General features: G+C 72.4%; 50 protein-coding genes (1 of these 50 only partly in view). 26 read left to right on the plus strand and 24 right to left on the minus strand.

Annotated features, from left to right (window positions below; genetic code table 11):
- Positions 1-1,163: 1,163 nt before the first annotated feature.
- The 3 genes from FHU30_RS32660 to FHU30_RS32670 form a co-directional block, all read right to left on the minus strand.
- Positions 1,164-1,679, minus strand: a complete 516-nt coding sequence (locus tag FHU30_RS32660; RefSeq protein ID WP_253881103.1) for a hypothetical protein — start codon at positions 1,677-1,679, stop codon at positions 1,164-1,166.
- An 84-nt stretch (positions 1,680-1,763) separates the two neighbouring features.
- Complete coding sequence (locus FHU30_RS32665; RefSeq protein WP_253881105.1) at positions 1,764-2,318, minus strand: ricin-type beta-trefoil lectin domain protein; 555 nt, start codon at positions 2,316-2,318, stop codon at positions 1,764-1,766.
- 459 nt (positions 2,319-2,777) lie between these two features.
- The gene (locus FHU30_RS32670; RefSeq protein ID WP_253881106.1) at positions 2,778-3,380 is read right to left on the minus strand and encodes a CGNR zinc finger domain-containing protein; all 603 of its coding nucleotides are present in this window, start codon (positions 3,378-3,380) and stop codon (positions 2,778-2,780) included.
- 67 nt (positions 3,381-3,447) lie between these two features.
- On the opposite strand from FHU30_RS32670, the gene FHU30_RS32675 reads away from it, so the two are divergent.
- Both FHU30_RS32675 and FHU30_RS32680 read left to right on the plus strand, forming a co-directional pair.
- On the plus strand, positions 3,448-3,837 hold the full coding sequence (locus FHU30_RS32675) for a RidA family protein (RefSeq protein ID WP_253881108.1): 390 nt from the start codon (positions 3,448-3,450) through the stop codon (positions 3,835-3,837).
- Positions 3,838-4,922: 1,085 nt separating this feature from the next.
- Positions 4,923-5,693, plus strand: coding sequence for a YwaF family protein (locus FHU30_RS32680; protein ID WP_253881109.1), 771 nt, complete (start codon positions 4,923-4,925; stop codon positions 5,691-5,693).
- A gap of 24 nt (positions 5,694-5,717) precedes the next feature.
- Here FHU30_RS32680 and FHU30_RS32685 read toward each other — a convergent pair whose 3' ends face one another.
- From FHU30_RS32685 to tkt, 8 genes are all read right to left on the minus strand, one after another.
- The gene (locus FHU30_RS32685; protein ID WP_253881111.1) at positions 5,718-6,899 is read right to left on the minus strand and encodes a L,D-transpeptidase; all 1,182 of its coding nucleotides are present in this window, start codon (positions 6,897-6,899) and stop codon (positions 5,718-5,720) included.
- A gap of 137 nt (positions 6,900-7,036) precedes the next feature.
- Entirely contained in the window at positions 7,037-7,816 is a 780-nt protein-coding gene (pgl, locus tag FHU30_RS32690) for a 6-phosphogluconolactonase (protein WP_253881112.1), read from the minus strand.
- Complete coding sequence (locus FHU30_RS32695) at positions 7,813-8,859, minus strand: glucose-6-phosphate dehydrogenase assembly protein OpcA (RefSeq protein ID WP_253881114.1); 1,047 nt, start codon at positions 8,857-8,859, stop codon at positions 7,813-7,815. Before FHU30_RS32695 ends, pgl begins: the two co-directional genes overlap by 4 nt.
- Before the next feature lie 3 nt (positions 8,860-8,862).
- Complete coding sequence (gene zwf / locus FHU30_RS32700; RefSeq protein WP_253881116.1) at positions 8,863-10,392, minus strand: glucose-6-phosphate dehydrogenase; 1,530 nt, start codon at positions 10,390-10,392, stop codon at positions 8,863-8,865.
- Positions 10,393-10,750: 358 nt separating this feature from the next.
- Entirely contained in the window at positions 10,751-12,430 is a 1,680-nt protein-coding gene (locus FHU30_RS32705) for a phosphoheptose isomerase (RefSeq protein WP_253881118.1), read from the minus strand.
- A 165-nt stretch (positions 12,431-12,595) separates the two neighbouring features.
- The gene (locus tag FHU30_RS32710; protein ID WP_253881120.1) at positions 12,596-14,242 is read right to left on the minus strand and encodes a glucose-6-phosphate isomerase; all 1,647 of its coding nucleotides are present in this window, start codon (positions 14,240-14,242) and stop codon (positions 12,596-12,598) included.
- Positions 14,239-15,357 carry a transaldolase gene (gene tal, locus FHU30_RS32715; RefSeq protein WP_253881122.1) on the minus strand — a complete coding sequence of 373 codons (1,119 nt, stop codon included), beginning with the start codon at positions 15,355-15,357 and terminating at the stop codon, positions 14,239-14,241. The genes FHU30_RS32710 and tal overlap by 4 nt, the downstream gene beginning before the upstream one ends.
- A gap of 46 nt (positions 15,358-15,403) precedes the next feature.
- Complete coding sequence (tkt, locus tag FHU30_RS32720) at positions 15,404-17,530, minus strand: transketolase (protein WP_253881124.1); 2,127 nt, start codon at positions 17,528-17,530, stop codon at positions 15,404-15,406.
- 656 nt (positions 17,531-18,186) lie between these two features.
- Here tkt and FHU30_RS32725 point away from each other — a divergent pair.
- From FHU30_RS32725 to FHU30_RS32735, 3 genes are all read left to right on the plus strand, one after another.
- A complete protein-coding gene (locus FHU30_RS32725) occupies positions 18,187-19,176 on the plus strand; it encodes a heme o synthase (RefSeq protein ID WP_372503997.1) in 990 nt (329 codons plus the stop codon).
- 185 nt (positions 19,177-19,361) lie between these two features.
- Positions 19,362-20,576: a PrsW family intramembrane metalloprotease gene (locus tag FHU30_RS32730; RefSeq protein ID WP_253881126.1), complete on the plus strand. Its 1,215-nt coding sequence runs from the start codon at positions 19,362-19,364 to the stop codon at positions 20,574-20,576.
- A 93-nt stretch (positions 20,577-20,669) separates the two neighbouring features.
- Positions 20,670-21,692 (plus strand): COX15/CtaA family protein, encoded by a 1,023-nt coding sequence (locus FHU30_RS32735; protein WP_372503998.1) that lies wholly within the window; start codon positions 20,670-20,672, stop codon positions 21,690-21,692.
- Positions 21,693-21,739: 47 nt separating this feature from the next.
- Here FHU30_RS32735 and polX read toward each other — a convergent pair whose 3' ends face one another.
- From polX to FHU30_RS32760, 5 genes are all read right to left on the minus strand, one after another.
- Positions 21,740-23,461 (minus strand): DNA polymerase/3'-5' exonuclease PolX, encoded by a 1,722-nt coding sequence (gene polX / locus FHU30_RS32740; protein WP_253881129.1) that lies wholly within the window; start codon positions 23,459-23,461, stop codon positions 21,740-21,742.
- Between the two features lie 82 nt (positions 23,462-23,543).
- Complete coding sequence (prcB, locus tag FHU30_RS32745; protein ID WP_253881131.1) at positions 23,544-24,383, minus strand: proteasome subunit beta; 840 nt, start codon at positions 24,381-24,383, stop codon at positions 23,544-23,546.
- Positions 24,384-24,510: 127 nt separating this feature from the next.
- The gene (locus FHU30_RS32750) at positions 24,511-25,446 is read right to left on the minus strand and encodes an EamA family transporter (RefSeq protein WP_253881132.1); all 936 of its coding nucleotides are present in this window, start codon (positions 25,444-25,446) and stop codon (positions 24,511-24,513) included.
- A 3-nt stretch (positions 25,447-25,449) separates the two neighbouring features.
- A complete protein-coding gene (locus FHU30_RS32755) occupies positions 25,450-26,166 on the minus strand; it encodes an ABC transporter permease (protein ID WP_253881594.1) in 717 nt (238 codons plus the stop codon).
- Between the two features lie 47 nt (positions 26,167-26,213).
- Positions 26,214-27,161, minus strand: a complete 948-nt coding sequence (locus FHU30_RS32760; protein WP_253881140.1) for an ABC transporter ATP-binding protein — start codon at positions 27,159-27,161, stop codon at positions 26,214-26,216.
- Between the two features lie 295 nt (positions 27,162-27,456).
- Between FHU30_RS32760 and FHU30_RS32765 the strand changes: the two genes are divergently transcribed.
- The 14 genes from FHU30_RS32765 to FHU30_RS32830 all read left to right on the plus strand — a co-directional run bounded on the left by FHU30_RS32765 (position 27,457) and on the right by FHU30_RS32830 (position 41,086).
- Positions 27,457-28,701, plus strand: a complete 1,245-nt coding sequence (locus tag FHU30_RS32765) for an arginine deiminase (RefSeq protein ID WP_253881141.1) — start codon at positions 27,457-27,459, stop codon at positions 28,699-28,701.
- A gap of 63 nt (positions 28,702-28,764) precedes the next feature.
- Positions 28,765-29,769 (plus strand): ornithine carbamoyltransferase, encoded by a 1,005-nt coding sequence (gene argF / locus FHU30_RS32770; protein WP_253881142.1) that lies wholly within the window; start codon positions 28,765-28,767, stop codon positions 29,767-29,769.
- A gap of 73 nt (positions 29,770-29,842) precedes the next feature.
- A complete protein-coding gene (locus tag FHU30_RS32775) occupies positions 29,843-30,778 on the plus strand; it encodes a carbamate kinase (RefSeq protein ID WP_253881144.1) in 936 nt (311 codons plus the stop codon).
- Positions 30,779-30,911: 133 nt separating this feature from the next.
- A complete protein-coding gene (locus tag FHU30_RS32780) occupies positions 30,912-32,369 on the plus strand; it encodes an amino acid permease (RefSeq protein ID WP_253881146.1) in 1,458 nt (485 codons plus the stop codon).
- A complete protein-coding gene (locus FHU30_RS32785) occupies positions 32,366-33,364 on the plus strand; it encodes a universal stress protein (protein ID WP_253881148.1) in 999 nt (332 codons plus the stop codon). The genes FHU30_RS32780 and FHU30_RS32785 overlap by 4 nt, the downstream gene beginning before the upstream one ends.
- A 178-nt stretch (positions 33,365-33,542) precedes the next feature.
- Complete coding sequence (locus tag FHU30_RS32790; protein ID WP_372503999.1) at positions 33,543-34,328, plus strand: helix-turn-helix transcriptional regulator; 786 nt, start codon at positions 33,543-33,545, stop codon at positions 34,326-34,328.
- Positions 34,325-35,737, plus strand: a complete 1,413-nt coding sequence (gene sufB / locus FHU30_RS32795) for a Fe-S cluster assembly protein SufB (RefSeq protein WP_253881150.1) — start codon at positions 34,325-34,327, stop codon at positions 35,735-35,737. The genes FHU30_RS32790 and sufB overlap by 4 nt, the downstream gene beginning before the upstream one ends.
- On the plus strand, positions 35,737-36,876 hold the full coding sequence (gene sufD / locus FHU30_RS32800; RefSeq protein ID WP_253881151.1) for a Fe-S cluster assembly protein SufD: 1,140 nt from the start codon (positions 35,737-35,739) through the stop codon (positions 36,874-36,876). Before sufB ends, sufD begins: the two co-directional genes overlap by 1 nt.
- Before the next feature lie 19 nt (positions 36,877-36,895).
- Entirely contained in the window at positions 36,896-37,213 is a 318-nt protein-coding gene (locus tag FHU30_RS32805; RefSeq protein WP_253881153.1) for a non-heme iron oxygenase ferredoxin subunit, read from the plus strand.
- Positions 37,214-37,228: 15 nt separating this feature from the next.
- Positions 37,229-37,990 (plus strand): Fe-S cluster assembly ATPase SufC, encoded by a 762-nt coding sequence (gene sufC / locus FHU30_RS32810; protein WP_253881155.1) that lies wholly within the window; start codon positions 37,229-37,231, stop codon positions 37,988-37,990.
- 2 nt (positions 37,991-37,992) lie between these two features.
- Entirely contained in the window at positions 37,993-39,255 is a 1,263-nt protein-coding gene (locus tag FHU30_RS32815; RefSeq protein WP_253881156.1) for a cysteine desulfurase, read from the plus strand.
- A 52-nt stretch (positions 39,256-39,307) separates the two neighbouring features.
- On the plus strand, positions 39,308-39,766 hold the full coding sequence (gene sufU / locus FHU30_RS32820; protein WP_253881158.1) for a Fe-S cluster assembly sulfur transfer protein SufU: 459 nt from the start codon (positions 39,308-39,310) through the stop codon (positions 39,764-39,766).
- Entirely contained in the window at positions 39,763-40,188 is a 426-nt protein-coding gene (locus FHU30_RS32825) for a metal-sulfur cluster assembly factor (RefSeq protein ID WP_253881165.1), read from the plus strand. The genes sufU and FHU30_RS32825 overlap by 4 nt, the downstream gene beginning before the upstream one ends.
- Positions 40,189-40,297: 109 nt before the next feature.
- Positions 40,298-41,086 (plus strand): class I SAM-dependent methyltransferase, encoded by a 789-nt coding sequence (locus tag FHU30_RS32830; protein ID WP_253881167.1) that lies wholly within the window; start codon positions 40,298-40,300, stop codon positions 41,084-41,086.
- Here the strand turns inward: FHU30_RS32830 and FHU30_RS32835 are convergent.
- Complete coding sequence (locus FHU30_RS32835) at positions 41,077-41,649, minus strand: Uma2 family endonuclease (RefSeq protein ID WP_253881169.1); 573 nt, start codon at positions 41,647-41,649, stop codon at positions 41,077-41,079. The two genes, FHU30_RS32830 and FHU30_RS32835, sit on opposite strands and share 10 nt — an antisense overlap.
- Positions 41,650-41,660: 11 nt before the next feature.
- The gene (locus tag FHU30_RS32840) at positions 41,661-43,040 is read right to left on the minus strand and encodes an alpha/beta fold hydrolase (protein ID WP_253881171.1); all 1,380 of its coding nucleotides are present in this window, start codon (positions 43,038-43,040) and stop codon (positions 41,661-41,663) included.
- 449 nt (positions 43,041-43,489) lie between these two features.
- Here FHU30_RS32840 and FHU30_RS32845 point away from each other — a divergent pair, with 449 nt between their 5' ends.
- The gene (locus tag FHU30_RS32845) at positions 43,490-44,668 is read left to right on the plus strand and encodes a sensor histidine kinase (protein WP_253881173.1); all 1,179 of its coding nucleotides are present in this window, start codon (positions 43,490-43,492) and stop codon (positions 44,666-44,668) included.
- Entirely contained in the window at positions 44,665-45,315 is a 651-nt protein-coding gene (locus tag FHU30_RS32850; RefSeq protein ID WP_253881175.1) for a response regulator, read from the plus strand. The genes FHU30_RS32845 and FHU30_RS32850 overlap by 4 nt, the downstream gene beginning before the upstream one ends.
- A gap of 161 nt (positions 45,316-45,476) precedes the next feature.
- Here FHU30_RS32850 and FHU30_RS32855 read toward each other — a convergent pair whose 3' ends face one another.
- Together FHU30_RS32855 and FHU30_RS32860 are read right to left on the minus strand one after the other, a co-directional pair.
- Positions 45,477-46,313, minus strand: a complete 837-nt coding sequence (locus FHU30_RS32855; protein WP_253881176.1) for a hypothetical protein — start codon at positions 46,311-46,313, stop codon at positions 45,477-45,479.
- An 8-nt stretch (positions 46,314-46,321) separates the two neighbouring features.
- Positions 46,322-46,909, minus strand: coding sequence for a papain-like cysteine protease family protein (locus FHU30_RS32860; protein ID WP_253881178.1), 588 nt, complete (start codon positions 46,907-46,909; stop codon positions 46,322-46,324).
- A gap of 347 nt (positions 46,910-47,256) precedes the next feature.
- Here FHU30_RS32860 and FHU30_RS32865 point away from each other — a divergent pair, with 347 nt between their 5' ends.
- Positions 47,257-48,186: a hypothetical protein gene (locus FHU30_RS32865; protein ID WP_253881180.1), complete on the plus strand. Its 930-nt coding sequence runs from the start codon at positions 47,257-47,259 to the stop codon at positions 48,184-48,186.
- 4 nt (positions 48,187-48,190) lie between these two features.
- On the opposite strand, the gene FHU30_RS32870 is transcribed toward FHU30_RS32865, so the two are convergent.
- The 3 genes from FHU30_RS32870 to FHU30_RS32880 all read right to left on the minus strand — a co-directional run bounded on the left by FHU30_RS32870 (position 48,191) and on the right by FHU30_RS32880 (position 50,868).
- Positions 48,191-49,345 (minus strand): EAL domain-containing protein, encoded by a 1,155-nt coding sequence (locus tag FHU30_RS32870; protein WP_253881182.1) that lies wholly within the window; start codon positions 49,343-49,345, stop codon positions 48,191-48,193.
- Positions 49,346-49,547: 202 nt separating this feature from the next.
- Positions 49,548-49,943, minus strand: a complete 396-nt coding sequence (locus FHU30_RS32875; RefSeq protein ID WP_253881184.1) for an ABC transporter permease — start codon at positions 49,941-49,943, stop codon at positions 49,548-49,550.
- Between the two features lie 139 nt (positions 49,944-50,082).
- Positions 50,083-50,868 carry a VOC family protein gene (locus tag FHU30_RS32880; RefSeq protein ID WP_253881186.1) on the minus strand — a complete coding sequence of 262 codons (786 nt, stop codon included), beginning with the start codon at positions 50,866-50,868 and terminating at the stop codon, positions 50,083-50,085.
- Positions 50,869-51,143: 275 nt separating this feature from the next.
- On the opposite strand from FHU30_RS32880, the gene FHU30_RS32885 reads away from it, so the two are divergent.
- The 3 genes from FHU30_RS32885 to FHU30_RS32895 all read left to right on the plus strand — a co-directional run bounded on the left by FHU30_RS32885 (position 51,144) and on the right by FHU30_RS32895 (position 54,119).
- On the plus strand, positions 51,144-52,742 hold the full coding sequence (locus FHU30_RS32885) for an ABC-F family ATP-binding cassette domain-containing protein (protein ID WP_253881188.1): 1,599 nt from the start codon (positions 51,144-51,146) through the stop codon (positions 52,740-52,742).
- Positions 52,743-52,858: 116 nt separating this feature from the next.
- Positions 52,859-53,071 carry a helix-turn-helix domain-containing protein gene (locus tag FHU30_RS32890; protein ID WP_012852589.1) on the plus strand — a complete coding sequence of 71 codons (213 nt, stop codon included), beginning with the start codon at positions 52,859-52,861 and terminating at the stop codon, positions 53,069-53,071.
- Positions 53,072-53,282: 211 nt separating this feature from the next.
- Positions 53,283-54,119, plus strand: a complete 837-nt coding sequence (locus FHU30_RS32895; RefSeq protein WP_253881190.1) for an enoyl-CoA hydratase/isomerase family protein — start codon at positions 53,283-53,285, stop codon at positions 54,117-54,119.
- 262 nt (positions 54,120-54,381) lie between these two features.
- Here FHU30_RS32895 and FHU30_RS32900 read toward each other — a convergent pair whose 3' ends face one another.
- Entirely contained in the window at positions 54,382-56,283 is a 1,902-nt protein-coding gene (locus FHU30_RS32900; protein ID WP_253881192.1) for a Xaa-Pro dipeptidyl-peptidase, read from the minus strand.
- Between the two features lie 318 nt (positions 56,284-56,601).
- Here FHU30_RS32900 and FHU30_RS32905 point away from each other — a divergent pair, with 318 nt between their 5' ends.
- Positions 56,602-57,671, plus strand: partial view of an ABC transporter ATP-binding protein gene (locus FHU30_RS32905; RefSeq protein ID WP_372504007.1) — the 5' portion only. The gene runs 853 nt beyond the window's last position; 1,070 of the gene's 1,923 nt are visible here — the first part of the coding sequence; it begins with the start codon at positions 56,602-56,604; the stop codon falls past the right edge of the window.

Genomic DNA, 57,671 nt, shown 5'->3' on the forward strand with positions numbered 1-57,671 from the left:
CCCAAGAAGTTCGCGCAACCCGACACCACCTCACTGCGCCGCCGAGCCTGCGGGACCGCCCGCCCGAGATCGCACCCAACCCCGCCACCCGCCGCACGCCCTGGCCGAGCGAAAGCGCGTCACGCGGCTTGCGACAAAAGCGCCGGTAAGACGGACGACGGCCGGGACCGCAGGTAGGCGACCAGCAGACGCACGTGAGACAGGCCTCGTCCAAGGGCGCGCATCCGGCGGGTGGGGCTCAAGGTCGCGTCGGGCGGGTGCGGCGCGTGTCAGCCAGGACGTCAGCTGGGACGCGCGTGAGACAGGTATCGTCCATGGCCGCGCAACCGACTGGTGTGGCCCAGGGGCGTGTCGGGCGAGTGCTGCCCATCACACGCGTCCAGCGGATCGAGGTCGCGCGGGGCTTGTCAGGCGGGACGGCGGCTGGGCGGCAGGTCAAGCGGGCAGCTGTCACTGGACGGACATCCAGCGGATGTTGCCCAAGGACGGGCGTCCGGCGGGGGCGGCGGTTGGAGCGCACGTCCGACAGGCATCGCACGAGGGCGCACGTCGAGCGGGCGGTGACTAGGGGCGCGCGTCGGACGGGTGGCCGGGCGCGGCGCGCGTCGACCGGTGTTGGCCGGAGGTGCGTGCCGGGCAGGTGGGGAGCGTTCGGGGCGGGGCGGCCGGGACCGCGGCTGAGGACGCAGGTCAGATGGGCAGCGTCCAGTGGAGGTCCGGCGGGCGTTGCCCGAGGACGTGCGTTCGGGTGGGTGATGACCAAGGTCTTTTTCTTACATCCGCTGACAGGTGGCGTCGGGTTGTTCACGCTGGGTGGATGGTCGGGGTGGTTTGACGGATGTGGAGTGGGAGCGGCCGGCACCGCTCCTGCTTGCTGCAGGTGGGCGGGGTGGCCGGTGGGCTGACCACCGCCGGACGATCGATGGGATCTGTTACCGGTGCGGACCGGGCTGCCGCGGCGGGCTCCGGCCGCGGAGTTCGGGGAGTGGATCACCGTCTGCAAGCGGTTCCGGCGCTGGTCGGCCCGGCGGAACCTGGCAGCGGCTCCTGGACGCGGTACGGGAACCGGCCCCTGGTGCCCCCTGGAGCATCGACCTGGTTCCGGTGACCCGCGGGCCCCGGCGCGTCGGATGCGTCGGGGCCCGCGGGTCACCTCGGCGCGGTCAGCGGTCGTGGCACCAGTTGCCGCGGTCCACCTGGCGGTTGGCGGCATAGTCCCAGGAGACCTCGACGAAGCATTCAGCGATCTTGCTGTGCGTCCAGAAGTAGAAGTGGGCGGAGGCGGAGAACTGCTCGCCGTCGGGATGCACGGTCGACAGCGATCCGGCGTCCCAGTACAGCGCACCGTTGGGCAGGCCGTAATTGGTGATGTTCTGGTTGTACTGGGGAACGCGGGTGATCTGGATGCGTCCGTCGGTGTACGGATAGGTCGAGATCACCCGGCTGGAGGTGTCGGAGCTGTCGAAGTGGAACTCGGCGTAGGTCGTGTTGTTGCACTGGTCGAAGCCCTGGTAGAAGATCCCGATGTGCTGGCCGTCGGCGACCACGGCCTCGACACCACCCTTGATCACCAGGCAGGGGTCGGCGTGGGCGGACGCCGCCGTCAGCCCGGGCAGGACGCCGGTGGCCAGCCCGGCGGCGACCGCCGCGGCCGCTGAAGCGATTCTTTTCGTTCGCATCGACTCTCCTGAGAAAGCGGAGCCCTGTTCGGGCCCGGATCAGGTGACGGCTCCTGTGGTGGTGGAGCCGTCACCGCTTCGACGTCAGTACTTGATGACCCAGTTCTGGTACCGGTTGCTGGGGATGCACACGCCGTAGGTGCCGTACACGAGGCCGGAGGTGTTGCTGTCCAGGCACTCGTATCCGTCGGAGTTCTCGAACTGGGTGCCCGAACCGCCGGGGGCGGCGTTCCAGGTCTGTAGGGCGCGTCCGTCGCAGGGAGCGATGAAGGGCTCCCAGCCGACCTTGCCGTTCACGGTCACGCAGCGACCGTCCATGAAGCTCTGGATGGTGGTCGCGCCGTTGACGCTCAGCAGGTTCCAGCGCTCGGAGGCGTCGTTGCCGTAACAGGTGTTGGTGCCGACGCCGTCGCTGACGTAAGGCGCCTGGTTCTTCAGGCACATGCCGGTCGAGGCGTCCATGAGCTGGATGTCGTAGAGCGGCGGGGGGATCGCGTGGGGGCCGGCGGGAGCGGCATCGGCGCGTCCCGCGGGGGAGGTCGCGACCGCCAGCGCGAGGCCGAGGGTTGCAGCGGCCGTCAGGGCACCGCGGCGACGGCCGGGCAGAGCCGTCCTTGTCGCGCGAAGTCCCAGGTTCACGGGCGACTCCTTCATCGGATGATCGGCGACAGTCGGGAGTCTGGCGCACCGATGATCAGCTGTCGCTCGTTTAGATGCTGGGGCTAATCGCTTGACACGCGGGCCCGGCGAGGACCCGGACGAGTTCTCGGTCCGCGCATGATCCCGCAGCGGCCGTCGGCGACCAGATGGATCTTGGTGGACAGGCCGCCTCGGGAGCGTCTTGGCGCTTCGCCGGCCCGGCCACTGCCTCCAGAAGGACGGCCAGCTCCCGCCGGCTGACCAGCGCCGGAACCGCTTGTAGACCGTGATCCACTCCCGAACTCCGCCAGCGGATAGGGCGCGCGTCGGGCCGGGCGGGCGCGCGGGGTGGGGCGGGGGCAGGCGGTGGCTGGGGATGGCATGTCAGGCGGGTAGTGACCGGCGGGCGCGCGTCGGGCGGGGCGGGGGTGCGTGGCGGTGGGGGAGTGGGGGCGTGGGTTAAGGGGGTGGGGACTGGCGGGCTCGGTGGGTGCGGAGTTTGTGGCGGTTGCCGCAGCGTTCCATTGAGCACCAGCGCCGGGCTCCTGGGCGGGACGAGTCGACGAACACGAGTGGGCATCTCTCGCCCGCGCATTCGCGGATCCGGTGGGCGAGCGGGCCTGTCAGCAGGTCGATCATCTCCCGCGCCAGGGTTGAGAGGACTTGGCTCGCCCGCACTGGTTCGGCCCAGCCTGCTGACGCGCCTCCGGTGGTCAGCGCGGGAACCAGCGGGGGCGCGGTGGCCGAGCGGTTGAGCGTTTCTACGGCGCCGGCGGGGAGTGGGTGGCCGTCCGCGCGGGCGTGCGCCGCGACCCAGATCGCTTGTCGCAGCGCCTTGGCCTCGACCAGGTCGTCCGGTGTCAGGGGCTCGGTGAGGACGAGGGACAGCGGCGGCTCGGCCAGCCATCGGGCCAGGTCGTCCGGCTCGTGCAGGGTCTCGAACACCGCGTACCGGCCCTCACCACCGGTATGCGCGAAGTCCAGGCAGACCGCTCCGGCGTCGAACCGGAACGATCCTCCCTTCGGGTCGTTCAGCACCCGACCGCTTGTGCCCGCTCGCATGTAACCACTATAAGTGGTGTCCCGTGACACCACTTTAACCGGTGTCGGCGATCGAGGAGGGCGCACGGTGGGCGTACGGCACATCAACCCCGAGGGGCTTCCGAGCAACCCGGCCTACAGCCAGGCCGTCGTGGTCGAGCAGCCCGCGAAGACGATCTACATCGGCGGGCAGAACGGCGTGGGCCCGGACGGCGCGCTCGCCGGCACCACGCTCGGCGAGCAGGCGGCGCAAGCACTCCGCAACCTCCGGACGATCCTGGAGAGCGAGGGCGCGACGCTCGCGAACATCGTGCACTGGCGCATCGCCATGGCCGAAGGGCAGGCGTTCGAGGAGGGCTACGCCGCGTTCCAGGAGATCTGGGACACCTCCAACCCGCCGCCCGCGATCACCGGCCAGATCGTCTCCGGCCTCGCTCGCGGCTACCTCGTCGAGATCGACGCCGTAGCCGTCCTCTGACCGGAGGGCCACGGTCCCAGATGGCCGCCCGCTCGCGCCTCACCAGAGGCCCGCGGTGCCGGACGGCCGCCCGCTCGCGCCCGCAGCCGCCCCGAAAGGGCGCACGCCGTGGAACGCCGCGCACTCGGTACGTAGGACGAATGGGCATGACTGCTGAGTTCACGCTTGTCGACCCGGCCTGGAGATCGGAACCGCCGCAGCCCAGGTCCAGCCGCAGAGCCAACTGCCCCTTCTAGATCCGGGAACCGGAATCGGAGGCTGCGGTGGTATGACGCGGAACCAAGGCGTGCGGAGGGGCGTCTCAGTTGACATGACGTGACATCGGTGCGGCGCGCGGGTCTAGTCCAGGTCCCGGTCGCGAAACCGCAGAGCCGGGACCGAGGACGTGCATGCCCGCCCGGCGGAGGACTCCGATGTCGGACGCCATCATCGCCATCACCGCGCTGATCGCCCTGCTCCACGCCGCCCTGGTCACGACGGTCGCCCTCGCGGCCGTGTTCTCCCGCGGCACCGCTCGGCGGCGCGCCGCCCTTGAGGTACTGCGCCTACTGCTCCGCCGCGAGCGGCGCGACGGCAGTGACGACCGCAGTGATCGCCGCGTCCGTAGTGACCGCATCGACCCGAGTGGCCGCAGCATTAGCGGTGGCGTCGCCGCCCGTTCCCGCGGGACGGGACGCTCCCCGCCGCCGACAACCCCGCGCACCCGGATCACCCATCTTCGGGTCCGTGCCCGGTCTGCCCCCCTTCTCGCGTTCGTGCCGGGTCGCGCGTCCTCGCGCTTGCCTCGGGGCGCACGTCCTCGCACTTGCCTCGGATCGCGCGTCTTCGGGTTTGTGTCGGGTCGCGTGTGTTCGGGGTCGTGTCCGGTCACTCGTCCTCGGGTTCGTGCCGGTCGTGCGTCCTCGGGTTCGTGTCCGGTGACTCGTGCTTGGGTTGGTGTCCGGTTGCTCGTTGTTGGATCCAGGTTCCGAACAACTGCAGTCGGATCGAGGGCGTGGCTGGGTGCGGGCGGGGTCCCGCTTGGCGTTGCTGGGCGCCTAGGGTGAGGGGCGCATGATCTCTAGTGTGCTTGGAGGGCGTCGGGGATGACGTCGACCGTCGCGGGCCGGTTCGTCGCGTATGGGCCGTCCCACTGGGCGGCTCTTGGGGTGTTCGCGGTCGGGTGTGTGGCGTTGGTGCTGGTGGGCCGCGCGCAGCGGGCCACGTCGGCGCCGTCGGTGCCGGGCGGGGCTTTCCGCGGTGAGGCGAAGGGGTTCGCGCGGGCGTTCGCGCTGACGGTCGTCTACGCGGTGATCGGGATCCAGACGTACTGGATGCTGCCCGCCAAGTGGGGCATCGGCTCCTCCCTTCCGCTGGAGCTGTGCGACGTGGCCTGGCCCGCCGTCATCGTCGCGCTGTGGACGCTTCGCTGGCGCGGGTTCGCCCTGGCGTACTACTGGGGTCTCACCCTGACCGTCCAGGCCCTGCTCACGCCCGCGCTGAACGATGCGGACTACCCGAGTGTCAACTACATGAAGTTCTTCGGGATGCACCTCCTCGTCATCTGGGCCGCGGTGTACCTGACCTGGGGTCTCGGGATGCGTCCGGACTGGCGGAGCTACCGGTTCGCCGTCGCCGTCACCGCCGGGTGGGCGGTCGCGATGTTCCTCTTCAACCTGGTCGCCGGGAGCAACTACGGCTTCCTCAACCGCAAGCCCAGCACCGGCTCGGTCCTGGACCTGATGGGACCGTGGCCCTGGTACCTGCTGGTCGAGATCGCGGTCATCCTGCTCGGCTGGGCGCTGATCACCTGGCCTTGGGTCCGCCTCGGCAACGCCGCCACCGCGGCGGCGGACGCGGACGACGCCGGGCAGTGAGGCCCAAAGTGGTGAGGACGCGCCTCAGAGCGGGCTGGTGGTGACGGGTTGGCCGAGGGCGCTGTCCTGGAGCCAGGCGTCCCAGGACTTGGCCCACGGGGTCGGGCCGTTGCCGAAGCGGAGCTTGCGGGACGTGCCGGTGACCTCGATGATGTCGCCGCGGTTGGTGAAGTTGAAGAACCACTTGGCGTCCTCGGGCGAGGCGTTCACGCAGCCGTGGCTGACGTTGGAGTTGCCCTGCGCGCCGGTCGACCACGGCGCGGCGTGGACGAACGTGCCGCTGTAGGTCATCCGGACGTTCCACTCCGTCGGGATCTTGTACGCGCCCGGGTCGCCGGTGGTGGCCGAGTCCATGATGATGTGCGCGTCCTTCTCCTGCGCGATCATGACGCCGGTGTAGCTGTCGTCGCCCGGACGGCCCAGGCTGACCGGCATCGTGCGGACGACCCGGTCGGCGTTGTAGACCTTCGCCTCGTGGCTCTCCGCGCTGATCCGCGTGTAGTGCTTCGCGCCGATGGTGAACGAGAGCGTGCGGTCCTTCACGCCGTAGAGGCCGTCGCCCGCCTTCACCCCGGCCAGGTGCGCGACCAGCTTCACCTTCGTGCCGGACGGCCAGTAGTCCTTCGGACGGAAGTCGACCTCCTTGTCGTTCACCCAGGACCAGGCCCCGGTGATCGGCGTGGACGCGCGCAGCTCCAGGGCCCGCTCGACGGCCTGCTTGCCCGCCTTGGACGGCACCTCGTCGCTCAGCAGGAGCTGGACCGGCATGCCGACGCCGACGTTCTCGCCGTCCAGCGGCGACAGGCCGCTCTCCAGCTTCTGCTTGGCGGCGACCGTGGTGAACGTGGACGTCGCGGTGGACTGCTTGTCGCCGTCCTTGCCGTGCGCGGTGACCGTATAGCTCGCGCCCGGTGTCAGTCCCCAGGACGTCTGCCAGCTGCGGCCGTCCGGCGACAGCTTGCCCTCCGCCTTGTGGCCCTTGGCATCGGTGACGGTGACGTCGGACAGCCTGCCCGCCGTCGCCTTCACTTGCACCGGTTGCTCCGGCGCGACCTGCTGAGTGCCGTTCGCCGGGGTGATCGTCGGCGGGGGAGCGGCGCCCTTGTGCCCGCCGTCGCCCTTACCGCCGCCGCCCCCGGACGAGCAGCCCGCCACCAGCGCCAGTGCCGCCACCAGCACCGCCGCGCCTGTCCTGACCTTGTCCACGTCTTTACCTCCCCGTCGTCCATCCCAGGGTAGGCACGCCCCGGCACGCCAGAAATCCGAACTCGATTCTGTGGATAACCCGAAAAAAGGAGCCGCACCGGGTTCGGTGCGGCTCCTCATGAGGGTTCAGCAGGACGTCACGGGGACGCGATGCGCTCGATTCCTGGTGGTAGTTCGGCTGCGGCGGCGCGGTCGAGCAGGAACAAGGTCGAGCGGCGTCCGCGCGCGCCCGCCACCGGGACCTGGACCGGGCCGGCCTCGGGCGACAGGCCCAGCCGGACGGCCTTGGCCTTCGACTCGCCCGCCGCCAGCACCCACACGTCCCGCGCGGCGCGCAGCGCGTGCAGCGTCAGCGAGACGCGCGTCGGCGGCGGCTTCGGCGCGCCGCGCACACCCACGACCGGACGGTCGTCATACAGCGCGGGCATCTCCGGGAACAGCGACGCGACGTGCGCGTCCGGCCCGACGCCCAGCATCAGCACGTCGAACGACGGGACGGGCCCGTGGTCCTCCGGCCGGGCGGCACGGCGCAGCTCCTCGGCGTACCGCGCCGCGGCGGCCTCCGGGTCCGCGTCCGGACCGTCCGACGCGGGCATCGGGTGCACCCGCGCCGGGTCGAGCTCCACGTGGTCGAGGAGCGCGGCGCGGGCGCCGGTCTCGTTGCGTTCCGGGTCGCCGGTCGGCAGGAACCGCTCGTCGCCCCACCACACGTCCAGCTTGCGCCAGTCGATCGCGTCCCGCGCGGGCGTGGCGTTCAGCGCCGCGAGCACGGCCGTGCCCACGCCGCCGCCGGTCAGCACCACCGAGGCGGTGCCGCGCGCGGCCTGCGCGTCGACGATCCGGGTGACCAGCCGCGCCGCCGCCGCCTTCGCGAGCAGCTCCTGGTCGCGGTGGACGAGGACGGTCGGGGTGCTCACTTGCCCTTCCCCGGACGCCGAGACGCCGCCTTCTTCGCCGCGTCCCCCTCCGCCGAAGCCGAGCCCGAGCCCGAGCCCGAAGCGGAGCCCGAGCCCGAAGCCGAATCCGAGCCCGAGGACGAACCCGTCGCGGCGGACAGGTCCTTCGCGAACCGGGTCACCGCGTCCTGGTACACCTCGTCCGGGTCGAGCCGGCGCAGCTCCTCGGCCAGCAGGTCGGCCATCGGACGCCGGTGCAGCGCGACCTGGCGGTCCGGCTGGCCCGGACGCGACAGCGTCGCGACCCGGCCGTCGGTGCGGGACACCTCGATGTCGCCCTCGCGCGTCGTCAGCTTCACGCCCGTGATGCCCGGCCCGTCCGACGCCGCGCGCAAGACGGTGACGCCGAGCCGCACCTCCAGCCAGGCCGCCAGCAGCTCGGCGGACGGGCTGTCCGGCTCGGCCGCGACCTCGCCGCCGGTGATCTCGTCGTGGTCCTGGTCCAGCGCCGCCGCGAGTAGCGACCGCCAGTTGGTGATGCGGGTCCAGGCGAAGTCGGTGTCGCCGGGCTGGTACACCTCGGCGAGCCGGGCGAGCGTGCCGAGCCGGTCGCGGGCCGCGTAGGAGTCGGTGACGCGGCGCTGCGCGAGCGCGCCGAGCGGGTCGCCCGACGGCGCCTTCGGCACCCGGCCGCCCGGCCACCAGGTGACCACGGGGGTGTCCGGCATGAGCAGCGGCACGACGACCGAGTCGGCGTGCTCGGCGAGCGGCCCGTACATGCGCAGCAGCACGGTCTCGCCCGGGCCGGTCTCGCCCATCCGGATCTCGGCGTCCAGCCGGGACGAGCTGCCGCGCGCGTCCCGGGAGATGACGGTCAGCACCCGGCAGGGGTGCTCGCGGGCCGCCTCGGTCGCCGCCCGGACCGCGTCGTACTGCGCCGACTCGTCGGTGACGATGATCAGGGTCAGCACCATCCCGACGGCGGGGCCGCCCATCAGGTGCCGGGCCTGGGTCAGCGCCTCCTGGATCCGGCGGGTGGTGGTGTCGGTGAGGTCAATGTTCATGGGTTAGAGCCGCCTCCACGTACGGCCGTCGCGCGCCATCATCTCGTCCGCGCTGGTGGGGCCGTAGCCGCCGGACTTGTACTGGTCGACCTTCTTCGCCGCGGCCCAGTGGTCCTCGACCGGGTCGAGGATCTTCCAGGACAGCTCGACCTCCTCCTGCCGGGGGAACAGCGGCGGGTCGCCGATGAGCACGTCCAGGATCAGCCGCTCGTAGGCCTCGGGGGACGACTCGGTGAACGACTCGCCGTAGGCGAAGTCCATGTTGACGTCGCGGATCTCCATCGAGGTGCCGGGCACCTTCGAGCCGAACCGGACGGTGATCCCCTCGTCCGGCTGCACCCGCATGACCAGGGCGTTCTGCCCCAGCTCCTCGGTGTCGGTCTGCGAGAACGGCTGGTGCGGGGCCTTCTGGAAGACCAGCGCCACCTCGGTGACGCGCCGCGACAGCCGCTTGCCGGTGCGCAGGTAGAACGGCACGCCCGCCCAGCGGCGGCTGTCGATCTCCAGCTTGACCGCGGCGTAGGTCTCCGTGGTGGACGACTGGGGGATGCCCTCCTCCTCCAGGTAGCCCTTCACCTTCACGCCGCCCTGCCAGCCGGGCGCGTACTGGCCGCGCGCGGTCGCCAGGGACAGGTCGTCCGGCAGCCGCACCTGGGAGAGGATCTTCGCCTTCTCCGCGCGGACGGCGGCGGAGCTGAACGAGGTCGGCTCCTCCATCGCGGTCAGCGCGAGCAGCTGGAGCAGGTGGTTCTGGATGACGTCGCGGGCCGCGCCGATGCCGTCGTAGTACCCGGCGCGCCCGCCGATGCCGATGTCCTCGGCCATGGTGATCTGCACGTGGTCCACGTAGGACCGGTTCCAGATCGGCTCGAACATCGTGTTGGCGAACCGCAGCGCCAGGATGTTCTGGACGGTCTCCTTGCCCAGGTAGTGGTCGATTCGGAAGATCGACTCCTCGGGGAAGACCCGGTGCACGATGTCGTTGAGCTCCTGCGCCGACTTCAGGTCGTGCCCGAACGGCTTCTCGATGACGACCCGGCGCCAGGAGTTCGGCGTCCGGTCGGCGAGGCCGCTGCGCTGCAGCTGCTCGGTGACCGTCGAGAAGAACTTCGGCGGTATCGACAGGTAGAAGGCGTAGTTGCCGCCGGTGCCGCGGCTGGCGTCCAGCTCCTTGACCGCCATGGCCAGGGCGTCGAACGCGCCGGGGTCGTTGAACTCGCCGGGGACGAAGTGCATGCCCTCCGACAGGTGGTTCCAGACGTCCTCGCGGAACGGGGTGCGCGCGTGCTCCTTGACCGACTCGTAGGCGATCTGGCGGAAGTCCTGGTGGTCCCAGTCGCGGCGGGCGAAGCCCACCAGCGAGAACCCGGGCGGCAGCAGGCCCCGGTTGGCCAGGTCGTAGATGGCCGGGAGCAGCTTCTTGCGCGACAGGTCCCCGGTGACCCCGAACAACACCAGCACGCACGGCCCGGCCACGCGTGGCAGCCGCTTGTCCCGCGGATCCCGGAGCGGATTGGGTGCTGTGTCCGTCACGTGGCGGTCCCCTCTTCTCGCACTTTGCCGTGGACCGTTCCTGCCCACTGGTTTGCCGTGCTCACTCGCGGCACGGGCCACGGCGCGCGCCGTGCGCCCGGTCGACGGCCTCGCGGGCGGCGCGCCGGGCCGGACGCGCACGCGCCGTCCCGGACCGGCGCCTGCGCGCCGGTCACCCCCAGGTATACGCCCATCTCGCGAAGATCATTCCCTTCGGCGGGGTAACGGCAACCCCACCCGCGGTTCAGCGCCCGGTCGGACGCCCCGCCCCCCGCCGCACGCGGACGCGCAGCCCGCCCCGCGCCCGCGCCCGCGTCGCCGGGCGGCGGCTCGACGTCGGGGTTTGCGGTGTGGCTCGTCATCCGGCGGCTCGTGCTCTCAGGGCGTGGGCCTCGGGGGCGGTGCCGAGCGCGCGGACGGCCTCGGCGAGGCGGCCCGCGCCCTCCACCGCGTCCCGCAGGTGGACGCGGACGACCGGCAGCCCCAGCGCGCGCAGCGCCCGCTCCTCGGCGAGCGCGCGCGCCAGCTGGAGCGACGCCAGCCCGTACGGACGGCCCGGAACCGGCATGTCCGCGACCGGGTCGCCCGCCGGCGCGTCGCCGGTGACGATGAGGAAGGCGCCGCCGCCCGGCCCGCGCTTGTGCACCGAACCGGTCGCGTGCAGATATCCAGGTCCCGCGCCGTACACCACCGGACGGCCCGAATGCCGCGCCAGCGTCGGCGCCAGGTAGCGCCCGGAGAGCTCGCCGGACAAGTAGGTCACCACCGACAGGTAGCCCTCCGCCGGGACCTGCGCGAGCAGCGCGACCAGCGTGGAGGTCAGCCCGTCCGAGCCGTGCGGGACGGGCAGGTCGGTGTGGATCTCGACGTCGCCGTCGGCGAACGCCGGCCGCCCGACCGGCAGCGGACCGCCCGCCGCCGCGGCGAGCAGCTCGGCGGCGTCGTCCTCGGCGTCCTGCGCGACCGGGCCGCCCGGCTCGAACGGGTTCACCCCGAGCAGCCACCCGGCGACCGCCGTCGCGTACTGCCACAGCAGGAACTGCGCGCCGAGCGGCGCCCACACCGAGGTCTCGGCGTCGCCGTGCGCGCCCTGCCGGGGGTTCAGCGCGATCGCGTGCGCGTCGTCCAGCTCGCCGGGGCTGCCCGGCGGCTCCAGCACCAGCACGCCGCGGCCGCGCTTGCCGGTCCCGGCCGCGAGCGCCTGCGCGATCCAGCCGCTCAGCGCGCCGGACCCGCCCGGCTCGTACAGGGCCAGCTTGTCGCGCGCGGGGCCCTCGGGTCCGCGCTGCGCGCAGCCGCCGATGATCGCGCCCAGCAGCAGGCCCGGGTTGTCCCGGTCGTTGAGCAGCGCGGGGGCGAGCGCGGCGGCCTCGTCCAGCACCTGGCCCACGTCCGCGCCGGCGAGCACCGCGGGCACCAGCCCGTACGCCGACAGCGCCGCCATGTGCCCGGGCAGGCCGGGATCGGTCAGCCCGACCCGGTAGCCCTTGCCGCGCGCGAACCCGTGCAGCGGGCTGCCCTGGTCGGTGATCACGACGAACCGGGCGGCGACCTCCCGGTCCGACAGCCCGCGCCTGCGGAACGCGTCGGCGAGGATGCGCAGGTAGGCGTCGCCCTCCAGGGACACCCCGGACTTGCTGGCCAGCACCACCAGGGTGCGGTCGAGCCGCTCCAGGGTGACCGCGAGCGCCGCGGTGTCCGAGCCGTCCAGGACGGTCAGCGCGCCGCCCGCCCCGCCGTGCTCCTCCATGATCGCCTGCGCGGCCAGCGCGTCCGCGCCGACGCCGACCAGGACCACGTGGTCCAGGCCCGCGTAGCGCGCCTCGGCGACCACGCCGTCCACCTTGTCCAGCAGGTAGCGGGAGGCGAAGGGCAGGTCCAGCCAGGCCAGCCTGCTGTGGTCGACGGCCCGCCGCCCCCACAGCCGCGGGTCCTTGGCGGCGAGCGCCGCGGGCACCCCGCAGGCCACCAGGTAGTCGCGCGCCTGGAGCGCCTGCTCCAGCACGTCGCCGCGCGTCAGTACGTCGAATCCGGACACCGTTCCTCCCCACCCCCATCGTTTCAGGAGAGACACGGCATCCGCGACCAACTCCCCGATCTTCCAGATGTCGATTTGTGAACAAGTGCGAAAAAACCCTGACAGAAACGTCGAAGCCCGGCCGCGAAGACGGCCGGGCCCGGAACGACGGCAGCGCCAGAGCGCTCAGGTAAGGACCTTGGCGAGATGGTTGAGCCCGTCGGTGCGCAGCTTCAGGTGCAGCCGGACGATCGGACGCCCCCGCGCGCGCAGCGCCCGCAGATCGCCGAACGCCTGTGCCAGCTGGAGCTCGCCCAGCGTGTAAGGACGCCCGGGGATGGCCACGTCGGTCTCCGGAGCGGCCGTGATGACCAGGAACGCCCCGTTCTCCGGTCCGCCCTTGTGGTACTGCCCGGACGTGTGCAGGTAGCGCGGACCCCAGTCGAAGGTGACCGGGACGGGGGAGCGGCGCAGCCGCGCGCTCCGCTCGGCCAGCAGCGGACGCAGCATCCCGGCGGACGCGTCCTCGTGCCGGTCCAAAAAGGCCAGGACGGACAGGTACCCGCGGTCGGGGACGGCTTCGAGCAGCGCGTCCAGCGCGTCGCTGAGCGAACCGGCGCCCTGGAGCAGCTCCTCCCGCGCATGCACCTCCACGAAGTCCTCGACCAGGGCCGGGACGCTGGGGATCACGGTCGGCGCGGTGCCCTCCGCGGCGCGCAGCAGCGCGGCGGTGTTGTCCTTGGACTCGGCCACCGCGGGCTCGTTGAACGGGTTGACGCCCAGCACCCGGCCCGCGACCGCGACGGCGTACTCCCACAGCAGGAACTGCGCGCCGAGCGGGCCGGAGACCGACAGGCCCGCCTCGCGCGCGGGGCCCGGCTCGTCCGGACGGCCGCCCAGCACGGCGCGCCGCATGTCCGGGGCCAGCTCGAAGCCGGGCGCGCCCACGTCCTCGACGACGACCGGGAGCAGGCCCTTGCCGTCCTTGCCGGTGGACGCGGCGACCAGCTGCGCGATCCAGTCGGCCAGGCCGGGCAGGCCCGAGCCCTGGTCGGCGATCACCAGCTTGTCGCGGCCCGCCAGCGCGGACGCGCCGAGCGCCGCCCCGAGCGCGAGCGCCGGGTTGTCGTAGGGCTGGTGCAGGGTGCCGGCCAGCGCGGACGCCTCGTCCAGCAGCCTCTCGACGTCGGCGCCCGCCAGCGCGGACGGCACCAGACCGTACGCGTCCAGCGCCCCGAACCGTCCGCCGGTCTCGGGATCGCCGTGCACGGTGTCGTACCGGCCGTCCAGCGGCGAGCCGGGGTCGGTGACGGCCACGATCCGCGCCGCCGGGTCGATCCCGGCCTCGCGGAACGCCGCCTCGAAGATGCGCAGGTGCGCGTCGGTCTCCACCGACGCGCCGCCCTTGCCCGCCACCACCAGCAGCGTCGAGTGGATCTCGTCCAGCGCGACCGGCAGGGCCTGCGGGTCGCTGGTGTCCAGCACGACCAGGTCGGCCGCGGCCGGCGCCGCCGCGCGGGCGGCCACCTCGGCGGCGAGCGGCGTGGCGCCCATCCCGGCCAGCACGACGCGGGTCAGGCCGCCCGCCCGGGCCGCCGCGACCCGCTCGGCCAGCGGGCCGAGCAGATCGCGGGAGGCCGCGGGCAGGCGCAGCCAACCCAGCCGCCGCGCCGCGTCGGACGCGGCGTCCGGGCCCCACAGCCTGGCGCTGCGCTGCTGCAGGGCCCCGGGGACCCCGTCGGTGACGAGCCGGTCCAGCACGGACTCGGTCGCGTCGACCAGGGGCCCCCGGATGGTGACCGACACCCCCGCCGCGGTCACCACCGACGTCACGCGCCGGCCCCCGCCTTGTCCTTCAGCTCACCGGCGATGGAGTCGAGCAGCTCCTTCCAGGAGACCTCGAACTTCTCCACGCCCTCGTCCTCCAGCACCTTCACCACGTCGTCGTAGTCGACGCCGACGTCCTTCAGGCCCTGCATGACCTTCCGGGCCGAGTCGTACTCGGTGGTGACGGTGTCGCCGGTCGGGTCGCCCTTCTCGGCCTCGGCGTCCAGCGTCGCCTCGGGCATCGTGTTCACGACGCCCTCGGCGACCAGGCCGTCCACGTACAGGGTCGGCGGGAGGTTCGGGTCCTTCACGCCGGTGGACGCCCACAGCGGACGCTGCGGACGGGCCCCCGCGTCGCGCAGCCGCGCCCAGCGGTCGGTGCCGAACCGCTCCTCGAACAGCGCGTACGCGAGCCGGGCGTTGGCCAGGCCCGACTTGGAGCGCAGCGCCTTGGCCCCGTCCGAGCCGATCTTGTCCAGCCGCTTGTCGATCTCGGTGTCCACCCGGGACACGAAGAACGACGCGACCGACTCGATCTTGGAGATGTCGTGCCCGTTCTCGCGCGCCTTCTCCAGGCCCGCGAAGTAGGCGTCGATGACCTCGCCGTAGCGCTCCAGCGAGAAGATCAGCGTCACGTTCACGCTGATGCCCTCGGCGAGCGCCGCGGTGATCGCGGGCAGGCCCTGCTTGGTCGCCGGGATCTTGATGAACAGGTTCGGCCGGTCGACCATCCACCACAGCGCGCGCGCCTCGGCGATCGTCTTCTCGGTCTCGCGGGCCAGCCGCGGGTCGACCTCGATCGACACCCGGCCGTCCACGCCCTCGCTGCGGTCGTAGACCGGGCGCAGCACGTCGGCGGCCCAGCGGATGTCGAAGGTGGTGATCGCGCGGGCCGCCTCCTCGACGTCCACGCCGCGCACCGCCAGGTCGCGGACCTGGTCGTCGTAGGCGTCGCCCTTGCTCAGCGCCTTGGCGAAGATCGTGGGGTTGGAGGTGACCCCCACCACGCTCTTCTCCTTGATCAGCCGCTCCAGGTTCCCGGTGCGCAGCCGCTCCCGGCTGATGTCGTCCAGCCAGATCGACACGCCCAGACCGGAGAGCCTCTTCAGTGTGTCGCTCATCGCTCGCTTCCTCTCGTCTCCGTGGCCGTTGTTCCGGTCACCGGGCTCAGTTGCCGGTGGCGGTGCCGCGGCCGGCGCCGCGCACGCCCGCCTTGATCAGGCTGGAGTTGGCCGCCGCGACGACCCGCTCGGCCGTGAAGCCGAACTGCTCGAACAGGGTCTTGTAGTCGGCGGACGCGCCGAAGTGCTCCAGGCTGACGATCTCGCCGGCGTCGCCGACGTAGCCGCGCCAGCCGAGCCCGACACCGGCCTCGACCGCGACCCGGGCCCGGACGGCCGGGGGCAGCACCTGCTGCTTGTAGGCGTCGTCCTGCGCCTCGAACCACTCCACCGACGGCATCGACACCACGCGGGTCGGCGACCCGGCGGCCTGCAGCGTCTCGCGCGCGGCGACGGCGAGCTGCACCTCCGAGCCGGTCGCGATGATGATCACCTCGGGCCGGCCGCCCTCGGCCTCGGCCAGCACGTAGCCGCCGCGGGCCGCGCCCTCGGCGGACGCCAGCTCGCCGGACCGGTCGAAGGTCGGCAGCTTCTGCCGGGTGAGCACCAGGCCCGCCGGGCGGTCGTTGTGCTGCAGGATCGTCCGCCACGCGACCGCGGTCTCGTTGGCGTCGGCCGGGCGGACGACGTCCAGCCCCGGGATCGCGCGCAGCGCCCACAGGTGCTCGACCGGCTGGTGGGTCGGGCCGTCCTCGCCGAGGCCGATGGAGTCGTGCGTCCACACGTAGGTGACGGGCAGCTTCATCAGCGCCGCGAGCCGGACGGCCGGACGCATGTAGTCGCTGAACACCAGGAACGTGCCGCCGTAGGGGCGGGTGCCGCCGTGCAGCGCGATGCCGTTCAGGATCGAGCCCATGCCGTGCTCGCGGATGCCGAAGTGCAGCGTCCGGCCGTACGGGCCGCCGGGGAACTCCTTGGTCTGGAACTCCTCGGGGATGAAGGACGGCTCGCCCTTCATCGTGGTGTTGTTGGACTCGGCGAGGTCGGCCGAGCCGCCCCACAGCTCCGGCAGCACCGGCGCCAGCGCGTTCAGGATCTCGCCGGACGCGGCGCGGGTGGCCAGCTCCTTGCCCGCCTGGAACTCCGGCAGCGCCTCGGCCCAGCCGGCGGGCAGCTCGCGCTTGGCGAGCCGGTCGAACAGGGCGGCCTGGTCGGGGTTGGCCTCGCGCCAGGCGGCGAACCTCTCGTCCCAGGCGGCGTGCGCCTTGCGGCCGCGCTCGATGACGCCGCGGGAGTGCTCCAGCACCTCGGGGTCGACGTCGAAGGACTTGGCCGGGTCCATGCCCATGAGCTTCTTGGTGGCGGCGACCTCGTCGGCGCCGAGGGCCGAGCCGTGCGCCTTGCCGGTGTTCTTCTTGTTCGGCGCGGGCCAGCCGATGATCGTGCGCAGCGAGATCAGCGACGGGCGGGCGGTCTCGCTCTCCGCGGCCCGCATCGCCTCGGCCAGCCGGGCGACGTTCTCGTGGTACTCGCCGTCCTCGGTCCAGTCGACGGTCTGCACGTCCCAGCCGTAGGCCGCGTACCGGGCCTTGACGTCCTCCGACTTCGCGATCGCGGTGTCGTCCTCGATCGAGATGTGGTTGTCGTCGTAGATCATCACCAGGTTGCCCAGCCTCTGGTGGGCGGCGAGGGCGCTGGCCTCGTGGCTCACGCCCTCCTCGATGTCGCCGTCGGAGGCGATCACCCAGACGCGGTGGTCGAAGAGGGACTCGCCCTGCGCGGTGTCGGGGTCGAGCAGGCCGCGCTCGCGGCGGGCGGCCATGGCCATGCCGACCGCGTTGCCGATGCCCTGGCCGAGCGGCCCGGTCGTGGTCTCCACCCCGGCGGTGTGCCCGTGCTCGGGGTGCCCCGGCGTCAGGCTGCCCCACTTGCGCAGCTGCTTCAGGTCGTCCAGGGTCAGCGGGTAGCCCGACAGGTAGAGCTGGATGTACAGGGTCAGGCTGGAGTGCCCGCAGGACAGGACGAAACGGTCGCGGCCGGCCCAGTCCGGGTCGGTCGGGTCGTGCTTCAGGAAACGCTGGAACAGGAGGTAGGCGGCGGGCGCCAGGCTCATGGCCGTGCCCGGGTGCCCGGAGCCGGCCTCCTCGACCGCGTCCATCGCGAGGGCGCGGACCGTGTCCACCGCCCGCCGGTCCAGCTCGGACCACTCAAACGTGCTGTTGTCCCCACTCACGGACGCCAGGCTCCTCTCGAACCGCAAATCTCGGCGATCTCTTCGGCGATGTCATTCGGCGAACTGTCATTCGGCGATCTCTGTCACAGGAGGCGGAGCTGTCCTTCTGCAGCGTCCGATCGGCGTGCCGCCGCGCGCGCCGACGCGTGGTCCCCCTGCGGGCCCACGAGGCGGTGGACGGTCCGTGCCACGGGCGCTCCGGCATGATCGCTCCGGCCCGCCTCCGAGCCTATCCAACGACCGGGCCGGCCCTCGTGACCTCGCCCCGGCGAACGCCGGGGAGGGGCCGCGCGCCGTCCCGCCCGTCCTGTCCCGGAGCCTGCCCGATCGTTTCGCCCCATAACCCCCCGCACGGGTGAACCGGAGGGTGATCGCCGCTCCCCGCCGCCGGACCGGACGCGCCGACGGAACCGCACGTCAGGACGGGGGAGCGGGCCGCGCGCGGCGCGTCCGGTGCCCCGGTGCGTGACCCCCGCGGGGGGCGGACTACAGTGGACCCGCGGTTGAGGGCGACCGGTACGACGTCGAGACCGCGGTTGCAGTAGCCGGCCGAGGCACCCGCCTCGGCGAGGCCCCGAAGGATCGCGGGGGCACCGCTCAGGTGGCAGCGATCCGGCGGGCGCGAATTCCCTGCCTAGTTGGACGTGGACCCGATTGTGACGGTGCTCAGTAACAAGCTCGGCGTCGAGCAGCTGGACGACCCGGTGCCGGGGGCGGCACTCGTGCCGGCCCCTCCGGCCGCGGCTCCGGCCGAGAGGCGGACGCTCGGCGCGAGCGTCGGCGCCTACGTGGCGCTCACCAAGCCCCGCGTGATCGAGCTGCTGCTGATCACGACCATCCCGGTGATGTTCCTGGCCGCCGGGGGCGTGCCGTCGCTGACCCGGGTGCTGCTGACGTTCGCCTTCGGGTGGATGTCGGCGGGCGCGGCCAACGCGGTGAACTGCTACATCGACCGCGACATCGACGCCAAGATGCGCCGCACCCGGCGCCGCCCGCTGGCCCGCGAGCAGGTCTCCCCGACCCGCGCGCTCGCCTTCGGGGTCACCCTGGCGGTCGTGTCCACCATCGGCTTCGCCCTCGCGGTGAACCTGGTGTCCGCGGCGATGTCGCTGTTCGCGATCCTGTTCTACGTCTTCGTGTACTCGCTGCTGCTCAAGCGCCGCACGTCCCAGAACATCATCTGGGGCGGTATCGCGGGCTGCATGCCGGTGCTGATCGGCTGGTCGGCCGTCCGCGGCACCGTCGACTGGACGCCGTTCATCCTGTTCGGCGTGGTGTTCCTGTGGACGCCGCCGCACACCTGGACGCTGGCGATGCGCTACAAGGAGGACTACGCCGTCGCCAAGGTCCCGATGCTGCCGGTCGTGGCGTCCGAGCGCCGGGTGGTCGGGGAGAGCCTCGCCTACACCTGGGCGACCGTGGCCTGCTCCCTGCTGCTCTGGCCGGTCGCCGGCATGACCGCCGCCTACGGGACGGTCGCGGTCGTCCTCGGCCTGGTCTTCCTCGCCGAGGGGCACCGGCTGCTCCGGGACGTCCGGGCCGGCGTGACCGGCGTCCACCTGCGCCCGATGCGCTTCTTCCACCTCTCGAACGTCTACCTGGCGCTGCTGTTCACCGCGGTCGCCATCGACCCCCTCCTGCACTGACCCGACCCCGGCACCCGCACCCGGCCCAACCGGGCCGCCCGCGGGGCTGATGGGACCGGCCGTCCCGGGCCGACCGAGCCGTCTGGCTCCGGGCCGTCCCGACCGGACGAGCGCGGAGAGTGATCGTCGCAGGTCGGGCGGGGCGATGGCGGCGCGGCGCGGGCGGGACCGTTACGCTCGCGCTTATGGCGCGCATTGATCCCAAGGCGGTGCTCGAAGGGCGGCTGCCGGGGCGTCCCCCCGTGGCCCTGGTGATGGGCCTCACCGTCTCGTCGCTGTGCGCGCTCGTCGCGCTCGCCATCGACGCCCTCTACGGCGGCGCGGGCTTCTGGGTCGGGGTCGTCCTGGCCATCCTGCCGATCCCGCTGCTGATCGCGCTGGTGCTCACGCTGGACCGGATGGAGCCGGAGCCGCCGCGCGCGCTGCTGTTCTCGTTCATGTGGGGCGCGGGCGTCGCGGTGCTCGGCGCGCTGGTGCTGAACACCCTCGGGCTGCTCTACGTGACCGTCCCGATCTTCGGCGAGGTCAAGGGGCACTTCATCAGCGCCACCTTCGGCGCGCCGGTGATCGAGGAGTCGCTGAAGGGCGCGGTGCTGTTCGGCCTGCTCTGGTGGCGGCGCAACGAGATCGACGGGTTCGCCGACGGGATCATGTACGCCTGCATGGTCGGCCTCGGCTTCGCGATGATGGAGAACATCACCTACTACATGCGCGCCTTCGACCAGGGCGGCGCGCAGCAGCTCCAGGCGGTGTTCATACTGCGCGGGGTCGTCGCGCCGCTGAGCCACCCTTTGTTCACGTCCATGACCGGGATCGGCGTCGCCTGGGCGGCCACCCATCGGCGCGGACGCGTCCTCGCCCCGATCCTCGGGCTGCTCGGCGCGATGCTGCTGCACGGCCTGTGGAACGGCGCCGCGTCCATGGGCCTCGGCGGCCTCGGCTCGGTCTACCTGCTGGACGCCGTCGTGCTGTGCGGGCTGCTCACGGTCGTGTTCGTCGAGCGGCACAACACCGTCAAGCGGATCGAGCACGTGCTGCCGATGTACGAGCCGACCGGCCTGGTCACCCCCGCCGACATCCGGATGCTGCGGTCCATCCCGGCCCGCCGCGCCGCCCGCCGCTGGGCCCGCACGCTCGGCGGTCGCGGCGCGTCCAAGGCCATGGAGGACTACCAGCTCGCCGCGACCGAGCTCGCCCTGCTGCACAAGCGCGCCGAGCGCGGCGTCGCCGAGCCCCGCTGGTTCGAGGGCCGCCGCGACGCCCTGCTGAGCCTCATGGGCCTCGCCCGCCAGGCGTTCCTGCGCACCGCGCCGCCCGAACGCCGCCAGGGCCCGCCCTGGGCCGGGCCCGGCCCGTCCGGCTTCAGCCCCCAACCTCCGCCCGCGGGCCCCTACCACTGACCTCGCCCTGGGGTTCCCGGGCGGCGACACGCCCATACGCCTTGGACGGGGGGCGGGTCAAGGCTTCGGCGGCACGGCCATACGATGAAGGGCGTGGCCGAACGATCCGAGACCGCTGCTGACCCCCGTCCCTCGCGCAACCCGCTGACCCGGGCGATCGACTCCTTCTGGAACCCGACCGCCGCGTCGCTGCGGCTGCTGGCGCTGCTCGGCGTCCTCGGGAACGCGGGGATCGTCGCCACCGGCGGCGCGGTCCGGGTCACCAAGTCCGGCCTCGGCTGCCCCGACTGGCCCCGGTGCTCGGGCGACAGCCTCGTCCCGACGCACAACCCGTCCCACTCGGCCGCCAACATGGCGATCGAGTTCGGCAACCGGATGCTCACCTTCGTGGTGCTCGCCGTCGGCGTGCTGGTGTTCGTCGCGGCGCTCCGGCTGCGCCCCCGCCGCCGCGACCTGGTCCGGCTGGCGCTCGCGCAGCCCATGAGCGTGGTCGCGCAGGCCGTGATCGGCGGCATCGTGGTGCTCACCAAGCTGCACCCGGCGGCCGTGGCGCTGCACTTCCTGATCTCCCCGGCCCTGCTGGTCTTCTGCGTCGCGCTCTGGGAGCGGTCCGGCGAGGGAGACGCGGCGCCCGAGCGGGTCGTCCGGCCGCTGCTCCGCCGGATCTCGGGCCTGCTGGCGCTCGCCGCCGCCGCCGTGCTGATCGCCGGGACGGTCGTCACCGGCACCGGCCCGCACGCCGGGGACGACAAGGCCCGCCGCTGGGGCTTCCAGATTGAGGACGTCACGCGCGTGCACAGCGGCCTCGCCTGGCTCACCGTCGGGCTGACCGTCCTCGCCCTGATCGTCGCCTACCGGACGGGCGCGCCCGCCGCCTACCGCAGGCGCGTGCTCACGCTGGTCGGGCTGGTGCTGGCCCAGGGCGCGCTCGGCTATATCCAGTACTTCATGGGCGTCCCCGGGCCGCTGGTCGTGCTGCACATGCTCGGCTCGGTGCTGGTCTGGATCACGGCCCTGCGCATCCTGTTCGCGACCCGCGACCGCGGCCCCATGCCCGCCGCCGAGCCCGTCCCGTCCGCCGCGCCGTCCTCCCAGACCGCCCCCCAACCCGCCTGAGCGCGCCGAAGCCGCGCCCGGACGATCCGGGCGCGGCCTTCTGCTGGTCAGCCCTTCTTGGCGAGGAACTCGCGGAGACGGGGGAGGGGCCAGGCGTTGATCACGTCGTCGGGGGTGATCCAGGCGCGCTGCGCGGTGCCGACGGCGAAGCGGATGTTGCGCATGTTGCCGACCGAGTGCGCGTCGGTGTCGATCGCGAACTTCACGCCCAGCCGCAGCGCGCGGCGGGCGAGGTCGGCGGGCAGGTCGAGCCGGTCGGGGAAGGAGTTGACCTCCATCGCCGTGCCGGTGCGGGCGGCGGCGCGGAACACCTCGTCCCAGTCGGCGTCCACGGGGGCGCGGCGGCCGATCGAGCGGGCCGAGGGGTGGCCGATCACGTTGACGTGCGGGTTCTCGCACGCGGTGATCAGGCGGCGGGTGACCTCGTCGCGGTCCTGGGTGAAGTGGGAGTGGATCGACGCCACGCACACGTCGAAGCCCGCGAGGAAGTCGGCGTCCCAGTCGACCGAGCCGTCCGGGCCGATGTTCAGCTCGGTGCCGTGCAGGATCGCCAGGTCCGGGTAGTCCTTCTGGAGCTCGCGGATGCGGTCGCGCTGGGCGAGCATCTTCTCGTCGGTCATCCGCTGCATGACCAGGTCGGGCGCGTGGTCGGTGACCGCGTAGTACTCCAGGCCGCGCTCGGCGGCCGCCGCGACCATCTCCTCCAGCGACGCCACCCCGTCGGTGAGGTCGGTGTGGGTGTGCAGGTCGCCGCGCAGGTCCTCCACCTGGACGAGCCGGGGCAGCTCGTCCTTCTGCGCCGCCTCGATCTCGCCGGTGTCCTCGCGGATGGTCGGCGGGATCCACGGCAGGCCGAGCCGCCGGTACACCTCGTCCTCGGTCTCGGACACGATCAGCTCGCCGGACTCGGCGTCGAACAGCCCGTACTCCGACAGCTTCAGCCCGGCCCGGACGGCGATCTCGCGGGTGCGGATGTTGTGCGCCTGCGACCCGGTGAAGTACTGCATCGCCGCGCCCCACGACGGCGGCGGGACGACCCGCAGGTCGACCTGGAGGCCGCGCGAGGTGCGCACCGAGGTCTTCTTGTCGCCGCTGCCGATGACCTCGGTGACGAACGGCAGCGCCTTGAACGCCTCCATCACCGGGTGCGGGTCGTCGGACGCGGCGAGCACGTCCACGTCGCCGATGGTCTCGCGCATGCGCCGCAGCGAGCCGGTGAACTGGCACCGCTCGACGCCCGGGACCTTCGAGATCGCGGCGACGACGTCGTCGGCCAGCTCGCTCGCCACGTCGATGGGTGAGCGGTCCTGCCGCTGGCGGAGCAGCTCGATGCCGTGCTGGATGTTCTCGGCCGACTTCGGCCCGAAGCCCTTGAGCCCCTTGAGGCGGCCCTTGTCGATCGCCTCGGTCAGCTCGTCCACCGAGGAGACGCCCAGCTCGTCGTACAGCTGGAAGGCGCGCTTCGGCCCGAGCGTCGGGATCTCGGTGAGCGCCCGGACGCCCGCCGGGATCTGCGCGCGCAGGTCCTCCACCTGCCGGATCGTGCCGGTCTCGTTGAAGTCCACCAGCTTCTTGGCGATCGCCTCGCCGACCGTGGGGATCTTCCGCAGCCCGGCCAGCTTCATGCCGGAGATGTCGTCGGGGAAGCCCTCGACCGCCCGCGCGGCCTTCTCGTATGCCCGGATCTTGAAGGCGTCACCGCCGGTGATGGAGAGCAGGTCGGCCAGCTCCCGCAGCAGCTCGGCGGCCTCCTCGTTCGCGCGTGCCATACCGGCAGCCTACGGGCCGCCTACGACAGAACCAGGCCCCGGGGGACGCCTCCGGGCCCAGTGCGGCGGGCGGGGGCGAGGGTCAGCGGAGCGGGGCGACCGGGCCGTCCGGACGGGCGGAGCGCTCGCGGACGACCGCTTCGGCGATCTCGCCCGCGCGCTCGTCGGAGTAGCCGCGGAACCCGTCGGCGGTGACCACGGCCAGCGACGGGTAGATGCGCCGGGGCAGGTCGGGGCCGCCGGTGGCCGAGTCGTCGTCGGCGGCGTCGTAGAGCGCCTGGACGGCGACCAGGGCGGCCTCCTCCTCGCTCAGGTCGTCCCGGTACAGCTTCTTCAGCGCGCCCGAGGCGAACGGCGAGCCGGACCCGTCCGCGTGGTACCTGCGCACCTCGGACGGCGCGCCGGTGATGTCGTAGGAGTAGATCCGCCCCACGTTGTCGTCGAGGTCCCAGCCGGCGAGCAGCGGGACGACCGCGAGGCCCTGGAGCGCCTGCGCGAGGTTGGCCTGGACGACCGCGCCGAGCCGCCGCGCCTTGCCGGGCAGCGACAGCGGGACGGTCTCCATCTTCTCGTAGTGCTCCAGCTCGACCTGGAACAGCCGGACCATCTCCATGGCCAGGCCGACCGTGCCGGCGAAGGCGACGACGCTGTGCTCGTCGCCCTGCTGGACCTTGTCCAGCTCGCGGTAGGCGATCTGGTGGCCCTGGGTGGCGCGGCGGTCGCCCGCCATCAGCACCCCGCCGGGGAAGGTCAGCGCGAGGACGGTCGTGCCGTGCGGCAGGTCCAGCGGGCGCGCCGCCTCGGGCGACCGGTTGACCGGGAGCAGCTCCGGCGCGTGCAGGCGCAGGAAGTCCACGAACGACGCCTGTCCCGCCTCGAAGAACTCGGGCGGCAGCCCCTGCTCGTCGTTCAGGCCGGTCACGGCGGCTCCTCTCGGTTCCAGAACGCTCGGTCTGCGCGGGACGGCCCGGCCTCCCAGGGCGGACGTCCCGGTCGATCCTTGCACGCTACCTCGCCGCCCGCCACATCGCGCACCGGCGGGCGGACGGTCAGGATTCGGGCGCTTCGGGCGGGTTCTTGTCGCCGAGCGTGGCGCCCGCGCAGGCGGCCATGACGCAGATGACGGCGAGCCACTGGAGCCCGGACAGGACCTCGCCCAGCAGCACCACGCCGACCAGGGCGGCCACGGCCGGTTCGAGGCTCATCAGGATGCCGAAGACCCGCGCGGGCATCCGGCGCAGGGCCTCCAGCTCCAGGGAGTAGGGGATGACCGAGGACATCAGGCCCACGCCCAGCCCGAGCAGCAGCAGGTGCGGATCGAGGAGCTTGGAACCGCCCGAGGCGACGCCCATCGGCAGGACGGCCGCGGTCGCGACGATGCTGGCGATGGCCAGGCCGGTGGAGCCGGAGAAGCGGCGCCCGGTCGCGGCGCTGAGCAGGATGTACCCGGCCCAGCAGACCCCCGCGAGCAGCGCGAAGCCGATGCCGACCAGGTCGGTCGCGCCGTCCCCGCGGGCGAGGAACAGCACGCCGGCGGCGGCCAGGGCCGTCCAGAGCAGGTCGCGGGGGCGGCGGGACGCGAAGACCGCGACCGACAGCGGGCCGAGGAACTCGACGGTCACCGCGATGCCCAGCGGGATCCGGGAGAACGACTGGTAGATCGCGAAGTTCATCAGCCCGAGCGTGAGGCCGAAGCCCGCCGCGACCAGCAGGCTGCGGCCCGAGTGGTCGCGCAGCACCGTCCGCAGCGCCTTGCGGGACACGAACGCCAGCACCGCCGCGGACGTCACCAGCCGCAGCAGGACCAGGGCGCTCGGCGGCAGCTGGCCGAACAGGTGCTTGGCGATGCCCGCCCCGACCTGCAGCGACAGGATGCCGAGCAGGATCAGCGCGGGCGGCGGGACGGCGCCGAGCGAGAAGGCGGCGGCGCGGCGGCGCGCACCGCCCGCTCCGGCCGCCGTTCCGGGGGCTTCGGCGAGGGCCACGGGCTACTCCCAGCGGAAGAATCGGGCGGCGAGGGCGAGACCGGCCACGGCCCACACCGCGAGAACGAGCAGGGGCTTCCCGGGCAGCGCGGTGCCGTGCTGCAGGACCTGGCGCAGGCCGTCCGCGAGGGCGGAGATCGGCAGCAGCTCCAGCGCGGCGCGCACGCCGTCCGGGAACTTGGTCAGGGGGAACACGACGCCGCCGACCGCGAGCAGCAGGATGTAGACCAGGTTCGCGGCGGCGAGGGTCGCCTCGGCGCGCAGCGTCCCGGCCATCAGCAGCCCGAAGCCGCTGAACGCGGCGGTGCCGAGCAGCAGCAGGACGGCCACCGAGAACGGGTCGCCGTGCGGGTGCCAGCCGAGCGCCAGCGCGACCGCGCCGATCACGACCGCCTGGAGGATCTCCACCAGCACGACGGTGAGGGTCTTGGCGGCGATCAGCCCCGCGCGCGGCAGCGGCGTCGCGCCGAGCCGCTTGAGCACGCCGTAGCGGCGCTCGAAGCCGGTGCCGATGGCCTGCCCGGTGAACGCCGTGGACATCACGGCGAGGGCCAGGATGCCCGGGGCGAGGAAGTCCACCCGCTTGCCCGGCCCGAGGTCGAGCAGGGACGTCGCGGAGAACAGCGTCAGCAGCACGACCGGGATGATCAGCGTCAGCAGCAGCTGCTCGCCGTTGCGCAGCAGCGCGCGCAGCTCGTAGCCGGTCTGCGCGGCGATCATCCGGGGCAGCGGGACGGCGCCCGGCGCCGGGGAGAGGTCCAGGGTGGTCACGAGCGCAGCTCCCGTCCGGTCAGTTCGAGGAACACGTCCTCCAGGGTGCGGCGCTCGATCCGCAGGTCCTCGGCGAGCACGCCGTGCGAGGCGCACCAGGCGGTCACCGTCGCGAGCAGCTCCGGCTTGACGTCGCCCTCGACCAGGTAGTGCCCGGCGGGCGACTCCTTGGCGGCGCTGCCCGCCGGGAGGGCGGCCAGCAGCTCGTCCAGGCCGAGGCCGGGCCGGGCGCGGAAGCGCAGCTGCCGCTCGGCGCCGGTCAGCGCGGCGGGCGAGCCCTGCGCGACGACGCGGCCGTGGTCGACGATCACCACGTGGTCGGCGAGCCGCTCGGCCTCCTCCATGTAGTGCGTGGTCAGCACGACCGAGACACCGGCGTCGCGGAGCCCGGCGACCAGGTCCCAGGTGGCGTGCCGGGCCTGCGGGTCGAGGCCGGTGGTCGGCTCGTCCAGGAACACCAGCTCGGGGCGCCCGACGATGGCGACCGCGAGCGACAGGCGCTGCTGCTGGCCGCCCGACAGCCGCCGGTACGGGGTGCCCGCGTGCTCGGTCAGCCCGAGCCGCTCCAGCAGCGCGGACGGGTCGAGCGGGTGGCGGTGGAAGGCCGCGACCAGCTTGAGGAACTCGCCCGCCTTCGCCGTGCCGGGGACGCCGCCGGACTGCGGCATCACGCCGACGCGCGGCTTCAGCTCGCGCGCGTGCGCGGCAGGGTCCAGGCCGAGGACGCGGACGGTGCCCGCGTCGGCGCGGCGGAAGCCCTCGCAGATCTCGATCGTGGTGGTCTTGCCCGCCCCGTTCGGGCCGAGCAGCGCGGTGATCTCACCGCGCGCCGCTCCGAAGGACAGCCCGTCCACCGCCGCCTTCGCGCCGTACCGCTTGACCAGCCCGTCGAGCAGGAGCGCGCTGCCGGATGTGCGGGCGTCGTCTCCGGGGGGTGCTGCCATGGCGACGAGTCTATGACCGGCCCCTTCGCGATCCGGCCCCGGACGCCCCTGCCACGCCGTGACCCCCGCCACGTCCGCCCGCCGCGCCCGCCCGGCATCGGGGTCCGGGATCCGGGCATCCGCAATCGGAGGCAAAGGAAGGCCAAGAATCGCCCTCATTTTGCGGCCGGGCCAGTTCCCGACCCCGGGCAGGGGTAATTCCCCGCGTGTCGCATGATCGTCCGTGCGGCGCGGGGCGCGGGACCGGGGCCGGCGGGGGCGCGCGGCCGGCCCCATCCGGTTGGGAGGCTGAATCGTGTCGTTCCACGTCGAGTCCGAGGTCGGGAAGCTGCGCCAGGTCCTGGTGCACCGGCCGGAGCTGTCGCTGAAGCGGCTCACCCCGTCCAACTGCAAGGAGCTGCTGTTCGACGACGTGCTGTGGGTGCAGCGCGCGGGCGAGGAGCACGAGGAGTTCCAGCGGGTGCTGCGCTCCCGCGGCGTCCGGGTGCACCTCCTGCTGGACCTGCTGCGCGAGACCATCGAGATCCCCGAGGCCAAGAAGCACATCCTGGACTACGTGATCGACCCGCACTGGTTCGGGCCGCTGGCGACCGACGGGATCCGCAACGCCTTCGACGCCATGGACCTGCGCGACCTCGGCTCGTTCCTGATCGGCGGGATCACCAAGCGCGAGCTGCTGGAGCGGATGGACGACATCAAGTCGATCGCGTTCCACGCCATCGACATGGACGACTTCGTCCTGCCGCCGCTGCCGAACCACCTGTTCACCCGCGACACGTCCTGCTGGATCTACGGCGGCCTGTCCATCAACGCGATGCGCAAGAAGGCCCGCATGCGCGAGACCGTGAACATGGAGGCCATCTACCGGTGGCACCCGATGTTCGCGGACGGCTACGGGCGGCCGGACGCCGCGGACGGCTTCAACGTCTGGAACGAGGGCACCGCGATGGCGCCGGCCACGATGGAGGGCGGCGACGTCCTGGTCATCGGCAAGGGCGCGGTGCTGATCGGGATGAGCGAGCGGACGCAGCCGCAGGCCGTGGAGATGCTCGCCGAGCAGCTGTTCGCCAAGCGGGCGGCCAAGCGGATCGTCGCGCTGCGGATGCCGCAGAAGCGCGCCTTCATGCACCTGGACACCGTCATGACGATGGTCGACCACGGCGTGTTCACCAAGTACGCCGGGATGGGGATGCTGCCGTCCTACACCGTCGAGCCGGGCGACACCGAGAAGGAGCTGAAGGTCACCGACCATCCCCCCGAGGACATGCACCGGGCCATCGCGCAGGCCCTCGGCCTGGACGACATCAAGGTCCTCACCGCCCGGCAGGACGTGTTCGCCGCCGAGCGCGAGCAGTGGGACGACGGCTCCAACGTCCTCGCGATCGAGCCGGGTGTGGTCATCGCCTACGAGCGCAACACCACCACCAACAACCACCTGCGCAAGAACGGGATCGAGGTGCTGACCATCCGGGGCAGCGAGCTGGGCCGCGGCCGCGGCGGGCCGCGCTGCATGAGCTGCCCGATGCAGCGCGACGCCTGAGCGCCCGTCCCGCCGGTAGCCCGTCGCCCGCTGCCCGCCGTCCGCCGTCCGAACGGAGAGACCATGGCCTACAACCTGCACGGACGCAGCTTCCTGAAGGAGCTGGACTTCAGCCCCAAGGAGTGGAGGTTCCTGCTGGACCTGTCGCGCGACCTCAAGCGGTCGAAGTACGCGGGGGCCGAGGAGCCGCGGCTGGCGGGCAAGAACATCGTGCTGATCTTCGAGAAGACCTCCACCCGGACGCGCTGCGCGTTCGAGGTCGCCGCGCACGACCAGGGCGCGCACTGCACCTACCTCGCCGCGTCCGGGTCGCAGATGGGCACCAAGGAGTCGGCCCGGGACACCGCCCGGGTGCTGGGCCGGATGTTCGACGGCATCGAGTTCCGCGGCTCGGCCCAGCGGACCGTCGAGGAGCTGGCCGAGTACTCCGGCGTCCCGGTCTGGAACGGCCTGACCGACGACTGGCACCCGACGCAGATGCTCGCCGACCAGCTCACCATGGCCGAGCACGGCAACGGGCGTCCGCTGAACGAGCTCTCCTACGCCTACCTCGGCGACGCGCGCAACAACATGGCGCACTCCTACGTGGTCGCGGGCGCGCTGTCGGGGATGGACGTGCGGATCGCCGCGCCGAAGACGCTGTGGCCCGAGCAGGACCTCGCGGTCAAGCCCGCGCAGGAGCTGAACGCGAGGACGGGCGGGAAGCTGCTGATCACCGAGGACGTCCGGGAGGCCGTGCGGGGCGTCGACTTCGTCCTCACCGACGTGTGGGTGTCGATGGGCGAGCCGGACGAGGTGTGGGGCGAGCGCGTCCGGCTGCTGAAGCCGTACCAGGTCAACGCCGAGGTCATGAAGGCGACCGGCAACCCGAATGTGAAGTTCATGCACTGCCTGCCCGCCTACCACAACCGCGAGACCGAGGTCGGCGAGAAGGTCTACGAGAGGACCGGGCTGGACGGCCTGGAGGTGACCGAGGAGGTGTTCGAGTCCGACGCGTCCATCGTCTTCGATGAGGCGGAGAACCGGATGCACACCATCAAGGCCGTCATGGTCGCGACGCTCGGCTGAGCGCGCGGCCGACGCTCGGCCGAGCGTCCGGCCGCCGCCGACCGGCGCCGCCGAAGACGAGGAGGGGACAGCGATGAGAGTGGTGGTCGCGCTGGGCGGCAACGCCCTGATCCGGCGCGGGGACCGGCCCGACGCCGAGCTCCAGCGCAGCAACCTGCAGACCGCGGTGCGGTCGCTCACGCCGCTCGCCGAGCGGCACGAGCTGATCATCACGCACGGCAACGGGCCGCAGGTCGGCGTGCTGTCGCTGGAGAGCATCAGCGACCCGAACCTGTCCCGGCCCTACCCGCTGGACACCATCGGCGCCGAGACCCAGGGGATGATCGGCTACTGGATGCTGCAGGCGCTGCAGAACGCGCTGCCCGGCCGCCAGGTGCTGGCGCTGGTGACCCAGACCCTGGTGTCGGCGGTCGACCCGGCCTTCGACGACCCGACCAAGTTCGTCGGGCAGGTCTACAGCCGCGAGGACGCCGAGAAGTACGCCAAGGAGTACGGCTGGACGGTCAAGCAGGACGGCGACTACTGGCGCCGGGTGGTGCCGTCCCCGCAGCCGCAGCGGGTCATCGAGACCCGGCTGATCCGGCAGGCCGTCCGGTCCGGGACGGTGGTGGTCTGCGCGGGCGGCGGCGGCATCCCGGTGTACCGGAACGACGTCGGGCAGCTGGAGGGCCTGGAGGCGGTCGTCGACAAGGACCTCACCGCCGCGCTGCTCGCCGAGACGCTGGAGGCCGACGCGTTCCTCATCCTCACCGACGTGCCGAACGTTGTGCGCGGCTTCGGCACGCCGAAGGCCGAGCCGATCACCCACACCACCCCGTTCGAGCTGCGCTCGGACGACTACCCGGCCGGCTCCATGGGACCCAAGATCGAGGCGGTCTGCGGGTTCGTGGAGACCACCGGCGACATGGCGGCCATCGGCCGGGTCGACCAGTGCGTGCAGATCCTGGAGGGCACGGCGGGCACGATCGTGACGCCGAACGCCACCTGGCCGCTCGCCAGCACCCTCTGACCGCCGGGAGGACCACCGTGACCCGAGCACCGACCAGCGCGACCCGAGCAGCGACCAGCGTGACCCGCGACGAGACGCACGGCGCGGCGCGAGACGGGACCCGAGCACCGACCAGCGAAGGCGGGCGACGACCGTGAGCGCGCAAGGCTCCCTGCTGCACAGCCTGTTCCGGACCAAGCCGGTGGACGTCATCGTCGAGGAGGGGCAGGAGGGCGGGCTCGACCGCTCGATGTCGCTGCTCCAGCTGACGATGTTCAGCGTGGGCGCGACGCTCGGCACCGGCATCTTCGTGGTGCTGGGCGAGGCGGTCCCGCTCGCCGGGCCCGCGGTCGTCCTGTCGTTCGTGCTCGCCGCGGTGACCGCGCTGTTCTCCGCGCTGTCGTACGCCGAGCTGGCCGGGACGATCCCGGTGTCCGGATCGTCCTACTCCTATGCCTACGCGACGATGGGCGAGCTGATCGCCTGGGTCTGCGGCTGGTGCCTGCTGCTGGAGTACGCGGTGTCGGTGTCGGCGGTCGCGGTCGGCTGGGGCCAGTACCTCAACGACTTCTTCGACCAGACCTTCGGGTTCACGCTGCCCGCCGCGATCAGCAACCCGCCCGGCTCGGGCGGCTACGTCAACGTCCCGGCGATCGTCGTGGTGATGCTGGCGATGCTGCTGCTCCTGAAGGGCGCGTCCGAGAGCGCCACGGTCAACACCATCATGGTGTTCCTGAAGATCGGCGTGCTGGTGTTCTTCTGCGTCGTCGCCTTCACCGCGTTCAAGGCCGGGAACATCACGCCGTTCGCGCCGATGGGCTGGGCCGGGATCCAGGCCGCCGGGTCGAAGGTGTTCTTCTCCTACATCGGCTTCGACGCCGCGTCCACGGCCGGTGAGGAGGCGAAGAACCCCAAGCGGGACCTGCCGCTCGCCATCATCGGCTCGCTGGTCATCGTCACGGTCCTCTACGTGCTGGTCGGCCTGTCCGCGGTCGGGGCGATGAACTGGAAGGAGTTCAAGGCGGGGGAGACCGAGGCGTCGCTGGCGGTCGTCCTGGAACGTGCCACGAACATGTCGTGGCCCGCGGCGGTGCTGTCGCTCGGCGCGGTCATCGCCATCGCCAGCGTCGTCCTGTCGGTCATGTACGGCCAGACCCGCATCCTGTTCGCGATGTCCCGCGACGGCCTGATGCCGAAGGTGTTCCAGCGGGTCAGCCCGCACACCCACGTCCCGGTCGTCAACACGCTGATCGTGTCGGCGTTCATCGCGCTGCTCGCCGCCGCCATCCCGCTCGGCAAGCTCGCCGACGCCACCAGCATCGGCACCCTGTTCGCGTTCGGCCTGGTCAACATCGGGGTGATCGTGCTGCGCCGGACCCGGCCCGACCTCAACCGCAGCTTCCGGACGCCGCTGTACCCGATCACCCCGGTGCTCGGCGTGCTGTTCTGCGCCGGCCTGATCTTCACCCTGGACGGCGTGACCCAGCGGATCTTCCTGATCTGGATGGTGATCGGGCTGGTCGTCTACTTCCTCTACAGCCGCCGCCACTCGCTGCTCGGCCGGTCCGGCGCCGGGCCGGGCGCGGCCTCCACCCAGAAGGGGACGCCATGAGCGCCGCGAAGCACGCCGCCAAGCAGGCCGCCACGTCCGGCGGCACGTCCGCGGCCGCGTCCGCCACGTCCGGCGACGCGCGGCCGGACTCCGGGCAGGACCTGCGCGTCCTGGTCGGCTACTCGCCCGACGAGCGGGGCGACGACGCGCTGGCGCTCGGCTCGCTGGCCGCCCGCACCGCCGGGGCGCCGCTGGTCGTCGCCAACGTCCACCCGCCCGCCTGGCCCGCCCGCGGCCCCGGCTCGGTGGACGCCGAGTGGCTCTCCTACCTGCGCGAACAGGCCGCCGCGGCGCTCGCGCAGGCCGCCGACCGGCTCGCCGCCCTCAAGCACCCCAAGCGCGGCGTGGAGTTCCGGGTGCTCGCCCACCGGGGCAGCGGGCGCGGCCTCCTGGAGATCGCCGACGAGGTGGGCGCCAACCTGGCCGTGATCGGCTCGGCGCCGCGCGGCCGCCGCGACCGGATCGCCATCGGCAGCACCGCCGACCAGCTCCTGCACGGCTCGCCGATCCCGGTCATGCTCGCCCCGCGCGGCTACGCCGAGAGCGCGCCGAAGAGGTTCGAGCGGCTCAGCGTCGCCTACTTCCGGCGGCGGGACGTCCAGACCCCGCTGAACGCCGTCGCGACCCTCGCCGCCGCGCTGGGCCTGCCGGTCCGGCTGGTCACGCTGGTGCTGCGGCCGTCCGGGCTGCCCGCCCGGTTCCGCGGCAAGGACGACGTGCTCCAGCGCCAGTACGAGCAGGCCGAGAGGGACCTCGACCACGCCCGCGGGCTGCTCGCCGACCGCGGCGTCGAGGACGTCGAGACCGAGGCGGTCCAGGGCGCGGGCATCACCAAGGCGCTCGGCGGCGTCGAGATGCTGCCGGGCGAGCTGCTCGCCACCATGTCCAGCCACGAGGGCCCGCTGCGCAAGGTCTTCCTCGGCGAGAGCTCCGGCAAGATCGTCCGCGCGTCCGGCGTCCCCGTCCTTGTGCTTCCACGCGGTCACGCCCGGTAGCCTGCAGGCGGCGTTCGCCGCGCTTCCGCCGCTGATCACCTTCACCGGCGGCCCGTCCCGAAGGGGCGGTCCGGGGCCCGGGGCCGGAGAATCCGCAGGTTAGGTAAGCCTTACCTGCGTGAGGCACCGCACCGGTGAACGGTTGATGGCCGGGAAGGAATTACGGCACACTGATGTTGTGAAAAACGTGAGCGAGACGCCGACCAGCGCCGAGGCCGCCATCGTGCGGCCCGTCGGCGTGCCGTCGGTGGCGCCGAGCGGCGAGCGCGACACCCGCGCCCGCGTGGCCCGGCTCATTCTCGAACACGGACCGATCACCGCCTCCACGCTGGGGGAGCGGATGGGCCTGACGCCCGCCGCGATCCGCCGGCACCTGGACGCCCTGCTCGCCGAGGGCATGATCGAGGTCCGCCGCGACCGCCGCCCGGCGCATCGCGGCCGCGGCCGCCCGGCCAAGTGGTTCGCCATCACCGACGCCGGCCGCAGCGCGTTCGTGCACGCCTACGACGACCTCGCCACCAGCGCCCTGCGCTTCCTCGCCGAGACGGCGGGGCAGGGGGCGGTGGCCGAGTTCGCCCGGCGGCAGATCGCCGACCTCGAACGGCGCTACCTCCCGGTCGTCCAGTCGGCGCCGCCCCAGCAGCGGGTGCGCCGGCTGGCCGAGGCCCTGTCGGCGGACGGCTACGCGGCCGCCGCCGGGAAGGCGCCGCAGCCGGGCGGCGGCGAGCAGCTGTGCCAGCACCACTGCCCGGTCGCGCACGTCGCCGCGGAGTTCCCGCAGCTGTGCGAGGCCGAGACCGAGGCGTTCAGCCGGCTGCTGGGCACCCCCGTCCAGCGGCTGGCGACCATCGCCCACGGCGACGGGATCTGCACCACCCACGTCAGCTCACGGTCCCTCTGCGAGGCGGCCAGGGGCGACGTTCAGACCATAGGTAACGAGGAGACCGGAGGGTCCTCCACATGACTACGGCAGCCCACCCCGAGCTGGAAGGGCTCGACAGGTACAAGTTCGGCTGGGCCGACCCCGACACCGCCGGGGCCGCGGCCCGCCGCGGCCTGAACGAGGACGTCGTCCGCGACATCTCGGCCAAGAAGGGCGAGCCCGACTGGATGCTCGACCTGCGGCTCAAGGGGCTGCGGCTGTTCGACAAGAAGCCGATGCCCGGCTGGGGCTCGGACCTGTCGGAGATCGACTTCGACAACATCAAGTACTTCGTCCGCTCCACCGAGAAGCAGGCCGCTTCCTGGGAGGAGCTCCCCGAGGACATCAAGAACACCTACGACAGGCTCGGCATCCCCGAGGCGGAGAAGCAGCGCCTCATCGCCGGTGTCGCGGCCCAGTACGAGTCGGAGGTCGTCTACCACAAGATCCGCGATGATCTTGAGGAGAAGGGCGTCATCTTCCTCGACACCGACACGGGCCTGAAGGAGCACCCGGAGATCTTCCAGGAGTACTTCGGCTCGGTGATCCCGGTCGGCGACAACAAGTTCGCCGCGCTGAACACCGCGGTGTGGTCGGGCGGCTCGTTCATCTACGTCCCGCCGGGCGTGCACGTGGAGATCCCGCTCCAGGCCTACTTCCGGATCAACACCGAGAACATGGGCCAGTTCGAGCGGACGCTGATCATCGCGGACGAGGGCTCGTACGTGCACTACGTCGAGGGCTGCACCGCGCCGATCTACAAGTCGGACTCGCTGCACTCGGCCGTCGTCGAGATCGTCGTGAAGAAGGACGCGCGCGTCCGCTACACGACCATCCAGAACTGGTCGAACAACGTCTACAACCTGGTCACCAAGCGCGCCGTCGCCTACGAGGGCGCGACCATGGAGTGGATCGACGGCAACATCGGCTCCAAGGTCACCATGAAGTACCCGGCCGTCTACCTGCTGGGCGAGCACGCCAAGGGCGAGACCCTGTCCATCGCCTTCTCGGGCGAGGGCCAGCACCAGGACGCGGGCGCCAAGATGGTGCACGCCGCGCCGAACACCTCCTCGACCATCGTGTCGAAGTCGGTGGCGCGCGGCGGCGGCCGCACGTCCTACCGGGGCCTGGTGCAGATCCAGGAGGGCGCGACCCACAGCAAGTCCACGGTCAAGTGCGACGCGCTGCTGGTCGACCAGATCTCCCGGTCCGACACCTACCCCTACGTGGACGTCCGCGAGGACGACGTGGAGATGGGCCACGAGGCGACCGTCTCCAAGGTGTCGGAGGACCAGCTGTTCTACCTGATGAGCCGCGGTCTCACCGAGGACGAGGCGATGGCGATGATCGTGCGCGGGTTCGTCGAGCCCATCGCGCGCGAGCTGCCGATGGAGTACGCCCTTGAGCTGAACCGGCTCATCGAGCTTCAGATGGAAGGAGCCGTCGGCTGATGGGGCTGGACACGCGCCCGCTCTCGACGCTGCACGAGAAGGGCTCCTACGAGGTCGCCGACTTCGAGGTGCCGACGGGCCGCGAGGAGGAGTGGCGGTTCACCCCGCTGCGCCGCCTCAAGGGCCTGCACAACGGCACCGCCGACGCGTCCGGCAAGGTCATCACCGAGATCGAGGCCCCGGCCGGGATCCGGGTCGAGACCGTCGGCCGCGACGACGAGCGCCTCGGCAAGGCCTTCGTGCCCGCCGACCGGGTCAGCGCCCAGGCGTGGGCCTCGTTCGCCGAGGCCACCGTCGTGACCGTGCCGAAGGAGGTCGAGGCGTCCGCCCCGGTCGTCATCCGCCGGCACGGCGAGGACGCGTCCGGCGCGGCCTACGGCCACACCACGGTCGTCCTGGAGCCGTTCGCCAAGGCGACGGTCGTCCTGACCCACCGCGGCTCGGCGGTCTTCGCCGACAACGTGGAGTTCGTGGTCGGCGACAGCGCCTCGCTGTCGGTGATCAGCCTCCAGGACTGGGCCGACGACGCCGTGCACGTCTCGCAGCAGCACGCCCGCCTCGGCCGCGACGCCCGGTTCGTCTCGCACAACATCAGCATCGGCGGCGACGTCGTGCGGGTGTCCCCGTCGGTCGCCTACGCCCAGCCCGGCGGCGACGCCGAGCTGTACGGGGTGTACTTCGTGGACGGCGGCCAGCACCTGGAGCACCGGCTGCTGGTCGACCACACCGTGCCGAGCTGCCGCAGCCGCGTCGACTACCGCGGCGCGCTGCAGGACCAGGACGCACACGCGGTCTGGATCGGCGACGTGATCATCCGCGCGGAGGCCGAGGGCACCGACACCTACGAGCTGAACCGCAACCTCGTCCTCACCGACGGGACGCGGGTCGACTCGGTGCCGAACCTGGAGATCCTCACCGGCGAGGTCGCCGGCGCGGGGCACGCCTCGGCGTCCGGCCGGCTCGACGACGAGCACCTGTTCTACCTGCAGGCGCGCGGCATCCCGTTCGACGAGGCGCGCCGCATGGTGGTGCGCGGGTTCCTCGGCCAGCTGGTCGAGCGGATCGAGGTCGCCGAGGTGCGGGAGAAGGTCGCCGCGGCGATCGAGGCCGAGCTCGACCGTCCGGAGCGGGACCGATGAGCCGTCCGGGGTGGGGCCGATGAGCTTCGTCAAGGTCTGCCCGCTGGCGGAGGTCCCGGCCGACGGCGCGCTCGCCGTCGAGGTGGACGACACCCCGGTCGCGGTGGTGCGCAGCGGCGAGGAGGTGTTCGCGGTCAGCGACATCTGCTCGCACGCGGAGGTCTCGCTCTCCGAGGGCGAGGTCTACAACGGCACGATCGAGTGCTGGCTGCACGGGTCCTGCTTCGACCTGCGGACCGGCAAGCCCACCAACCCGCCCGCGACGCAGCCCGTCGCCACCTACAAGGCCAAGGTCGAGGACGGCGACGTCTACGTCTCGCTCGACTCCGACGACTAGGAAAGATCCATAGATATGGCCACCCTTGAGATCCGCGACCTGCACGTCTCCGTCGGGGACGGCGAGGACGCGAAGGAGATCCTGCGCGGCGTCGACCTGACCGTGAAGGCGGGCGAGACGCACGCGATCATGGGCCCGAACGGGTCCGGCAAGTCCACGCTCGCCTACGCGATCGCGGGCCACCCGAAGTACACCGTCACCTCCGGCACGGTCACCCTGGACGGCGAGGACGTCCTGGAGATGAGCGTCGACGAGCGCGCCCGCGCGGGCCTGTTCCTGGCGATGCAGTACCCGGTGGAGGTCCCGGGCGTGTCGGTGTCGAACTTCCTGCGCTCGGCGGTCACCGCCGTCCGCGGCGAGGCGCCGAAGCTGCGCGAGTTCGCCAAGGAGACCAAGGCCGCGATGGACGCGCTGTCCATCGACCCGGCGTTCGCGCAGCGCTCGCTGAACGAGGGCTTCTCCGGCGGCGAGAAGAAGCGGCACGAGATCCTCCAGCTGGAGATGCTCAAGCCGAAGGTCGCCGTGCTGGACGAGACCGACTCCGGCCTCGACGTGGACGCGCTCAAGGTCGTCTCCGAGGGCATCAACCGCTTCCACGACGGCGACCCCGAGACCGGTGTCCTGCTGATCACGCACTACACCCGCATCCTGCGCTACATCAAGCCCGACTTCGTGCACGTGTTCGCGCACGGCCGGATCGTCGAGCAGGGCGGCCCGGAGCTGGCCGACGTGCTGGAGAACGAGGGCTACGAGAAGTACGTGAAGGCAGGCGCTTGAAGATGAGTCTCCTTCCGGAGGAGATCAAGAAGGACTTCCCGCTGCTCCAGCGGACCGTCCGCGGCGGGAACCCGCTGATCTACCTGGACTCCGGGGCGACCTCGCAGAAGCCCGTCCAGGTGCTGGACGCCGAGCGGGAGTTCTACGAGCGGCACAACGCGGCCGTGCACCGCGGCGCGCACCTGCTCGCCGAGGAGGCCACCGACGCGTTCGAGGCCGCCCGGGACAAGGTCGCCCGGTTCATCGGGGCCGTCCCGAGCGAGATCGTGTTCACCAAGAACGCGACCGAGGCGATCAACCTGGTGGCGTACGCGATGAGCAACGCCGCCACGTCCGGGCCCGAGGCCGAGCGGTTCAAGGTCGGTCCCGGCGACGAGATCCTTGTCACCGAGATGGAGCACCACGCCAACCTCGTCCCGTGGCAGCAGCTCTGCCGGCGGACGGGCGCGACGCTGCGCTGGTTCGGGATCACCGACGACGGCCGGCTGGACCTGTCCGAGCTGGACGCGCTGGTGAACTCGTGCACCAAGCTGGTCGCGCTCACGCAGCAGTCGAACGTGCTCGGCACCGTCCCGCCCGTCGAGCTGATCGCGGCGAAGGCCCGCGAGGTCGGCGCGCTGGTCGTGCTGGACGCCGCGCAGTCCGTCCCGCACATGCCGGTCGACGTCGCGGCGCTCGGCGCCGACTTCCTGGCGTTCTCGGGCCACAAGATGCTCGGCCCGACCGGGGTCGGCGTGCTGTGGGGCCGGGGCGAGCTGCTCGCGGCGATGCCCCCGTTCATCACCGGCGGCTCGATGATCGAGACCGTCACGATGGAGGGCACCACGTTCATGGCGCCGCCGCAGCGGTTCGAGGCCGGGTCGCCGAACGTGGCGCAGGCCGTGGGCCTCGGCGCGGCGGTCGACTACCTGTCGGCCCTCGGCATGGAGAACGTCCACGCGCATGAGCAGGCGCTCACCGGGTACGCGCTGGAGCGGCTCGGCGACATCGCGGGCGTGCGGGTGATCGGCCCGGGCACGACCGAGGCGCGCGGCGGCGCGGTGTCGTTCACCGTGGACGACATCCACCCGCACGACGTCGGCCAGGTGCTGGACGAGCTGGGTGTGGAGGTCCGCGTGGGGCACCACTGCGCCAAGCCGATCTGCCGCCGGTTCGGCATCCCCGCCACCACCCGGGCGTCCTTCTACGTGCACAACACTTTGGGCGACATCGACGCGCTGGCCGACGGCATCCGGCAGGCGCAGAAGTTCTTCGGAACAGCCTGATCCCGCGGGCTGTTGAAGAACGACGAAGGCCCCTCACGAGGAAACGGAAGCCATGCAGCTTGAGGCGATGTACCAGGAGGTCATCCTGGACCATTACCGCAACCCCCATAACAAGGGGCTGCGGGAGCCTTTCGAGGGCGAGGCGCACCACGTCAACCCCACCTGCGGGGACGAGGCGACGGTGCGCGTGCACCTCGACGGCACGGGCCGGGACGCGGTCGTCGCGGACGTCTCGTACGACGCCATGGGCTGCTCGATCAGCCAGGCCAGCGCGTCGGTCATGACCGACCTGGTCATCGGCAAGCCGGTGAAGGAGGCGATGGGCGTCGGCGACGAGTTCCTCGCGCTGATGCAGTCGCGCGGGCAGGACGTCCAGCCCGACGAGGACGTCCTGGAGGACGCGATCGCCTTCGCCGGGGTGTCGAAGTACCCCGCCCGGATCAAGTGCGCCCTGCTCGCCTGGATGGCGTTCAAGGACGCGACCGCCCGCGCCCTGGGAGAGGCATCATGAGCGAGAACGCCACCGAAACGCAGCAGCCGGAGGAGACCCCGGCCGCCGAGCAGGCCCCTGTGGACGAGCAGGCCCAGCCCGCCGCCGAGCAGGGCACCCCGGCCCCCGAGCCGGACGCCGCGCCCAACGAGGAGGTCCTTGAGGCCCTCAAGGACGTGGTGGACCCCGAGCTCGGCATCAACGTCGTGGACCTCGGCCTGGTCTACGGGGTGGACATCACCGACGAGGTGGCCACCCTGGACATGACCCTGACCAGCGCCGCCTGCCCGCTCACCGACGTGATCGAGGACCAGGCGCACTCCGCGCTGGAGGGCCTGGTCAAGGACGTGAAGATCAACTGGGTCTGGCTGCCGCCGTGGGGCCCGGACAAGATCACCGACGAGGGCCGCGACCAGCTCCGCGCCCTCGGCTTCAACGTCTGACCGGGCGTCCCGAACGGCTTCCGGCCGCCCCGGCGGCCTGACCTGAGCCGATGCGCGAAGGCCGCACCCCGGACGGGGGTGCGGCCTTCGCCGTCCTAGCCTTGACCCCATGCAGGACGCCTTCCCGGAGTCCCCCGAGGACCTCGTAGCCCGCCGCGCCGCCTCGTTCGGTTCCAACGCCGCCGCCTACGCCGCCGAACGCCCCGACTACCCCCTCGCCGCCGTTCGCTGGGTACTGGACCGGCTGGACCGCCGTCCGGCCCGCGTGCTCGATCTGGCGGCCGGGACGGGCAAGCTGACCGGCGTCCTCACCTCCGCCGGAATCCCACCCCACGCGATCACCGCCGTCGAACCCGACCCGGCCATGCTCGCCGAACTCCGCCGCGCCCACCCCGCGGTCACGGCCCTGGAAGGCGCGGCCGAGGAGATCCCGCTCCCGGACGGCTCGGTCGACGCCGTCCTCATCGGCCAGGCGATGCACTGGTTCGACCTGGACCGGGCGCTCCCGGAGATCCACCGCGTCCTGGCCCCCGGCGGCGTCATGGGCGGCTTCTGGAACCTCGACGACGACGCCGTCCCGTGGGTGGCCGAGATGAAGCGCCTCGCCCGCAGCACCGTGACCGCCACCAAGTGGCGCCCCAAGGGCCTCCCGGACACCCCGCTGTTCCCCAACCTGGAACGTACCGAGTTCCCCCACGTCCAGCGCCGCACGCCCGAGTCCATGGCCGCCACGATCGGCACCCACTCCCACGTCCTGGTCATGGACCCCCAGGACCGCGAGGCCCTCCTGTCCCGCATCGTGGCCCACCTGAGAGCCACCCCCGAGACCGCCGCCGGCGAGTTCGACCTCCCCTTGATCACCCTCACCATCCGCGCCGTGGCAGCCCCTCACACGTAACGCGGAAACTCCGAGGTGTCGAGCTCCCGCCCGTCCATGCAAATCAACCCAAGGACCGGCTCCCCGAAGGCGGTCTTGGTGACGTTCCGGTAGGTCCCATCGGACTTCTGCGGCCCGTCGTACAGCACGCACACGCCCTCGCGCGGATCCACCAGCAGGTACTGCGGCGCCCCGGACTCGGCGTAGCGCCGCCGCTTGCCCTGGTAGTCCTCCCGGTAGTTGCGCTGCGAGACGACCTCGACCAGCAACTCCGTCTCATGCGCCCAGGGCTTCGCCCCAGGCTTGAGCCGATCCGGCACCACCACAAGATCAGGCACCGGCTCCCCAGGATCCGAGGTCAACAGCAGATCCACATTGGAGAGCTTGCAGGAGCGGGGTCGCGGCACCTGCTCTCTGATGCTCATGACGATGTCGTCATGTTCCCAGCGGGTCCCGGCGAGCATGACGATCTCGTCGCCCAGGGACTCGAACTTGGAGAAGGTGAACCCCTTCGACTCGCCGAAGTTGGCCAGCTCCTCCAGGGCTTTGGCACGAGTTTCCTCGTTGAAGATTCCGTCGTACATACCCTTCCCCTCTACTCCTTATCAGCGTAGCGGGAGTCGCCCCCGCTGGGCCGAGTCGCGAGGTGGACGGGGGGAGCGGGGAGCTTGGTCAGGCAGGTGGTGGCGGGGGCCTGGCGGGTGCGGATGAAGGCGGTTTCGATTCCGGACGTGCAGCCGGTGGGGTCGTGGTCTTCGGCCACGTGGCCGGTGTTGGGGACTTCGATCACGGTGCTGTGAGGGAACTGGCGGGCGGCCTGGCGGCCTTCCTCGGTGGGGGTGTTGGTGTCCAGTTCGCCCGAGACCACCAGGACGGGGACGTCGGGGAAACCGGTGCTGGGTTGCTTCGGGCCGGTGCGGTCGGGCCAGCGGATGCAGGCGTTGCCGCGGTCGTTCATCGCGCTGGTCCAGGCGGTCTTGCCGAAGGGCCAGAACGTCCGGTCTTTCAGGGCGGCGCGCTTGGCGGCGAACTGGCGTAGGCGGGTGTTCACCGGGGCCTGGCGGTTCCAGAGCGTCGGGTAGTCGTTGCACATCACCGAGACCGCCTGGCCCGGGTTGAACGGCTCGTCCCGCTGGGCGAGCGCTGAGGAGCCGGACATCGGGCTCTGGTCGCGCGCGGCCTTGACGAGCAGGGTGGTGTCTCCCTTGAGGGCGGTACGGACCATGGCGGGGATGTCGCCGACGGCGGTGGGGGCCTGGCTGGCGGTGTTGTAGATGATCGAGGCCAGGGCGGTGTCGTCCAGCTTCCGGCCGTCGTAGGGGATGGGGTGCGTACGTAGGCGGGTGGAGAGGTGGGAGATGTCGGTCAGGACCTTGTCGCCGTTGCACGACTTGGCTCGCTCGCACATCAGGTGGACGGTACGGCGCGCGGCGCGGGCGTTGGGACGGGCCCACATGTCGAAGGCCAGGGGGTAGGCGCTGGAGAGGACCACCGAGCGGACGTGGGCCGGGTGGCGCTGGGCGTAGACGGTCATCAGGTAGGTGCCGTAGGACTGGCCGAGCAGGTCGAGGCGGTCGATGCCGAGCTTCTGGCGGACGGCGTCGAAGTCGTCGGCGGTCTCGGCCGAGGTGTAGGCCCGCGCGCGGGTGCCGAGGTTCTGCCCGCAGGCGGCGGCCAGGCGGACGAAGCCGTCCCGGGTCGCGGGCAGCGGAAAGGTGATCCCGCACTGGACCGAGCCTGACCGGCCGATGCCGCGCGTTCCACGAGGAGCAGGTCGTGGTCGGTGAGCAGGTCTTTGAAGGTGGTGGCGTACTGCGGCGCGGACGCCAGGACCGAGCCGCCCGGGCCGCCGGGGTTGACGGCCACCGTCCCCTTGGTGGGGCCCGCGCCGCGGTGCCGGATCACCGCGTAGGCGACGTCCGTGCTGCCTGATTCGGGGTGTGCGCGGATCAGCGGCACGCGGATGGTGCCGCATTCGGCGCCCGCGACCGGCAGGCAGGACGGCGCGTCCTTCTTGTGCCCGGAGGTGGCCAGGGCCGGGACCGCCAATGCGGACGTGGCCACGAGCCCGGCGATCGTCGTGGTGATCAACTTCATGCGGTCGAGGATGGTCCGGCCCGCGCCGGGGGTGCGTCGCCCGGAAGGGCGAACGTCCCGGTGCCTCCCAGGTAGCGGGTCAGCGGCGGCGGCGCAGGGTGGCCACGGCCAGGACCGCCGTCAGGACGATCAGGGCCTGGAGGGGTGCTCCAGGCGGCGGAGGGGAGGTCACGTCGGGGAACCAGCCGGTCATGGATGCCATGATCGATGCCGGCGGGCCCCGGCGGCATCGTCGGCAGGAGCTGGATCGTCCGTACTCCGAAGGATGTAGGGCGGTTGGCACGGCGGGCGGACGTGGTGGTGTCGCGGGGGTGCTGAGATGGGGGTGTGCGTCGTTCCGTCTCCCTCAAGGGTCTCGCCACCTGGCAGAACGTGCTGATCGCCGTGCTCGCGTTCGCGGGTGGGGTGCTGTTGCTGCTCGCGCACGGGTATGTGCGGTGGTCGGTGCACGGGTGGAGTGCGCCGGTGCGGTTGCGGGCGCTTCCGCTGGCCGTGATGTGCGTGGGGATGCTGTTCCGGCGGTCGGCGCCGATGACCGGGCTGGCGATCTCGTCGGCCGGGAACGTCCTGGAGATCGTCCTCGGGCCGAGCCTGGGCGGGGCGGTCATCTACACGGACGCGCTGTACGCGGCGACGCTGTACGGGCCGCGGCGGGCCGAGCGGTGGCTGCTGGGGACGACGGCGGGCGCCTCGCTGGCGGTGGTGGCGGGCGTCGGCGCGCTGCTCGGGTCGCTGGGGCCGGGGGTGGTGATGGGCGCGGTTGCCGGGACGACCTGGCTGACACCGGTGCTCACCGCCATGATCGTCCGGGAGCACCGGGACCGGGCCGAGGCCGAGCGGGAGCGGGCCGGGCAGGTGGCGCGGCTGGCCGAGATGGACCGGCTCGCGGCGGTGGCGGCCGAGCGGGCGCGGATGGCGCGGGAGCTGCACGACGTGGTCGCCAACCATCTGAGCGCGGTGGCGCTGCACTCCACGGCGCTGCTCCGGGTCCCGGACCTGGATCCGGACGGGCTGCGGCAGGCCATGGAGGTCATCCGGGAGAACAGCGTCCAGGGCCTCGCCGAGATGCGGCGCATGATCGGCCTGCTCCGGGAGGACGGCGCGGACTCGCCCGCCGCCCCCAGGCTGGACGAGCTGGACCGGCTCGTCGCGCACGTCGCGCGGTCGGACCTGTCGGCCAGGCTGGAGGTCGTTGGCGAGCCGTACGCGCCGCCCGCGGCGGTCGAGCTGGCCGCGTACCGGATCGTCCAGGAGTCGCTGACGAACGCGCTCAAGCACGGCGGGTCCGGGCTGGCCGAGGTGCGGCTGACCTACGGGACGGGCCGGGTGGGCGTCGAGGTGGTCAGCCCGCTCGGCGGCGAGTCGGAGCTTCCGGGCGCGGGCGCCGGGCTGGTCGGGATGCGGGAGCGGGCCGTGCTGCTGGGCGGGGCGTTCGACGCCGGCGCGTCCGGCGGGTCGTGGGTGGTGCGGGCGGATCTGCCGCTGGACGGAGGGGAGGCGCGGTGATCAGGGTGCTGGTGGCCGACGACCAGGCGGCGGTGCGGGCGGGGATCGCGCTGATCCTGCGCGCCGCGCCGGACGTCGAGGTGGTCGGGGAGGCCGCGGACGGCGAGCAGGCCGTCGCGATGACCCGCGAGCTGCGTCCGGACGTGGTGCTGATGGACGTCCGGATGCCGCGCATGGACGGCATCGCCGCGACCCGCGAGGTCGCCGGGACCGCCGACGTGCTGGTGCTGACCACCTTCGACGCCGACGCGCACGTGTTCGGGGCGCTGCGGGCGGGCGCGGCAGGGTTCCTTCTGAAGGACGTGGACGCCGACCGGCTGGTGGAGGCCGTCCGGACCGTCGCGGCTGGGGAGGGGGTGATCGCGCCGCAGGTCACCCGGCGGCTGATCGGCGCGTTCGCCGCGGCGGCGCCGGACGAGGGGCCGTCCGGCGGGACGTCCGCCGCGCTGGACGGGCTGACGCCGCGCGAGCGGGACGTTCTGGCGTGCTTGGGGGACGGCCTGTCGAACCAGCAGATCGCCGAGCGGTTGGCCATGGCGGAGACGACCGCCAAGACGCACGTGAGCCGGATCCTGGCCAAGCTGGAGCTGCGCAGCCGCGTCCAGGCGGCGATCGTCGCCCGCGAGCACTCTGGCCGCCTCGCCTGACGGCCCCGCCCGCAGCCCGGGACCGGCGGGGGCCGCGAACGTGAGGTGATCGTCGCCCGTGCACGCCGGCCGCCTTGCTTGACGGCCCCGCCCGCGGGGAGCGAGGGGCGGGGGTCCGGCCCGGCGGCCGCGGGAGGACGGTCGCCGGGCCGGGAGCCGCGTCAGGACGCGACGCGGCGGCGGCGCGCCAGCAGGACGCCGCCGGTCAGCGCGGCGGCCCCGACGCCGCCGGCTCCGGCGAGGAGCGTCCAGGAGCCGGAGCCGCCGTCATGCGCGGCGGGACGGGACGGCCCGCCGAGGCCGCCCGCCGGCGGCCCGGTGAGGCCGCCGCCCGCCGAGGGGGCGGTGAAGCCGTAGCCGCCCGCCGCGCCCTGCCGGGCGTAGGACGAGCCGGGCAGCTTGTCGGCGTACCGCTGGTGGACGAGCCGCTGGTACGCCGCGAGGGGCAGCGAGGCCCCGGCCGTCCGCGCCGGGGCGTTCAGCGGGACGACCGTGGAGCCGCGCAGCGCGTACCAGGCGTCGATCTGCGGCTCGTGGAAGGCCGTCGAGCCCGCGCCCGCCGCGCGGGCGTACTTCTGCTCGTCGGTGCCGGAGGCGATGTTCACGACCTTCCAGGCGCCGCGGACGCGCGCCGACCAGACCGAGGCGGTCTGGCCGTCCGAGGCGGCGGCCGGGGACGCCAGGTATGCGAGGCGTCCGGGTGCGGCGGCCCGGCCGGTGACGAACGCCGGGTCCAGCTCGTAGACCGGGACGGGCGCGGCGGTGAGCCGGGCGTGCTCGGCGGCAGCGGCGGCGGGCGCGACCTGGCGGCCCTGGCCGTGCGCGGCGAAGAACCGGCCGATCTGTGGGAGCTGCCCGGTCGCGGCCTGCTGCGCGGCGGCCAGGTCGGCCGGGGACGGCGCGGTGGGAGCGGGGGTCGCGGAGGCGGCCGTGGCGGTGCCGAGCAGGGCGGCTGCGCCGAGGGCCAGCGTCCCGGCCGTGATGCGGAGGGGTGTCATGGCGCTTCCTACTCGTTGATCCGGTCGAGGGAGTGGGTCCAGGTGAACGAGTCGTTGGCGTAGTAGTAGTCGTAGCTCGCCCAGTTGTAGCGGGGGCTGGAACCCCAGGGGTTGCCCCAGTAGACCCAGTTGTTCGACTGGTCGTAGCCGTAGAGCACCTCCATGTGCCCGCCCCCGGACGACCACTGGATGCGGGCCATGACGGGCCGTCCGGCGTCGATCTCGCGGATGACCGCCCAGTAGTAGAGCGGCGCGGAGACGTAGTTGCCGGGGGTGATCCCGATCTGCCGGAACGCCTCCTGGTCGTCGGCGAGGGTCGCCTGCCAGTTCCCGCAGGACGAGTTGATCGACCGGTCGAACGCCAGGTTGCAGAACTGGTTCTGGCTGTAGTTCTTGCCGAAGTAGGCGGCGACGGTGTTGCCGGACGCGGCCCAGCACCAGTTGGAGTTCTGCTGCGCCTGCATGGTGATGTTCAGGATGTTCTTGGTGGCGGCCGACGCGGGGGCGGCGGGGGACAGGACCGCCGTGGCGGCGGCGAGGGCCGCGCCTGCCGCCGCGAGGCCGGTGCGGCCGAGCGGGGGTCTGCGGACGTGCATTCTGGGCTCCTGACTGACCTGCCCTGGAGGGGCAGGAACGGGGGTGAGAGCGGGGCGCCCCGCGCGCCGGTCGGGGGATCCGCTGCGTCCAGCGGGACCGGCGCGTCCCGATGATCCGGATTTCCGGGTGTTCCGGACAAGGCCCGCCCGGGCCGCCCCCGCGCCGAACGTGAACGCACGCGGGCCGCCCGCGAACCGCGAACGGGTGTGAACGGCCGTGAACGACGCCCGAAATGCGGTGAAACGCGGCAACGCTGGGACGCGAAGTCTCAGGTGACGGGCGCGCTGTGAAAGTTCACGGTGAACGCCGATCGGACCCCGGACCCCGCCACGGGAGGCGCCGAACCATGCAGAGCCGGCTCACCGACGCCCTCCGCGAGGGCCCGTTCCACGAGGCGCTGCGGACCGCGATCGCCGAGCGCGGGCTGTCCCTGCACCGCGTCCGGCACCACCTGGCCCGGCAGGGCGTGGACGTCGGCGTCACCACGCTCAGCTACTGGCAGCGCGGCCGCAGGCGCCCCGAGCGGCCCGAGTCGCTGCGCGCCGTCCGGGCGCTGGAGGAGGTTCTGGAGCTGCCCGACCGGTCGCTGACGGCGCTGCTCGGCCCGCCGCGCCCGCGCGGACGCGGCGCGGGCCTGCCGCCCGGGTCGGTCGCCTACCGCGAGGTGCTGCCGCAGGGGCCGGTGCTGGAGGCCGTCCTCGCCGACTTCGGCGGGCCGATGACCGGACGCGGGCTGGAGACCGTCCACCTGTACGAGCGGCTGGAGGTCGGGCCCAACCGGGAGGGGCGGCGGCGCGAGATGTTCCAGACCGTCCGGGCGCGTCCGGGCGAGGAGCGGGTGGACCGCTGCGTCACCGTCTATCGCGGGGACCCGGGCTGCGACGTGGACAAAGTGCAGGTCACGGCCCTGGACGGGTGCCGGGTCGGGCGGGTGCGCCGGCATCCGGCCGCGATGCTGGTCGTCGCGGAGCTGATGTTCGACTCGGTGCTGCTCCCGGACGAGACGTACCTGCTGCGCTACGAGGTCGCGGACGGCAGCGGCGGCCAGTGCGACATCTACGAGCGGGGGTTCCGGTTCCAGACCGGCCAGTACGTGCTCCAGGTGGCGTTCGACGCGGCGGCGCTGCCGGTCAGGTGCCACCGGTTCGCGCGACGCTCGGTGGGAGCTCCCGAGCTCGACGTCGCGGAGGTGGTGCCGAATGCCCACCGGTCCGTCCACCTGGTCGCCGAGGACCTGCGGCCGGGCGTGCACGGCATCCGCTGGGAATGGGACTGAAGGGCTAAGGGGCCATGCCCCGGATCAGGTCGGCCACCCGGACGATCCCGATGCAGCGGCCGACCTCGTCGGTGACGACCAGGTCGTCGTAGACGCGCTCGGCGTCCTGCCCGGCCGCCCGCAGCGCGGCGACCGCCGGGACGGTGCGGGGCACCAGGCGCGGCCGGTCGGCCAGCCGGGTCGCGGGCTTGTGCGCGTGCAGCGCGTGCCCGTACGCCCCGGACAGCTTCAGCAGGAACCGGGTCCGGTCCACGCTCGCCACCGGCCGCTGCCGCCCGTCCACGAGGACGACGCTGGTGGCGCCGGTCTCGGAGTTGAGCGTGGTCAGCACCTCGTCGGCGGTGGCGGTGTCGGGCAGCGTCATGGCCGGCAGCGTGAACTCCGAGACGCGGGGCCCGAGGTCCACCGCCGCCGGACGCGCCGGACCCGGACCGTCCCGGCCGGTGACCGGGACCGTGACCGGCATCCCCGGCCGCCACTCGGGCGGCGCGAACGCCGGGCCGAGCGCCAGCCGGACGCCCATCTCGCGCTGCTGGAGCACCTGGTCCTCGGTGGCCAGGCCGGGCGCGAGCAGGTGCGTGCCGAGGCCGTGCGCCAGCTCGACCAGCGACCGCACCAGCGCCGCCCGGCGCGGATCGGACGGCGCCCGCCGGACCAGGTCCGGATGCACCGCGACCAGGTACGGGACGGTCTCGGCGAGCAGGTCCAGCGGCGCGTGCGCCGCGCCGAGCTCGCCGAGCCCGACCAGGTACCCGGCCCGGCGCAGCGCGCCGAGGGCTCCGGTGACGGCCTGCCGCTGGAACGGCGGGAAGCCCCCGGCGACGGTGACGATGAACTCGCCGGGCCTGCGCCCGGTCGCGGTGAGCCGGCGGTGCAGCTCGGTCAGGACGGGTTCCCCGCGCGCCACCGTCTCGGCGCGGACCGTCACCATCAGGGGGAGCCGGGTGGGCAGCAGCGCGCCCGCCTCGGCGGAGTGGGCCGCGCGGGAGATGTCCGCGCGGACCGCGTCGTCGGTCGGTACGGGGCTCAGCACGGCGTCCGGCGGCAGCGTCCCGGCATCCGGGGCCTGCGCCTCGACCGCGACGACCGCGCCCGACTCGAGGTCGATGACCGGCTGGAAGAGCTCCCGCGCCGGGATCAGCACATCTGGCGGTGACACGACCGCATTCTCGCTGGTCAAACGGGATAAATCGATGGCCGTCAGGCGACGTTCACCAACATTTCGTCACCCGTCGAGGAACCTCACCGAACCCCGGACACCCCGCCACGCTCCGCCACCACCCGTCCGTGATCTTGCGCCCCGGCCCACCCCCGGACGGCCCGGTGGCGGTCAGGCGCCTTCAGGAAGCGCCTGTCCGCGGTCAGGGGGCGCGGCCGCCGGCGAGGACGGACAGGAGGTAGCTGGCGCCCGCGAGCAGGGCGAGCCACGCGAACGGGGTGATGTCGGCGCCGCGCAGGGCCTGCACGACCAGCGCCGCGACGATGCCGGCGGACAGCACGTCCCCGGTCATCGCGGCGGCCTTCAGGTGCGCGCGGGCCCGGTGGCCGCGGCCGAACGACTCGCTGATCGCCAGGCCCTGCTCGTCCCGCCGGTAGGCCAGGTGCGCGGCGTACCCGGCGAGCACCGCCAGGGCGATCAGCGCGGGCGTCCGGCGGCCGTGCTGCAGCAGCACCCCGCCGACGACCAGCCCCGCGCCGAGGACCAGGACGGGGACCGCCCACCGACGTGCCGACCTGCGTTCCGGAGCCAACCACATACCGACATCTTCCCGGATCACCGGCACTCCGGACAGCCCTTCGCGGCAGCCCGGAGCACCGGCGGAAGATCGGCACGGAAGATCGGCACGGACGATCGGCGCGGAAGATCGGCGCGGAAGATCGGCAGGAGCCTCCGGGCTACGGCGTCGGGTTGCTCCGGATGAGGCGGAAGTCGGCGCCGAACGGGTCGCGCAGGCCGGCGACGCGGCCGTACGGCGTGTCCCACGGGCCGGATTCGAGCGTCGCCCCGCCGTCCAGCGCGCGCTGGACCGAGGCGTCGACGTCGGCGGACTCGAAGTAGACCACCCACAGCGGGACGTCCCGGTCGTCCGCGCAGATCCCTGCGGCCGGACGTCCGGAGTCGGGGTGGTTGAGCAGGATGTAGTCCAGATCGGCCGGTGCCGACTCGTCGGTCATCCGCTCGGGCCGCAGGTCGAACACGTTCTGGTAGAACTCCGCCGCCGGGCCGGTCTCGCGGACGTAGAGCTCCTCCCAGGAGAACGATCCGGGCTCGTTGACGATCGCCGACCCCGGGTAGGTCGCGCCCTGCCACAGGCCGAACTGCCCGCCGGCGGGGTCCTTGGCGATGGCGAGCCGGCCCTGGTCGAACACGTCGTCCGCGGGCTGGACGACCGTCCCGCCCGCGTCGGTGATCCGCTTCATCGTGCCGTCGGCGTCGTCGGTGGCGAAGTACAGGTTCCACCAGTAGCGGGACCCGGTGTCCTCGCCCGTGACCTGCGCCATACCGGCGATCATCGCGTCGTCGAGCAGGACGGCCTCGTAGCCCCCGGCGTCCGGCCCGAGGTTCTGGAACCGCCAGCCGAAGAGGCCGCCGTAGAACTCCTTGGCCCGGGCCAGGTCCGGGACGCCGATGTCGATGAAGTTCGGGATCCCGTACGGCTGGTTCCCTGTGATGCGCACCATGGCGGTCACACTCCTTGGGTGTGCGGCCGGGCGCCTCCCCGGCCTCCGTGGTCGCCGTGAGGGCATATTCCCGCTTCCGCGGGCGTTCGTACACGTGTTTGAGACGTTTGGCATGGCCGGACGGGGCGGCCCGGCCACGTAGACTGATCGGCTGCGCGTCCCACCTCCCGCGCGTCCGCTCCGCTCCCACCCGTCACGTCCTGCCCGTCACGTCCTGCCTACCCCGCCACGTCCCGCCCGACCCGTCCACGCCTCACCTGCCAGGGAACACCACTGTGATCATCGCGAACGACATCGAGCTGCGCGCCGGGGCCCGGCTGCTGATCGAGGGCGCCGCCTTCCGGGTCAACCCCGGCGACCGGGTCGGGCTGGTCGGCCGCAACGGCGCGGGCAAGACCACGCTCACCAAGGTGCTCGCGGGCGAGGCGCACCCCGCCGCGGGCGGCGTGACGCGCTCGGGCACGCTCGGCTACCTGCCGCAGGACCCGCGCGGCGTGGACCTCGACGAGCTCGCCCGGGACCGGATCCTGTCCGCGCGCGGCCTGGACGAGGTGATCCGCAAGCTGCGCGCCGCCGAGGAGCGGATGGCCACCAAGTCCGGCGCGGAGCGGGACAAGGCCGTCCGGCAGTACGGGCGGCTGGAGGAGCGGCTGCACATCCTCGGCGGCTACTCCGCCGAGGCCGAGGCCGCGTCCATCGCGTCCAGCCTGGGCCTGCCCGACCGGGTGCTCACCCAGCCGCTCGGCACGCTGTCCGGCGGCCAGCGGCGCCGCGTGGAGCTGGCCCGCATCCTGTTCTCCGGCGCCGACACCCTGCTGCTGGACGAGCCGACCAACCACCTGGACGCCGACTCGGTCATCTGGCTGCGCGACTTCCTCAAGTCCCACCAGGGCGGCCTGGTGGTGATCAGCCACGACGTGGAGCTGCTGGACGTGGTGGTCAACCGGGTGTTCCACCTGGACGCCAACCGCAGCGTGATCGACATCTACAACGTCGGCTGGAAGAAGTACCTGGAGGCGCGCGAGACCGACGAGCGCCGCCGCAAGCGGGAACGCGCCAACGCCACCCGGCAGGCGTCCGCGCTGCTGTCCCAGGCCGACAAGATGCGCGCCAAGGCCACCAAGGCCAAGGCCGCCCAGCAGATGGACCGGCGGGCCCGTCAGCTGCTGGCGGGCGTGGAGGACGAGCGGCAGGCCGACAAGGTGGCCAAGATCCGCTTCCCGGAGCCGGCGGCGTGCGGCAAGACCCCGCTCACCGCGGAGGGTTTGTCCAAATCGTACGGTTCCTTGGAGATTTTCACGGATGTCTCGCTCGCCGTGGACCGCGGCAGCCGGGTGGTCATCCTCGGCCTGAACGGCGCGGGCAAGACCACGCTGCTGCGGCTGCTGGCGGGCCAGGACAAGCCCGACACCGGCGCGGTCGTCCCGGGGCACGGGCTGCGCGTCGGCTACTACGCGCAGGAGCACGAGACCCTGGAGGTCGACCGCTCGGTGCTGGAGAACATGCAGTCGGCCGCGCCCGACCTGCCGCCGGTCGAGGTCCGCAAGATCCTCGGCTCGTTCCTGTTCTCCGGCGACGACGTGGACAAGCCCGCCGGGGTGCTGTCCGGCGGCGAGAAGACCCGGCTCGCGCTGGCGATGCTGGTGGTCTCCAGCGCCAACGTGCTGCTGCTGGACGAGCCGACCAACAACCTCGACCCGGCGTCCCGCGAGGAGATCCTCGCGGCGCTGCGCAGCTTCGCCGGGGCCATCGTCCTGGTGACCCACGATGAGGGTGCGGTCGAGGCGCTCCGGCCGGAAAGAGTGATTTTGCTGCCGGATGGGGTCGAGGACATCTGGAGTGACGAGTTTGCCGATCTGGTGGCACTTGCGTGACCTGCGCGGGGAGTTCGACAGATCTTTTCTGGCGGAGTGGGTAGCCGAACGCGCGGGAATGACTGATCATGGCGGGGGATAACGCAGCGGTCACCACATCACTACGGGAGGTACTCGTGGCCGAGACCCTCAAGAAGGGCACCCGCGTGACCGGTGCCGAGCGCGACAAGCTGGCGGCGGAACTCAAGAAGAGGTACGACTCCGGCGAGAGCATCCGCGCCCTGGCAGCCGCCACCGGCCGCTCCTACGGCTTCATCCACAGGATTCTCACCGAATCCGGCGTCAACCTGCGCGGTCGCGGAGGGGCGACCCGCGGCAAGAAGTCCTGACCCCGGGCCTGGTCCGGAGGAGGTCCGCCCGCACCGGCCGCACCCGGTGCGGCACTGCCCCCCGGACGGGCGGACCGCCCGACCTGCCGTCGCGGACGACCGAGTAGGGTTCGGTCGCGACGGCGGGCCGGGTACCGCACCCGCGCGCGCCGCGCGCGGGGACGCCCCGGCCGCCGTGACGTAAGGACTCACAGCGGAAGAGGGGTATGTCATGGCGGACGCGGAGCTGCGACGGCCGGAACCGGCCACGGCGGCGGGACCCCCCGCCGAGCCGCTCGACCCGGCCCGGCTCGCCGAGGGCGGGCTGCGGCTGGAGGTGGACGGGGCGGTCGCCACCGTCACGCTGGCCCGGCCGGAGCGCCGCAACGCCATGACCTTCGCCACCTGGCGGGGGCTGGCGGCCATCGGCCGCTCGCTGCCGCCGGAGGTGCGCGTGGTCGTGCTGCGCGGCGACGGCCCGTCGTTCTCGGCGGGCATCGACCTGTCGATGTTCTCCGGCGGGGGCGGCGAGGGCTTCCCCTCGGGCGAGGACGACGAGGCGGGGGACCGGTTCATCGCCGAGCTGCAGGAGGGCTACACCTGGCTGCGGCGCCCGGAGATCGTCACCGTCGCGGCCGTGCACGGGCACGCGATCGGCGGCGGCTTCCAGCTGGCGCTGGCCTGCGACATCCGGATCGCGGCCGACGACACCAGGTTCTGCATGAAGGAGCCCGCGCTCGGCCTGGTGCCGGACCTGACCGGCACCAAGCCCCTGGTCGAGATCGTGGGCGTGAACCGGGCGCTGGAGCTGTGCCTCACCGCCCGGACCGTGGACGCCGCCGAGGCCGCCCGGCTCGGCCTGGTCGAGCGGGTCGTCCCGGCCGGCGGCCTGGACGAGGCGGTGGCGGCGCTGACCGCCGAGCTGCTCGCGGTGAACGCGGGCGCGGCCGTGGCGACCAAGCGGCTGCTGCTGGAGGCCCCGCAGAACACCCTGGACGAGCAGCGCGCCGCCGAGCGGCGCGAGCAGCTGGGCCGGTTGCGGGAGCTTTCCGCCGCGCTGCGCGGCTGACCGGAGGATCTGCGGTCCGAACCGGGGCGGAACGTTCCAGTTTCCGTTCCGGTCAGGACCGTTCCGCTCAGGACCGTGCGCGTCCGGTCGGGACCGTTCCGGTCAGGACCGTGCGCGTCCGGTCGGGACCGTTCCAGTCCCATTCGGTCAAGAGGAGAAAACCCGCCGTGCGGACGGCGCGCCCGTCCGCACGGCGGAGTCATTCTTGCGGAAGATCCGGATTCCGGTGGGCTATCACTTCCGGATAATCCAGAGTTTCCGGTTATTTCGGCGCGGCGTCCCCTCCGGGCGCGACCGGCAGCCAGACGCGGCTCACGCCGGGCCGGACCGCGACCGCGGTGCCCGCCGGGTAGCGGAGCGTGTAGTCGTAGTCGGTCGACAGCACGATCACGCCCAGCCGGTGCCCGGCCTTGACCGTGTAGTCGGTCGGCTGCATGTCCCAGCGGAAGGAGTAGCTCTTCCCGGGCGTGAGCGGCTCGCTGCGGGAGATCGAGGCCCGGTTGCGGGCATCGAGCCAGCCGCGCGTGATGATCTTGTAAGGGGCGGTCTCGGTGGCCAGCTCCTGCCGCAGGGTGCAGCCGTCGTCGCCGGGCACGCCCTGGCCGTAGCAGACCTTGTCGGTGGTGGTGACCCGGGCGCCGGTCGGCCTCGTGTCGGTGCCGTAGTCGACCAGCAGCGCGGTCAGGTACGGCGACGGGCCGTCGAGCGAGGCGCGGATGTCGGCCTTCGGGATGCCGTTGATGCGCAGCGGCTTGGACAGCGTCCCGGTCAGGTAGGCCAGCCGGTTCGGGTCGGCCTTGTCCTCACCGGTCAGGAGCTGCTCGGCGGTGCGGGTGCGGCCCTCGTCCACGAACGACTGGGCGGCGCCGGGACGCGGCCGGGGCGACAGGACGCCCGGCTGCCCGCCCGGACCGGCGTTCAGGCTGACCGGGAGCGAGCGGGTGCCCGGCAGCGGCCAGTCCTTGGCGGTCTCCCACGAGCCGTCCGGACGCTGGATGTCGACCTTCGGCTCGTTCTCGATGCCGTTGCGGATCCCGTACAGGTACCGGTCGAACCAGTGGAGCGTCTGCCGCAGCCACTCGTCGATCCGCCACCGGAACGGCGTCGCGTGGTTGGCCTGGTGCAGCCACAGCTTGCGCGGCACGCCCGCCTGCTTGAGGGCGTTCCACCACCGGACGGACTGCTCGGTCTTGACGTTCCAGTCGTTCAGGCCGTGCACGACCATCACGGCCGCCTTGACCTTCCGGGCGTCCTTGACGTAGTTGCGCTCGTCCCAGAACGGGCTGTAGTCGCCGGTGTCGCGGTCCTGCCGGGCCTCGATGTCGTCGATGACCTTCTTGCAGACCTCGGGGTCCTTCCGGGTCAGGACGGCCTTGGCGAGCACGTCCAGGTCCTCGCCCTGGTAGCCGCCGGGTGCGATCACCCCGCCGTTGTCGCGGTAGTAGTCGTACCAGTTGGAGATGCCCGCGATCGGGACGATGGCCTTCAGCCCGTCCACGCCGGTCGCGGCGGCCATGTTCGGCAGCGTCCCGTCGTAGGACTGGCCGATCATGCCGACGCTGCCGGTGGACCAGCCGGCCTTCACCGGCGTGCCGTCCGGGGCCCAGCCGCGGGCCCGGCCGTTCAGCCAGTCCACCGCGGCCTTGGCGCCCGCCTGCTCGTTGCGGGCGCCGGACGTCGGGCACCCGGTCGAGCCGCCGGTGCCGAGGCTGTCCAGGTCGGCGACGGCGTACCCGCGCGGCAGGAAGTAGTTGTCGTAGTACCCGGGGAAGACCTCCGCCAGGTTCCGCTGGAACTTGGCGGTGGCGAGGCCGCGCATGCCGCCGATGTCGACCGGGTGGTTCGGGACGTCCAGGATGCCCGCCCAGTAGGGGCTCGGCTCCATGATCGTCGGGACCTTCAGGCCCTGGTCGGTCTCCTTGGGACGCATGATCCGCAGCTGCACGGTGTCCCGCTTGCCGTCGTGGTCGCTGTCCACCGCCGTCTCGATGTTGACGGTCTGGGTGACCGCGTCCGCGCGGGAGAACACCGGCTGGGTCTCGCCGTTCCGCACCTGGATCGAGGGTTTCCCGGCGGGACGGCCCGGCGCCGCGACCGCGGGGGTGGCCGCGGTGAGCGTCGCGACCGCCACGGCCGCCGCGGCCGTCGTGAGGAATCGCTTCATGGGGGCTCCTGGGGGTTGAGAGCCGGGGGGTGACTGAAATGTCACATGGGAGTGAACCCCACAAGATCGATTTTGGGAAGGGTGGTGGCCTGGCCGGATCGGGAAGCCGGACTGGCACCGCGGCCGCGGCGGAGCGGCTCGGAGGGGCGGCTCGGAGGGGCTCGGAGGGGCGGCTCGGCGGGGTGGCTCGGCGGGGCGGGAAGCGGAAGCGGCCGCGGTGTGTTGTGCACCGTGCGGGCTGAGATGCTTACTTGATTACGTTCGCCCGGCGGACGTCCGCCGCCGGTGCCGCGAAGACCTTGGAGGGGCCGTATGGGAATGCCCGGGATGCCGGGGAGCGGCTGGCAGGTGATGGCCTCGTTCCGCCGGGACAGCTCGGTCACCCAGAAGAAGCTGGCCAAGGGCACCGTCAAGCGGATCGCCGGGTACGCCCGGCCCTACGTCCGCGACCTGGTGCTGTTCCTGGCGCTCAACGCGCTCGGCGCGGTGATCGTGGTGGCCAACCCGCTGCTGCTGAAGGGCATCATCGACCGCGGCATCATCCCGCACAAGCAGGGCGTGGTGGTCGCGCTCGCGGCGACGGTGGCCGGCCTGGCGCTGCTGGAGGCGGTGCTCGGGCTGGCGCAGCGCTGGTACTCCGCGCGCATCGGCGAGGGCCTGATCTACGACCTGCGGACGCAGGTGTTCGCGCACGTCCAGCGGCAGCCGGTCGCGTTCTTCATGCGCGCCCAGACCGGCTCGCTGATCAGCCGCCTGAACAGCGACGTGATCGGCGCGCAGCGGGCGCTGACCACCACGCTGTCCTCGGTGGTGTCCAACGTGATCAGCCTGGTCCTGGTGCTGATCACGATGCTGGTGCTGTCCTGGCAGGTCACCCTGATCGCGCTGCTGCTGCTCCCGATCTTCGTGCTGCCCGCCAAGTGGGTCGGCAAGCGGCTGCAGGCGGTCAGCCGCGAGCAGATGCAGCTGGACGCCGAGATGAGCTCGCTGATGACCGAGCGGTTCAACGTCGCCGGGGCGCAGCTGGCCAAGCTGTACGGCCGTCCGGGCGAGGAGGCCGACAACTTCGCCGGACGGGCCTCCCGCGTCCGCGACATCGGCGTGGTCTCGGCCATGTACGGACGGGTCTTCTTCACCGCGCTGACGCTGGTCGCGGCGCTCGCGACCGCGATGGTCTACGGCGTCGGCGGCTACCTGGTGGTCGACGACCAGTTCCAGCTCGGCACGCTGGTCGCCCTGGCGACCCTGCTGACCCGCATGTACGGGCCGCTGACCGCGCTGTCCAACGTGCACGTGGACGTGATGACCGCCCTGGTCAGCTTCGACCGGGTGTTCGAGGTGCTGGACCTCAAGCCGCTCATCGACGACAAGCCGGGCGCCGACCGGCT

Source organism: Actinomadura rupiterrae (genome assembly GCF_024172125.1).
Lineage (GTDB): Bacteria > Actinomycetota > Actinomycetes > Streptosporangiales > Streptosporangiaceae > Spirillospora > Spirillospora rupiterrae.

Coding starts and splice junctions, on each gene's coding strand:
- FHU30_RS32660 (WP_253881103.1), bottom strand. CDS start 1,679: ATGCGAACGAAAAGAATCGCTTCAGCGGCCGCGGCGGTCGCCGCCGGG.
- FHU30_RS32670 (WP_253881106.1), bottom strand. CDS start 3,380: ATGCGAGCGGGCACAAGCGGTCGGGTGCTGAACGACCCGAAGGGAGGA.
- FHU30_RS32680 (WP_253881109.1), top strand. CDS start 4,923: ATGACGTCGACCGTCGCGGGCCGGTTCGTCGCGTATGGGCCGTCCCAC.
- FHU30_RS32695 (WP_253881114.1), bottom strand. CDS start 8,859: ATGAACATTGACCTCACCGACACCACCACCCGCCGGATCCAGGAGGCG.
- tal (WP_253881122.1), bottom strand. CDS start 15,357: ATGAGCGACACACTGAAGAGGCTCTCCGGTCTGGGCGTGTCGATCTGG.
- FHU30_RS32730 (WP_253881126.1), top strand. CDS start 19,362: ATGGCGCGCATTGATCCCAAGGCGGTGCTCGAAGGGCGGCTGCCGGGG.
- polX (WP_253881129.1), bottom strand. CDS start 23,461: ATGGCACGCGCGAACGAGGAGGCCGCCGAGCTGCTGCGGGAGCTGGCC.
- FHU30_RS32755 (WP_253881594.1), bottom strand. CDS start 26,166: ATGATCGCCGCGCAGACCGGCTACGAGCTGCGCGCGCTGCTGCGCAAC.
- FHU30_RS32760 (WP_253881140.1), bottom strand. CDS start 27,161: ATGGCAGCACCCCCCGGAGACGACGCCCGCACATCCGGCAGCGCGCTC.
- argF (WP_253881142.1), top strand. CDS start 28,765: ATGGCCTACAACCTGCACGGACGCAGCTTCCTGAAGGAGCTGGACTTC.
- FHU30_RS32775 (WP_253881144.1), top strand. CDS start 29,843: ATGAGAGTGGTGGTCGCGCTGGGCGGCAACGCCCTGATCCGGCGCGGG.
- FHU30_RS32785 (WP_253881148.1), top strand. CDS start 32,366: ATGAGCGCCGCGAAGCACGCCGCCAAGCAGGCCGCCACGTCCGGCGGC.
- sufB (WP_253881150.1), top strand. CDS start 34,325: ATGACTACGGCAGCCCACCCCGAGCTGGAAGGGCTCGACAGGTACAAG.
- sufD (WP_253881151.1), top strand. CDS start 35,737: ATGGGGCTGGACACGCGCCCGCTCTCGACGCTGCACGAGAAGGGCTCC.
- FHU30_RS32805 (WP_253881153.1), top strand. CDS start 36,896: ATGAGCTTCGTCAAGGTCTGCCCGCTGGCGGAGGTCCCGGCCGACGGC.
- sufC (WP_253881155.1), top strand. CDS start 37,229: ATGGCCACCCTTGAGATCCGCGACCTGCACGTCTCCGTCGGGGACGGC.
- FHU30_RS32815 (WP_253881156.1), top strand. CDS start 37,993: ATGAGTCTCCTTCCGGAGGAGATCAAGAAGGACTTCCCGCTGCTCCAG.
- sufU (WP_253881158.1), top strand. CDS start 39,308: ATGCAGCTTGAGGCGATGTACCAGGAGGTCATCCTGGACCATTACCGC.
- FHU30_RS32825 (WP_253881165.1), top strand. CDS start 39,763: ATGAGCGAGAACGCCACCGAAACGCAGCAGCCGGAGGAGACCCCGGCC.
- FHU30_RS32830 (WP_253881167.1), top strand. CDS start 40,298: ATGCAGGACGCCTTCCCGGAGTCCCCCGAGGACCTCGTAGCCCGCCGC.
- FHU30_RS32835 (WP_253881169.1), bottom strand. CDS start 41,649: ATGTACGACGGAATCTTCAACGAGGAAACTCGTGCCAAAGCCCTGGAG.
- FHU30_RS32840 (WP_253881171.1), bottom strand. CDS start 43,040: ATGCGGCACCATCCGCGTGCCGCTGATCCGCGCACACCCCGAATCAGG.
- FHU30_RS32855 (WP_253881176.1), bottom strand. CDS start 46,313: ATGACACCCCTCCGCATCACGGCCGGGACGCTGGCCCTCGGCGCAGCC.
- FHU30_RS32860 (WP_253881178.1), bottom strand. CDS start 46,909: ATGCACGTCCGCAGACCCCCGCTCGGCCGCACCGGCCTCGCGGCGGCA.
- FHU30_RS32865 (WP_253881180.1), top strand. CDS start 47,257: ATGCAGAGCCGGCTCACCGACGCCCTCCGCGAGGGCCCGTTCCACGAG.
- FHU30_RS32875 (WP_253881184.1), bottom strand. CDS start 49,943: ATGTGGTTGGCTCCGGAACGCAGGTCGGCACGTCGGTGGGCGGTCCCC.
- FHU30_RS32880 (WP_253881186.1), bottom strand. CDS start 50,868: ATGGTGCGCATCACAGGGAACCAGCCGTACGGGATCCCGAACTTCATC.
- FHU30_RS32895 (WP_253881190.1), top strand. CDS start 53,283: ATGGCGGACGCGGAGCTGCGACGGCCGGAACCGGCCACGGCGGCGGGA.
- FHU30_RS32900 (WP_253881192.1), bottom strand. CDS start 56,283: ATGAAGCGATTCCTCACGACGGCCGCGGCGGCCGTGGCGGTCGCGACG.